The following is a 55,375-nucleotide window of genomic DNA, read 5'->3' on the forward strand; positions in this document are numbered from 1 at the left end:
ATGGTGCTGGCCCCGCGCCTCGCCCACTTCGCCGGCGTCGCCCGCACCGAACACGTCACCCGCGCCGCGCAGGAACTCCAGGTGCCCCAGTCCACCCTGTCGCGCGCCATGGCGCGCCTGGAGCAGGACCTGGGCGTCGACCTGTTCGCCCGCCGCGGCCGCACGGTCTCCCTCACCCCGGCCGGCCGCACCTTCCTCAGCCACGTCGAACGCGCCCTCACCGAGATCGAGCGCGCCGCCGACGAGGTCCGCGCCGACGCCGACCCCGCCTCCGGCAAGGTCGCCTTCGGCTTCCTGCACACGATGGGCGCGGAGACCGTCCCCGCCCTCATCCATGCCTTCCGCCTCGACCACCCCCGGGTCCGCTTCAGCCTGGTGCAGAACTACGGCGAGGCCATGCTGGAGAAACTGCGCGCGGGGGAGCTCGACCTCTGCCTCACCTCCCCGGTCCCCGACGCCCCCGACCTCGTCGCCCGCCGCCTGGACGAGCAGAAACTCCGCCTCGTCGTCCCCCTCGACCACCGGCTGGCCGCGCGCCGGCGCGTCCGTCTGGCGGAGGCCGCCGAGGAGGCCTTCGTCACCCTGGAACCCGGCTACGGCCTGCGCCGCATCACGGACGACCTGTGCCAGGAGGCGGGCTTCAGGCCCCGAGTCGCCTTCGAGGGCGAGGAGGCGGAGACGCTACGGGGCCTGGTGGCCGCGGGCCTGGGCGTGGCCCTCCTCCCGCCGCCGGCCTTCCCCCGCCCGGGCGTCGTCGAGCTGACGGTCACGGCCCCGCGGGCGGCCAGGGAGATCGGCGTGGCCTGGCTCGACGGCCATCCGGACACGCCCCCGGTGGCCGCCTTCAAGAAGTTCCTGCTCTCGCGCAGGGGGAGTCTGCTGCCCTGAGCGGCCGTCAGCGGCGCAGCGACTTGCCGAACCCGGCGGCCAGCGGCATCCGCAGGCCCAGCGGAGGCGGAGCCGCCAGCGCGTCCTCGACCGGCCTCGACAGCGCCTTGCCGAACAGCGCCCCCATCACGAAGTCCTCGGTGAGCGCGTGCACTTCACGCCGGTACTGGTGCAACCCGTGGCCGTCGGCGTGCACTTCGAACCGGCACACCTCCCGGTTCGCCTTCTTCGCCCGGGCCGCCAGCCGGAACGACAGCTCCGGATCGGTGCGTTCGTCGTTCGTGCCGTGCACGATCAGCACCCGCCGGCCCACCAGCTGCTTCACCGGTTCAGGGGACGCCGCCACGTCCTCCTCCGGCAGCCAGGGCGCGATCGCCACCACGGAGTTGACGGCCTCGTGCCCGCCCGCGCGCAGCGCCGCCCGGCCGCCCATGTCGAAGCCGACGAGACAGACGGGGACGTCCCCGTACCGCCGTACGACCTCCTCCACGCCCCAGGACGCGTCCCGTGCCAGATGGGCCTCGCTGCCGTTCCAGCCCTTGTAGCGGTAGTGGACGACATGCGTGACCAGCCCGTCCTCCCGGCCGGCGCGGGCCAGCCTGCGGCCCAGTGCCCGCACGGAGGCGGCCGCCAGCACGGGGGACGGTCTGCGGTCGGACTCCTCGTCGCCGCCGGGGAGCAGCAGCACCACTGCGCTCACCGCCGTCGGCTCCGGACCGATCGCCCTCCCCAGCCGGGCCATTCGTACCGGCGTCGCTTGGTGTGCCATGACAGAACAGTGTCAGAAGCGAGGGTGTACATGACCCGTCGGTGCGGTCACCGTTACGTATCGACGAACTTGTACACCGCGCCGTCTACGCGCGTAGGAGGTAGAGTGCGGAAATGACGAGCCAGACCATGTCGAACACCCCGACGCCGGACCAGATCCGCCGGGCGCCGAAGGTTCTGCTGCACGACCACCTCGACGGCGGCCTCCGCCCGGGGACGATCGTCGAACTCGCCCACAGCACGGGCTACACACGCCTCCCGGAGACCGACCCCGGCAAGCTCGGCCTCTGGTTCCGCGAGGCGGCCGACTCCGGTTCGCTGGAGCGGTACCTGGAGACCTTCTCCCACACGGTCGGCGTCATGCAGACCCGCGACGCCCTCGTCCGGGTCGCGCGCGAGTGCGCCGAGGACCTCGCCGAGGACGGCGTCGTCTACGCGGAGGTGCGGTACGCGCCGGAGCAGCACCTCGAGGGCGGACTGAGCCTCGAAGAGGTCGTCGAGGCGGTCAACGAGGGCTTCCGGGAGGGCGAGCGGATCGCCCGGCAGAACGGCCACCGCATCCGCGTCGGCGCCCTGCTCACCGCCATGCGGCACGCCGCCCGCGCCCTGGAGATCGCCGAACTCGCCAACCGCTTCCGGGACCTGGGCGTCGTCGGCTTCGACATCGCGGGCGCCGAGGCGGGCTACCCGCCCACCCGGCACCTCGACGCCTTCGAGTACCTCAAGCGCGAGAACAACCACTTCACCATCCACGCCGGCGAGGCCTTCGGGCTGCCCTCCATCTGGCAGGCCCTGCAGTGGTGCGGCGCCGACCGGCTGGGGCACGGGGTGCGCATCATCGACGACATCCAGGTGCAGGCCGACGGCTCGGTCAAGCTCGGGCGGCTCGCCTCCTACGTCCGGGACAAGCGCGTCCCGCTGGAGCTGTGCCCCAGCTCCAACCTGCAGACGGGCGCCGCCTCCTCGTACGCCGAGCACCCCATCGGGCTGCTGCGCCGGCTGCACTTCCGGGCCACCGTGAACACGGACAACCGGCTGATGTCCGGCACCAGCATGAGCCGGGAATTCGAGCACCTTGTCGACGCATTCGGTTACACGCTCGACGACATGCAGTGGTTCTCCGTCAATGCGATGAAATCAGCGTTCATTCCTTTCGATGAACGACTGGCCATGATCAATGACGTCGTCAAGCCCGGATATGCGGAGCTGAAGTCCGAATGGCTGTTCCAGCAGACCGCCTCCACCAGCGGTTCTGTGGAGTCGAAGGGCTGAACTGGCGATTTCGGGGGAGCGGAATGCGGACGGGTATTCACAATCCGTCCGCATTTCGATGTTTGCGGCGGCAGCGTCCGCGTGTTTACGTTCGGGGACCGCTCACATCCCCGTAACCCCATTTCGAGGACGCATTCCATGAAGCAGTCTGCTGTCAAGACCCTCGGTGTCGCCGCCCTGGGTGCCGCCTTCGCCGCCGTGGGCGCGGGTGCCGCGACCGCGGCCCCGGGGCTCCCGAACGCCACCGGGGCGCTGGACAACGTCACCAAGGCGCTCCCGGCGGAGAACCTCTCCCACGCGGTGCCGGGTGCCGGTGACACGGCGACGCACGGCAAGGACGCGGCCGAGGCCGGTCTGGCCGCCGTGCAGCCGGTCGCGGCGCAGATGCTCGCCCACGGTCCGACCGGGCCCGTCGCCGGTCTGCTCGGCGGTCTGCCGCTGGCCCAGGGCCTGCCCACGCACGGCCTGCCGGTGAACGGCCTCCCGCTGGGCTGACCCCCGCACGCGCCGATGGGGCGCACCCCCTGGACACGGGGTGCGCCCCATCGGCGTACGCGCGGACGGTGTCACCAGGCGGTGCGGGCCGCCTTGTCCTCCGAGGGCAACAGGATCCACAGGGCTATGTAGAGCAGGAACTGAGGGCCCGGCAGCAGGCACGACACCAGGAAGATCACCCGCATCGTGGTCGCGGAGGTGCCGAAGCGCCGAGCCAGACCGGCGCACACTCCGCCGATCATGCGGCCATGGGTGGGGCGGACGAGGGCGGACATCTGCGGCTCCTTCGTGAGCGTCGGTGGAGGAGGCCCTTGGCGGCTTCCTCATCTGCCTTCCACGCTACGGGCACGAAGGGGGGCGAAGCGTCGCTCTACGGTGCGATCCCGACCCTGGGAAACGTCGGGGTCCGACCCTGAGCCGCCTCCTCCTGGTGGACGGCCGCCCGGTCGTCCCGCTCCGACCTGCGGCGCAGCCGCACACGCGCGGCCGGGACGACGGCGAGGTGGGCCAGGGCCACCCCGAGCGTGTTGAGGAGCAGGGAGTCGACGTCCGGGACGCGGCCCGGGACCCCCGTCTGCAGCAGCAGGATGCCCAGCGAGACCAGGGCGCCCGCGGCGGTCGTGCGGACCAGGGAGCCGAGCGGCGAGGAGTGCAGCCTGCCGTGGGCCGCCGGAAGCAGCACCCCCAGCGGGGCGAGCAGGGCCAGGCCCTCGGCGATCCGGCGGGCCGCCACCTGCCAGCCCAGCAGCAGATCGGCCCGGATGCCGGCGAGCGGGCGCACGTTCGGCGGCGTCACCCAGGGCACGTCCAGCGGTCGCAGCGTGAGCCAGGCGACGAGCGCGAGGTGTGCGACGAGGAGGACACCTCCTGTCACACGGATGCGGATCGCGGCGCTGCCGCCGATGGAGCCTTGACGCTGCACGCTGCCCAAGACGCGCCACCCGGCGGGATCGGTTCCGCCCCGCCCGGACGTACCCCCGTGAGGCCTGTGCCACACCCGGGGTTCGGGGGCGGTTCAGCCGCCCGTGACCTGACTCGACGGCGGTTGCTCGCTGCCCGGGCGGGAGCGGACCTCGTCGGTGCACTCGTAGCGGCGCAGCGGCCCGCGCCCGGGGCCGCCGAGGATCACCGAGCCGTCGCCCTCGGCCGCCGCCGAGTCGGAGAAGGTGCACACGACCTGTGCGAGGGCGTACGAGGTCAGGTCGGCCGGCGCGGTGCTCAGCCGCAGCGCGTCGTCGGGATCGCCGGCACGCGGGCCGCCGACCGTCATGCCGCCGCGCACGGCCGTGGTGTAACCGGCGCCCTTCTCGACGGCCGACGGCGTCGCCGCCAGCTGGTCGAGCAGCCCCTGCGCCACCAGGACGCGCCGCTGCGAGTCCGCCGTGCCGTCCGGCACCCGCACCGTCCGGTCGACGGCCACCAGCGACGAGCCGCACAGCAGGAACACCTGCACGGGCAGGCCCCGCGAGGCCTGCGCCGAGACGTCCGGCTGGGCCAGGGAACAGGTGACCTGCGAGGGGGCGGCGCCGAAGTCCGTAGGGACCTGGGTGGAGCGGATGCCGCAGCCGGCGAGCAGCCCGGCGAGGACGGGCAGCGCGGGCAGGAACCACGCCTTCGGCCGGCGTCGTACGTCCCTCACGCGTCCCCCTTCTCGGCCTCGCGGTCGGCGCCCTCCGTCAGCGCCGACACGTCGCGCGGCAGGCGCAGGGTGAACACCGCCCCGCCTTCGGGCGAGTTCGCGGCGGTGATCGTGCCGCCGTGGATGTGGGCGTTCTCCATGGCGATGGACAGGCCGAGTCCACTGCCGTCGGAGCGCGGGCGGGAGGCGCTGGCCTTGTAGAAGCGGTCGAAGACGTGCGGCAGGACGTCCTCCGGGATGCCGGGTCCGTGGTCGCGCACGGCGATCACCACCTCGGCGCCCTCCCCGTCCTTCGCGTCCGAGGCCCGCACCGAGACCCGTACCGGCGAGCCGCCGTGCTTGAGCGCGTTGCCGATGAGGTTGGCGAGGATCACGTCCAGGCGGCGCGGGTCCAGACGGGCGTGGATGCCGCGCTCCGCGTCCAGGTCGACGGCGTCCAGCCAGGCGCGGGCGTCGATGCAGGCGGTGATCTGGTCGGCGACGTCCACGTCGTCCAGGACCAGCTTCGCCGTCCCCGCGTCGAAGCGGGTGACCTCCATCAGGTTCTCGACGAGGTCGTTGAGCCGCCGGGTCTCGCTGACGACGAGCCGTACGGCGGGCTCGATCATCGGGTCTATGGACCCGGACTCCGCCTCCAGCTCCTCCTCCAGGATCTCCGTCACGGCGGTGATCGCGGTGAGCGGGGTACGGAGTTCATGGCTCATGTCGGCGACGAACCGCCGGGACGCCTCGTCCCGCGCGGCCATGTCGTCGACCCGTTTCTCCAGCGCCTCGGCCGCGTCGTTGAACGTCCGTGACAGATCGGCCAGTTCGTCCGTGCCCGACACCCTGAGCCGGGTGTCCAGCCGGCCCTCGCCGAGCCGGCGCGCGGCGACCCCCAGCCGCTGCACGGGCTTGAGCACCGTCGACGCGGCGGCCTGCGCGAGCAGCGCCGAGCCGACCAGCGCGAGACCGGTGGCGATGCCCAGCGACCAGGCCAGCGAGTTGAGGTCCTTGGCCTCCGGCTCCAGCGACTTCAGCATGTAGCCGGTCACCCCGCCGTCGATCACCTTCGTGCCGGCCACCAGATACGGCGTGCCGTGGTCGGTGACCCGCTGCCAGTACAGGTGGTAGGCGTACTTGTTGCCGGAGTCGACCTTCTGCCGCTTGTTCACGGCCGCCCGCAGCGACGCGGGCACGTCCCGCAGCGAGAAGCCGTCCAGGGCGCCCGAACTGCCGTACACCGTCTTGCCGTCGGCGTCCCGGGCGACGAGCAGCACGCTGAAGCGCTGGCTGCTGTTGGCCATCTGGCCCGCCGTGCGCTGCAGTTCGTCCTGCGTGGGATGCGGGAGCAGAGTGCCCGCCCGGTTCTGCATCGCCTGCTTGAAGTCGCCGAGCACGGCGTCCTGGGTACGGGTGAGCACGGCCTCGCGGTTGAGCCAGTACGCGATTCCCGACGCGGAGACGGCCGCGGTGAGCGCGACCAGCCCGAACACGACGACCAGACGCAGGCGCAGACTGGTGAACCGCAGCCGTGACAGATGTCCCTTGCGAGTCGCGGCCCAGCCGCGAACCCCCCCTTGCGCTTCGGTCACTGAGGCGAGTCCAGCCGGTAGCCCACGCCGCGCACGGTACGGATCAGCGTCGGGGACGACGGCACGTCCTCGACTTTGGCGCGCAGCCGCTGCACGCAGGCGTCCACCAGCCGGGAGTCACCGAGGTAGTCGTGCTCCCAGACCAGGCGCAGCAACTGCTGCCGCGACAGCGCCTGCCCCGGCCGCCGGCTCAGCTCCAGCAGCAGCCTGAGCTCCGTCGGGGTCAGCTGCAGGTCCTCGCCGTTCTTCGTGACCGTCATCGCGGCACGGTCGATCACGAGGCTGCCGAACGTCGCCGAGTCGCTCGCCTCCCGCTCGCCGCGCCGCAGCACGGCCCGGATCCGGGCGTCCAGCACCCGGCCCTGGACCGGTTTGACGACATAGTCGTCGGCGCCGGACTCCAGGCCCACCACCACGTCGATGTCGTCGCTGCGCGCGGTCAGCAGGATGATCGGCAGCTGGTCGGTGCGCCGGATGCGCCGGCACACCTCGAAACCGTCGATGCCGGGCAGCATCACGTCCAGCACGATCAGGTCCGGCCGCTGCTCGCGCAGCAGCTTCAGGCCGTCCTCACCGGTGGCAGCGGTGGCCACCCGGTGACCCTGGCGCGTCAGTGAGAGCTCCAGGGCCGTACGGATGGCGTCGTCGTCCTCGATCAGCAACAGGGAAGGCACGGGGGTCATTCTGGCCCATGGAGGGGGTCCGGTACGACACCTGGAACGATGCATGCGCCTACCGCTTCTCTCTGTGACCCTGCCGTGTCTTCCCTGCGACCGGCCCCTGTGACAGGTCTGTGACAGTCGGCGGACACGGCCATGAAGGTGCGAGGGCAAGCTTTTCGGCACAGGCAAGGAAGCACCGCCTGAGCAAGCAGAACACCGGAAGTCCACGACGGGGGGCGCGAGATGAACACGCTGCACGGCATGAGCACCAGCGCAGTGGTCACGCGCCTGCACGACGTGAACGGGGGCCGGGGTTCCGAGAAGTCCGGCGCCGTGAGCGGGCGGGGGTGCGCTCGCGGCGCCGGGCGTCAGCACACCGCCTACATGACGGTGGTTGACGGTTTCACGGGGGAAACGCACGGGGGAAGCGCGTACGGGGAGGGCTCGGGGGAGCGTCGTTCGCTGTCGGAGGCGGAGTTCACCGCCTACGTCCAGGAGCGCCGCGCCTCCCTGTACGCCACCGCCTACCACCTGACCGGTGACCGCTTCGAGGCCGAGGACCTGCTGCAGAGCGCGCTGTTCTCGACGTACAAGGCGTGGGACCGGATCAGCGACAAGGCCGCGGTCGGGGGCTACCTGCGCCGCACCATGACGAACCTGCACATCAGCGCGTGGCGCCGCCGCAAGCTGAACGAGTACCCGACCGAGGAGCTGCCGGAGACGCCCGGCGACACGGACGCGATGCGCGGCACCGAGCTGCGCGCGGTCCTGTGGCAGGCGCTCGCCCGGCTGCCCGAACTCCAGCGCACGATGCTGGTCCTGCGCTACTACGAGGGCCGCACCGACCCGGAGATCGCGGAGATCCTCGACATCAGTGTCGGCACGGTGAAGTCGAGCATCTGGCGGTCGCTCCGCCGGCTGCGCGAGGACGAGGTCCTCAGCTTCGGCCGTGACGAGGAGGACGCCTTCGGGGAGCTGGTCGCCTGAGGGCTGGGGGGAGCAAGTGACGGGGGAGCGGTAACACCGGGGGGACCGACGGGGGTCACGGGGGACCTACGGGGGTCACGGGGGAAAGACCCACGGGGGAGACACGGGGGAACGGGGGAAGCGGGACTGGAGGGCCGGGGGGTCCGTCCAGTCCCGCTTTCGTGTGTGCCCGGGGAACCGCGCCGGCTCAGGCCGTCGGCGTCGACGACGGGTGGCGGGTCACCGCGGCGGTGGCCAGCCGGGTCAGTGCCTCGTCGCGGTCGCAGGGATGCGCGCCCAGCGTGGTCTGACGGGAGACGATCCCGCGCTCCTGGCGCATCAGGCGCCAGCCGCGGCGCAGCAGGAACGGCACCGACTTGCGGCCCTCCTTGAGATCCCGCACGAAACGGCGGCGGAAGGTGCGCACCGGGCCCCGGCTCAGGCACAGCGCGTCCGCGAGCAGCCCCTCCCGCCGGCACCGGTCGATGATCTCGGCGGCGAAGACGCCCTCCGCCACGAACAACGGGGTGCGCCCGATCTCCACGGCCTCCTCGCCGGTGCGCGCGGACAGGGACAGGTCGTAGACGGGGATCTTCGTACGGCCCGTGCGGCACAGGTCGGCTATCGCCGCCACCGCCGCCTCCGTGTCCCAGGAGTCCGGATGGTCCCAGTCGATGTCGGAGCTCCCCGCCACCAGCGGCAGCGTCGGGTCGTCGCCCTCCTTGTAGAAGTCGTCCAGGCGCAGCACGGGAAGGCCCGAGCGGGCGGCGACGAGGGACTTGCCCGAGCCCGAGGGGCCGCAGAGCAGCACGACACGGGCGGAGGTGGGGAGATGGATGCTCACGGGACACCAGTTTGACGCATTCCGTACGCCCTGCCGACCCCGCGGGTCGGCATTGGATCGCGCGTCACACCTCAACTACCCTTCGTGTCGACCCGATTACCCCGCGCACCAGAAGGTGGCACCAGCAATGTCACGACACACGTCGTCCTCCACCCCGACCGTCCACCGCGCCCTGGTCGCCCTCGCGACGGCGGGCGTGGCGCTCGGCGCGGGTGCCGCGACGGCCTCCGCCGCCGACACCGAGCCCCTGGTGGACGTGCTGCACACCCGGCCCACCAGCCTCGGCAAGATCGACCCGCAGTCCGGGGTCCAGGCCCTCACCGGCACCGTCGGCTACGTCACCGGGCCGGTCGCCGGCCTCAAGCCCAACCCGCTCGCCGGCACCGGCGTCGACCCGCTGGACAACGGCGTCGGCACCCAGCTCGCCGACTTCAAGGCCCTCGACACCCAGATGCTGACGGCCCCGGTCGCCCAGGCCTCCTCGATCGGCAACATCCCGGTCCTCGGCCAGGCCACCGGCCTGCTGAGCCACTGAAGGCCCCGGTACGGCGGAGAGCCGCGCCTCCCCCGGACGGAGGGGAGTCGCGGCTCTCCGGCTTGTGGGGGTGGCGTCAGTAGGACGAACCCGACGCGCCCAGCGAACCCGTCGGATGCCAGACCGTCTTCGTCTCCAGGAACGCGGTCAGGCGGTCGGTGCCCGGAGTCTCCGACCAGTTGTCCACAGGCTGTGGACGCAGGACGCGCTTGAGGTTGTCCGCCGCCGCGATCTCCAGCTCCTTCGCCAGCACGTCGTCCGCGCCCGCGAGGTCGATCGCGTTGACGTCCTGGTGCGACGCCAGGGGAGGGGCGATCTCCGCCGTACGGCCCGACAGGACGTTGACCACGCCGCCGGGGACGTCCGAGGTGGCCAGCACCTCGGCGAGGGACAGCGCGGGCAGCGGGGACCGCTCGGACGCCACCACGACCGCCGTGTTGCCCGTCGCGATCACCGGGGCGAGCACCGACACCAGGCCCAGGAACGACGACTCCTGCGGGGCCAGGACGGCGACCACGCCGGTCGGCTCCGGAGAGGACAGGTTGAAGAACGGGCCCGCGACCGGGTTGCCGCCGCCGACCACCTGGGCGATCTTGTCGGTCCAGCCCGCATACCAGACCCAGCGGTCGATGGCCGCGTCCACCTGCTCGGCCGCCTTCGACTTCGACAGGCCCTCCGCGTCGGCGACCTCGTGCACGAACTGCGCCCGGCGGCCCTCCAGCATCTCGGCGACGCGGTAGAGGACCTGGCCCCGGTTGTACGCGGTGGCGCCGGACCAGCCGCCGAACGCCTTGCGGGCGGCGACCACCGCGTCACGGGCGTCCTTGCGGGAGGAGAGGGGGGCGTTGGCCAGCCACTTGCCCTTTGCGTCGGTCACCTCGTACACCCGGCCGCTCTCGGAACGCGGGAACTTCCCGCCGACGTACAGCTTGTAGGTCTTGAGGACACTCAAACGGTCAGACATCGAGGTATGCCTCCAGGCCGTGGCGGCCGCCCTCGCGGCCGAAGCCCGACTCCTTGTAACCGCCGAACGGCGAGGTCGGGTCGAACTTGTTGAACGTGTTGGACCAGACGACGCCCGCGCGCAGCTTGTTCGCCACCGCGAGGATCCGGGAGCCCTTCTCGGTCCAGATGCCCGCCGACAGGCCGTACGGCGTGTTGTTCGCCTTGGCGACCGCCTCGTCCGGGGTGCGGAAGGTGAGGACCGACAGGACCGGGCCGAAGATCTCGTCGCGGGCGATCCGGTGCGCCTGGGTGACGTTCGTGAAGAGCGTCGGGGCGAACCAGTAGCCGGAGGACGGGATCTCGCACGCCGGGGACCAGCGTTCGGCGCCCTCCGCCTCGCCCTGCTCGACGAGGGTGGTGATGCGCGAGAGCTGCTCCGCCGAGTTGATCGCGCCGATGTCCGTGTTCTTGTCCAGCGGGTCGCCGAGGCGGAGCGTGGACAGGCGGCGCTTGAGGGAGTCGAGGAGTTCGTCGTGGATCGACTCCTGGACCAGGAGGCGGGAGCCCGCGCAGCAGACCTGTCCCTGGTTGAAGAAGATGCCGTTGACGATGCCCTCGACGGCCTGGTCGATCGGGGCGTCGTCGAAGACGATGTTGGCGCCCTTGCCGCCCAGTTCGAGAGTGAGCTTCTTGCGGGTGCCCGCGACCGTCCGCGCGATCTCCTTGCCGACGGCCGTGGAACCGGTGAAGGCGACCTTGTTCACGTCCGGGTGCGCGACGAGCGCGGCGCCCGTGTCGCCGTATCCGGGAAGGATGTTGACGACGCCCTTGGGCAGGCCCGCCTGACGGCAGATGTCCGCGAAGAAGAGGGCGGACAGGGGGGTCGTCTCGGCGGGCTTGAGGACCACCGTGTTGCCGGTCGCCAGCGCCGGGGCGATCTTCCACGCCAGCATCAGGAGCGGGAAGTTCCAGGGGATGACCTGGCCGGCCACGCCCAGCGGGCGCGGGTTCGCGCCGAAGCCCGCGTGCTCCAGCTTGTCCGCCCAGCCCGCGTAGTAGAAGAAGTGCGCCGCGACCAGGGGGAGGTCGGCGTCGCGGGTCTCCTTGATCGGCTTGCCGTTGTCCAGGGTCTCCAGGACCGCCAGCTCGCGGCTGCGTTCCTGGATGATCCGCGCGATCCGGAACAGGTACTTGGCGCGCTCGGAGCCCGGCAGCGCCGACCACTTCTCGAAGGCCTTGCGGGCGGCCGCGACGGCGCGGTCGACGTCCGCCTCGCCCGCCTGGGCGATCTCGGAGAGGACCTCCTCGGTGGCGGGGCTGACGGTCTTGAAGACCTTGCCGTCGGCCGCCTCCGTGAACTCGCCGTCGATGAACAGCCCGTAGGAGGGCGCGATGTCGACGACCGAGCGGGACTCGGGTGCGGGTGCGTATGCGAATGCCGATGCCATGGTGATCAGTCCACCGTCACGTAGTCGGGGCCGGAGTAGCGGCCGGTGGCCAGCTTCTGACGCTGCATCAGCAGATCGTTCAGAAGCGAGGAGGCGCCGAAGCGGAACCAGTGGTTGTCCAGCCAGTCCTCGCCCGCGGTCTCGTTGACCAGGACGAGGAACTTGATGGCGTCCTTGGAGGTGCGAATGCCGCCCGCCGGCTTCACGCCGACCTGGATGCCGGTCTGCGCGCGGAAGTCGCGCACCGCCTCCAGCATCAGCAGGGTGTTGGCGGGGGTGGCGTTGACGGCGACCTTGCCGGTGGAGGTCTTGATGAAGTCGGCGCCGGCCAGCATGCCGAGCCAGCTCGCCCGGCGGATGTTGTCGTACGTCGACAGCTCGCCCGTCTCGAAGATGACCTTGAGCCGGGCCTCCGTGCCGCAGGCCTCCCGTACGGCGACGATCTCGTCGTACACCTTCATGAAGTGACCGGCGAGGAACGCCCCGCGGTCGATGACCATGTCGATCTCGTCGGCGCCCGCGGCGACCGCCTCGCGCACGTCCGCCAGCTTCACCGTCAGCGGCGCGCGGCCCGCCGGGAACGCGGTGGCCACCGAGGCGACCTTCACGGACGAGCCGGCCACGGCCGCCTTCGCGGTGGCCACCATGTCGGGATAGACGCAGACGGCCGCCGTCGACGGGGTCGCCGGGTCGGTCGGGTCCGGGTGGACCGCCTTGGCGCCGAGCGCCCGGACCTTGCCCGGGGTGTCCGCGCCTTCCAGCGTCGTCAGGTCGACCATCGAGATGGCGAGGTCGATGGCGTACGCCTTCGCGGTCGTCTTGATGGAACGGGTGCCGAGGGAGGCGGCGCGCGCCTCCAGACCGACCGCGTCGACGCCGGGCAGCCCGTGGAGGAAGCGGCGCAGCGTGCCGTCGGACGCGGTGACGTCGGCGAGTGCGTGAGCTGCGTTGGGTGCAGTGGTGGGCATGGTCACCAGACGAGCATATCTACGCGCGTAGCGGCTGTACACCCCGGGAGGTTGGTCTGTGGGGCGGGGGCTTTGCCTCGTCTTTTCGCCCGTGCTTCCTGGGGGGTCGCTTTGTGGGGGGCGGCTGGCTGGGGTTCTTTTCCTCGTGAGGCACAATCGCCCTCATGACGACCCCCGAGCCCTCGACGCCGGCCACGGCCAAGGACCGCGTCCACCGTTCCTCCGCAGGCATCGCCGGAGGCGTCCTGCTGCTCGCCATCACCGCCTGGCTCGGCATCGACGCGATCGTCGCCGGTCACGGCCGCACGCCCTGGCTGGCGCTGGCCGCGATGATCCTCGTCGTCCCGCTGATCGTCGCCTTCACCATCCGCCCCGCCGTCCAGGTCAACGACGAGCGGCTGCGCGTCCGCAACCCGTTCCGGCTGATCGTGCTGCCCTGGGGCGAGGTCGGCGCGCTGAGGTCCGGCTACTCCAACGAGGTCGTCTCCAAGGCCGGCACCAAGTACCAGCTGTGGGCCGTCCCCGTCTCGCTGCGCGCCCGCAAGAGGGCGGCCCGGCAGGAGGCCCGCAACGCCGCCGACCGGGCCGCCGGGGCCAGCGGAGGCGGTCGCCGCGGCGGGCTCGGCGGACTGGGTTCCGGCAGCTTCGGTGGCGCCGTGCCGAGCGGGCCCACCCGCGCTCAGGCCGACCGGGTCATGGACGACCTGCGCGACATGCTCGAGGAGCGGGGCGGTAAGCAGGGCGCGCAGGGTGAGGTGACCGTGCGCTGGGCCTACGAGGTCGCCGGGCCCGCGCTCGCCGGGGCACTGTTGCTGGTGATTCTGCTGGCCACGGGGTGAGCGGGTGCGGGCGCCCTTTCGGGCGCCCGTTCCCTCAGATGCCGGCTGCCGTTGACAGGTCCCGCTTGAGGGCCGCCAGGATCTCGTTTGCCGTGGCGTGCGCCTCGGGGAGGTCCTTGTGGGTCTTCACGGGGATCACTGCCTCCAGGTAGCACTTCAGCTTCGGCTCCGTGCCGCTCGGGCGGACGATGACCCGGGCGCCCTCCAGCGTGTAGCGCAGGCCGTCGGTGGGAGGCAGCTTGTCGGTGCCCCGGGTGAGGTCCTCCGCCTGGGTGACCCGCAGGCCCGCCAGCGTGGTGGGCGGGTTCTCGCGGAGCCGTTCCATCGCGCGGGCGATGATCGTGAGGTCCTGTACGCGCACCGACAGCTGGTCGGTGGCGTGCAGGCCGTGCTCCACCGCCAGGTCGTCGAGGAGGTCGAGGAGGGTGCGGTTCTCCTCCTTGAGCGTCGAGGCCAGCTCGGTGATCAGCAGGGCCGCGGTGATGCCGTCCTTGTCGCGGACGCCCTCGGGGTCCACGCAGTAGCCGAGGGCCTCCTCGTAGCCGTAGCGCAGGCCGTCGACGCGGGCGATCCACTTGAAGCCGGTGAGCGTCTCCTCGTAGGGCAGGTTCGCCTTCTCGGCGATGCGGCCGAGGAGGGACGAGGAGACGATCGACTCCGCGAACGTGCCCTGCGCTCCGCGGGTCACCAGGTGGGCGGCCAGGAGGGCGCCGACCTCGTCGCCCCGGAGCATGCGCCAGTCGGCGCCCTGCTTGACGGCGACCGCGCAGCGGTCCGCGTCGGGGTCGTTGGCGATGATCAGGTCGGGGGAGGTCTCGCGGGCCTTGGCGAAGGCCAGGTCCATCGCGCCGGGCTCTTCCGGGTTGGGGAAGGCGACCGTGGGGAAGTCCGGGTCGGGGTCGGCCTGCTCGGTCACGAGGGCCGGCTCCGGGAAGCCCGCTCGGGCGAAGGCCGCGAGGAGGGTGTCCTTGCCCACGCCGTGCATGGCCGTGTAGACCGTGCGGGCCGTGCGGGGGGAGGTGGGCGCCAGGACCGCGTCCGTGCGGGCGAGGTAGGCGTTCAGCACGGATTCGTCCAGGGTCTGCCAGCCCGTTTCGGGGCGGGGGACGTCGTGGAGCGAGGTGATCGCCTGGATCTGCGCGGCGATCTGCGCGTCCGCGGGGGGCACGATCTGGGAGCCGTCGCCGAGGTAGACCTTGTAGCCGTTGTCGCGGGGCGGGTTGTGGCTGGCCGTGACCTCCACGCCCGCGACCGCGCCGAGGTGCCGTATGGCGAACGCCAGGACCGGGGTGGGGAGGGGGCGGGGCAGGACCGCTGCCTTGAGGCCCGCGCCGGTCATGACCGCCGCGGTGTCGCGGGCGAAGTCGGCCGACTTGTGGCGGGCGTCGTAGCCGATGACCACCAGGCCGTCGGTGTGGCCGGTCGCCTTGAGGTGGGCGGCCAGGCCCGCGGCGGCGCGGATGACGACCGAGCGGTTCATGCGGTTGGGGCCGGCGCCGAGCTCACCGCGCAGGCCCGCCGTGCCGAACTGGAGGGTGCCGCTGAAGCGGTCGGCGAGTTCTGTCAGGTCGCCGGCCTCGATGAGCTTCGAGAGCTCGGCGCGGGTGTCCGGGTCGGGGTCCTCGGCGAGCCAGGTCTGAGCCCGGGCGATGAGGTCGTCGTGCACGGTCGGTCAGCCTCTCGTTGTGGGTGGTGCGGATGCCTGCGGCGCCTGTGCGGGTGAGGCGGGGTGCGCGTCGCGCCTGCGGTTCGGTGGGGGGTCGGGGCCGGGACGGGGGGTGTCCGTCCTCGGGCGGGCGGTGCCGGGGTTTGCTCTGTGCTGCTCTTTGACGCCCGTCGCTGTGGGCGGACACCCCCCGTCCCGGCCCCTTCTCGCCGTGCGCGGTCTAGAGGCGGTTGAGGACCTGGGCCAGCAGCGAGCCCATGCGGGTGGCGCTGTCCCGGCCCGCCTGGAGGACCTCCTCGTGGTTGAGGGGCTCGCCCGTCATGCCGGCGGCGAGGTTGGTGACCAGGGAGATGCCGAGGACCTCGGCGCCCGCCTCGCGTGCCGCGATCGCCTCCAGGACCGTCGACATGCCCACCAGGTCGGCGCCGATGACGCGGGCCATGCGGATCTCGGCCGGCGTCTCGTAGTGCGGGCCGGGGAACTGCGCGTAGACGCCCTCTTCGAGAGTGGGGTCGATCTCCTTGCACAGGGCGCGCAGGCGGGGGGAGTAGAGGTCGGTGAGGTCGACGAAGTTCGCCCCGATGATGGGGGAGGTGGCCGTGAGGTTGATGTGGTCGCTGATCAGGACCGGCTGGCCGGGGCGCATGCCCTCGCGCAGGCCGCCGCAGCCGTTGGTGAGGACCACCGTCTTGCTGCCGGCTGCCACGGCGGTGCGCACACCGTGGGCTACGGCGGCCACGCCGCGGCCCTCGTAGTAGTGGGTACGGCCCAGGAAGACCAGGGCGCGCTTGTCGCCGATCCTGTACGAGCGGACCTTGCCGCCGTGGCCCTCGACCACCGGGGGCGGGAAGCCGGGCAGCTCGGTGACCTGGAACTCGGCGTCGGGGGCGCCGAGGGCGTCCACGGCCGGTGCCCAGCCGGAGCCCATCACGAGGGCGACGTCGTGGGTCTCGGCGCCGGTCAGTTCGCGCAGGCGCGCGGCGGCGGCGTCGGCGGCGGCGTGGGGGTCGCCCTGGATGTCGTCCGGAAGAAGAGATGCGTTCACGCGGTCGAGGGTAGCCGGTTCGGTCCTACGCGCGTAGATGACAGAGCTGACGGGGTGGCGATCGTTGTCTTGTCGTTTCCAACGAAGGAGCGGGGGTGGTGGGGGTGGTGGGTCAGCAGGGGCGTTTGCGTAGTTCCATCACGTAGTCGTGGGGGGCTCCTGCTGATTCCGCCGCGTCCGCGATCTCGCCGAGGTAGCGGGCCGACGGCAGGCCGCCCTCGTAGCCGTTGAGGACGTAGAGCCAGGCCTGCTCCTCGCCCTCCAGGGTGTGGACCCGCACGCGGGCGCGGCGGTAGATGCCCAGGCCCACGCCCTCCCAGCGGTCCATCGACTCCTCGTCCGGCGGCGCGATGTCGTAGAGGGCGACGAACACCTGGGAGAGGGGGTCCTCCGCGAGGGTCGCCAGCGCTCCCTCCCAGCCCATGTGCTCGCCCCCGAAGGTCAGCCGCCAGCCGTTGAGCCAGCCCGTGGCGCGCATCGGCGAGTGCGGGGCGCGGCGGGTCATCAGCCGCGCGTCGAGGTTGCCGGCGTACGCGGCGTAGAGCGACATGGGGAGAGAGTACGGCAGGGCGAACAGGGGGCTCATGGGTATCAGGCGCCCCTTGCCAACCCATTGCCGCGGCCCCTGGCAGTGGCACCCCGGGGAGTGCGGGACAATGGGGTACGTGACTCGGATCGTGATCATCGGTGGCGGACCCGGCGGATACGAAGCGGCCCTGGTGGCCGCTCAGCTCGGTGCGGAGGTGACCGTCGTCGACTGCGACGGTCTGGGCGGGGCGTCGGTGCTGACCGACTGCGTGCCGTCGAAGACGCTCATCGCCACGGCCGAGGTGATGACCACCTTCGACTCCTCGTACGAAGAGCTGGGGATCATCGTCGCCGACGACACCCCGCCGCTGGAGCAGGCCGCCCGGGTCGTGGGCGTCGATCTCGGGAAGGTCAACCGCCGTGTGAAGCGGCTCGCGCTGGCCCAGTCGCACGACATCACCGCGTCCGTGACGCGTGCGGGCGCCCGCGTCATGCGCGGGCGGGGGCGGCTGGAGGGCATGCAGGCCCTCGACGGGTCGCGCAAGGTCGTCGTCTCGACCGCCGACGGGAGCGAGGAGACGCTGACCGCGGATGCCGTGCTGATCGCGACCGGTGGGCATCCGCGTGAGGTGCCCGACGCGCAGCCCGACGGCGAGCGCATCCTGAACTGGACCCAGGTCTACGACCTCGACGAGCTGCCCGAGGAGCTCATCGTGGTCGGCTCGGGTGTGACCGGTGCCGAGTTCGCCGGCGCCTATCAGGCGCTGGGGTCGAGGGTCACGCTCGTTTCGTCGCGCGATCGGGTGCTGCCGGGTGAGGACCCGGATGCGGCCGCCGTACTGGAGGACGTCTTCCGGCGCCGCGGCATGAACGTCATGGCGCGCTCGCGGGCCGCCGCCGCCAAGCGGGTCGGCGACCGGGTCGAGGTCACGCTGGCCGACGGGCGGGTCATCACGGGGTCGCACTGTCTGATGGCCGTCGGCGCCATTCCCAACAGCGCCGGGCTGGGGCTGGAGGAGGCCGGGGTCCGGGTGCGGGAGTCCGGGCACATCTGGACCGACAAGGTGTCCCGGACGACGGCTCCCGGTGTGTACGCCGCCGGTGACGTGACGGGCGTCTTCGCGCTCGCCTCGGTGGCCGCCATGCAGGGACGTATCGCCATGTACCACTTCCTGGGTGACGCGGTCGCTCCGCTGAACCTGAAGACCGTGTCGTCGAACGTGTTCACCGATCCCGAGATCGCCACCGTGGGGTACACGCAGGCCGATGTGGACGCCGGGAAGATCGACGCCCGGGTGGTGAAGCTGCCGCTGCTGCGCAACCCGCGCGCCAAGATGCAGGGCATCCGGGACGGCTTCGTGAAGCTCTTCTGCCGGCCGGGCACCGGCATCGTGGTGGGTGGTGTCGTGGTCGCCCCGCGCGCCTCGGAACTGATCCATCCGATCTCGATCGCCGTCGACAACAATCTGACGGTCGAACAGATCGCGAACGCGTTCACCGTCTATCCGAGTCTTTCGGGGTCGATCGCGGAGGTCGCACGCCAGCTCCACACCCGTAAGACGGGCGGGGACGTCTGACGGCCGAAACCGATTCCCCGCTGGTCACGGGGAGTTGTCGCGCATGCGTGCGGCATAGGCGGGGTGGCTAGGTCCTATACCACTTTCCGTCCTGGCGTGCGAACAACTTCTGCTATTCGGCGCAAACAGCTGAAACCAGACGGTCGTTGGCATTACTGTCAGTTTCGTGTTCGCTGCAGAACGTCGCCAATTGATCCTCGAAATGGTGCGAGCGAACGGGGCCGTATCGCTCCGTGAGCTCGCCCGCGTCGTCCAGACCTCCGAAGTGACCGTACGGCGGGACGTGCGCGCACTGGAGGCAGAAGGACTCCTCGACCGCCGGCACGGCGGTGCGGTACTGCCGGGCGGATTCACGCGGGAGTCCGGCTTTCCGCAGAAATCACATCTCGCGACCGCCGAGAAGACGGCCATCGCCGATCTCGCCGCGGGCTTCGTCGAAGAGGGCGAGGCCATCGTGGTGGGGGCGGGGACCACGACCCAGGAGCTGGCCCGTCGGCTCGCGCGGGTGCCCGGGCTGACCGTCGTCACCAACTCCCTGCTGGTGGCACAGGCGTTGGCCCATGCCAACCGGGTGGAAGTCGTGATGACCGGCGGTACCTTGCGTGGCTCCAACTACGCGCTGGTGGGCAGTGGTGCCGAGCAGTCCCTCCAGGGGCTGCGGGTCTCGCGGGCCTTCCTGTCCGGCAGCGGCCTCACGGCCGAGCGGGGGCTGTCCACCTCCAACATGCTGTCCGCCTCCGTGGACCGGGCGCTCGTCCAGGCCGCCGCCGAGGTCGTCGTGCTCGCCGACCACACCAAGCTCGGTACGGACACCATGTTCCAGACCGTGCCCACGGACGTGATCACCCGCCTGGTGACCGACGAGCCGCCGGCGCACGACGACCGGGCGGCCACGGAGTTGCAGGCGCTGGCCGACCAGGGTGTGCAGATCGCTGTCGCGGGGGCGTCCGGGAACTCCGTGGGCGGTGATTCCGTCCCCCCGCGCCAGGCTCGCCGGGACGTCGCCCTTCCGGGGCCCCGGCGCGGGGCGGGTCCCGGAGCGGGAGCGGGGCTGCACAGCGCCGCCGTCCTCGGTGAGCCGGCGCCGGGCGCCGAGCGGGCGCGGGTCGCCGACATGCGGCGGCGTTAGGCACGCGGGGCTTGTGCCGGTGGCCGGGCGAACGGTTCGCGCGGTCAGCCCGGCTTCAGGCCTCTCAGCGTCAACTGGAGCAGGCGGTCCGCCAGTTCCGGGTCGCCCGGCGCCTCCTCCGCCGCCAGCGCGATCGCGTTCGTCAGCTGCAGCAGGTCTGCCACCGCCACGTCCTCGCGGACCCGGCCCGCCTGCTGGGCCCGGGTCAGCAGTGCGGCGCCCGCCTGTCTGATCGGGTCGCTGCACCGGGCCAGGGCCGAGGTGTGATCGGACGTCACCGACATCAGGGCACGGGCCAGCCCGCGGTACTCGCCGGCCTGGGCGATGATCTCGCGCAGCCAGGTCACCAGCGCCGCGCAGGGCTCGGGAGCGTCCAGCAGTTCACGGGAGCGGGACAGCAGGTCGCCCACCGCGTCCTCGAAGACCGCGCTCAACAGGGCGTGCCGGTTGGGGAAGTGACGGTAGAGGGTGCCGATGCCGACCCCCGCGCGCCTGGCCACGTCCTCGAGCGACGCGTCCGTGCCGTGGGCGGCGAAGACCGAGCGCGCCTCGGTCAGCAGCCGTTCGCGGTTGCGGCGGGCGTCGGCGCGCAGGGTGCGTCCCGGCGCCGTCGTCACCGCGGCCTCCCGGCTCCCGGCGCCTTCCGCCGAGGTCCCGCCCGCCATCACTCCCACCTGCTCCCTCTCGCGCCCCCGTTCGCCCCCAGCATGCCATCGAGGACGGACGAGCGGCCTGCGCCCGCATCTTCGTTCGGGGCCGGGCAAACGCGAGGCGCCCGGCGGGCCGACAGTCGCGGTCCGCCGGGCGCCTCACCCGCGTGTCGTGCGGGTCAGTCCTTGATCTCGCAGATCGCGGCGCCGGAGCTGATGGAGGCGCCGACCTCCAGGCTCATGCCCTTGACGGTGCCGGACTTGTGCGCGTTGAGCGGCTGTTCCATCTTCATGGCCTCCAGGACGACGACCAGGTCGCCCTCCTTGACCTCCTGGCCCTCCTCCACGGCGACCTTGACGATGGTGCCCTGCATCGGGGAGGCCAGCGTGTCGCCGGAGGCGACGGGGCCGGACTTCTTCGCCGCGCGGCGCTTGGGCTTGGCGCCCGCGGCCAGTCCGGTGCGGGCCAGGGACATGCCCAGCGAGGCCGGCAGGGAGACCTCCAGGCGCTTGCCGCCGACCTCGACGACGACCGTCTCGCGGCTCGTGTCGTCCTCCGCCTCGGCGTCGGCCGGGGCGGCGAAGGGCTTGATCTCGTTGACGAACTCGGTCTCGATCCAGCGGGTGTGGACCGTGAACGGCTCGTCGGAGCCGGTCAGCTCGGGGGCGAAGGCCGGGTCGGTGACGACCGCGCGGTGGAAGGGGATGGCCGTGGCCATGCCCTCCACCTGGAACTCCTCCAGGGCGCGGGCGGCGCGCTCCAGGGCCTCCTTGCGGGTGCGGCCGGTGACGATCAGCTTGGCCAGCAGGGAGTCCCAGGCCGGGCCGATGACCGAGCCGGACTCCACGCCCGCGTCCAGACGGACGCCCGGGCCGGTCGGGGCGGTGAAGGTGGTGACGGTGCCGGGGGCGGGCAGGAAGTTGCGGCCCGGGTCCTCGCCGTTGATGCGGAACTCGAAGGAGTGGCCGCGCAGCTCCGGGTCGTCGTAGCCGAGTTCCTCGCCGTCGGCGATGCGGAACATCTCGCGGACCAGGTCGATGCCGGCGACCTCCTCGGTCACCGGGTGCTCGACCTGCAGGCGGGTGTTGACCTCCAGGAAGGAGATCGTGCCGTTCTGGCCGACGAGGAACTCGCAGGTGCCCGCGCCCTCGTAGTGGGCCTCCTTCAGGATGGCCTTCGAGGCGCGGTACAGCTCGGCGACCTGCTCCTCGGACAGGAACGGCGCCGGGGCCTCCTCGACCAGCTTCTGGTGGCGGCGCTGCAGCGAGCAGTCACGGGTGGAGACGACGACCACGTTGCCGTGCTTGTCCGCCAGGCACTGGGTCTCCACGTGCCGGGGGCGGTCGAGGTAGCGCTCGACGAAGCACTCGCCGCGGCCGAAGGCGGCGACCGCCTCGCGGACCGCCGAGTCGTACAGCTCGGGGACCTCTTCGAGGGTGCGGGCGACCTTCAGGCCGCGGCCGCCGCCACCGAAGGCGGCCTTGATCGCGATGGGCAGCCCGTTCTCCTCGGCGAACGCGACGACCTCGTCGGCGCCCGAGACCGGGTCGGGGGTGCCGGCCACCAGCGGGGCGCCGGCGCGCTGCGCGATGTGCCGGGCGGCGACCTTGTCACCGAGGTCGCGGATGGCCTGCGGCGGCGGGCCGATCCAGATCAGCCCGGCGTCCAGCACGGCCTGGGCGAAGTCGGCGTTCTCGGAGAGGAAGCCGTAGCCCGGGTGGATGGCGTCGGCGCCCGACTCGCGCGCCGCGTTCAGGATCTTGTCGATCACCAGGTAGCTGGTGGCCGGGGTGTCACCGCCCAGGGCGAACGCCTCATCCGCGGCGCGGACATGCAGAGCGTCCCGGTCGGGGTCGGCGTAGACGGCCACGCTCGCGATGCCGGCGTCCCGACAGGCCCGGGCAACGCGGACAGCGATTTCGCCACGGTTGGCGATGAGCACCTTGCGCACGATTGAGGCTCCCTCCTTGAAACAAGCCGAGTTTAGGGACAGCCGACGAGGCACTTCGACCCATCCCCAATGGTGAGCTTGCCCACACGGAGCGTGATTCGAGGCTGACTCGATCCGCGAAATCCCTTGTCGCACCCTGGTGTGCAGGACTCCTGCCCGCAACCCTAGCCCTCCCATGTGGTCAAGGTCTCTGTGAGAGCGTGCTGCGGGCCACTCAGTTTCTTTGTGGAGTCCCTACGAATGGCCCAATGATTCTTTGCCACTCGCCGAACCCTTGTCCCGCGGTTTACCCGTTAGTAGCGTTCGCGATGTATCGAACGGACGTGGAGGGGTGGCCCGGTGGTGCGCAGACCGGTGGCGTGGGTCGTGGCGGTCGTGCTCTTCGCCGAGGCGCTCGGCGTCGCGGCACTGAACTGGTTCCTGGGGGTCGTCGTCGACCGCCAGGACATGTCGCTCGCCGGACTCGACCCGGACACGATGTCCCTGTCGTCGAAGATCGGCGGCGTCCTCTTCGGCCTCTACTTCGCCCTGTGCGGCCTGGTGGCCCTGCTGGTGGCCGTACGCAACCGTCCCCCCGCCGGCTTCGGCCGGGTGCTGCTGATCAGCGCGGCCGTCGTGCACGCCCTGCTGGGCGCGTTCGCATGGGGGCTGGTGGGCTGGCCGGCGTTCACCTTCATGGTGGTCGTCCTGGCGCTGATCGTGCTGCTGCTGATGACCTACGACCGTCCGGCCGAACCCGCCGACACGGCCCCGCCCGCGCAGGCGCCGGGCCCCGAGGGCGACGACGGCGCGGGCACTCCCGTCACCCCTCCACCGGCGCCCACAACTCCGTGATGCCCACGCCCAGTTGCGCCAGCAGCCTGCGGACGAGGGGCAGGCTCAGGCCGATCACGTTGCCGTGGTCGCCGTCGATGCCGTCGATGAACGGCGCGCTGCGGCCGTCCAGGGTGAACGCCCCGGCGACGTAGAGGGGTTCTCCGGAGGCGACGTACGCGGCGATCTCCTCGTCGCTGGGGTCGCCGAAGCGGACCACCGTGGAGGCCGTGCCGGAGGCGTAGCGGCCGGTCGAGGTGTCGTAGACGCAGTGGCCGGTCTGGAGCGTGCCGGCCCGGCCGCGCATCGCCTTCCAGCGCGCCGTGGCCTCCTCCGCGTCCGCCGGCTTGCCCAGCGCCTCGCCGTCCAGGTCCAGGACCGAGTCGCAGCCGATCACCACGGCGCCGTGGGCGTCCGGGCGGGCGGCGACGACGGAGGCCTTGGCCTCGGCCAGGGCAAGGGCCAGCTCGGCGGGGGTGGGCGCGCTGACGGCGTCCTCGTCCACGCCGCTCACGATGACCTCGGGGTCCATGCCGGCCTGGCGCAGCAGGCCCAGCCGGGCGGGGGACTGGGAGGCGAGGATGAGGCGGCGGCGAGGCTGATCGGTCATGGGGCCAGGGTATCGACGCGGGTGCCCGCGTTCACCTCAGGCCGATCACGATCATCGCCAGGACCATGGCGAGGGCCATGAGAACCCCGAGTCTGCGCAACATGTCCTGCGTGTCGCGCAGTTCCTCGGGGGGTTCGTTCTCGGGGTCCGACCACAGCATGCCACCAGCGTGGGGCTGGGGGTGGGGTGGGCGCCTGAGTACGGGTACTCAAGTCGGGGGCGGGGTTGTACCTCTGTGCGCGGTTCCCCGCGCCCCTGACAAGGTGGGTCCGGTCATCCCGGCCAGTACGTGCGGGTCCACGCCGTGGGGCCGGGCTGGGGGAGGCGGTGGGCTGCTATGCGGGACGGGTCGGACCAGGAGTCGCGGGGCTGCGCGGCATCCGGGGTCACGGCGGACGCCGCTGCCGCGCGGGCCCTGACCACCGCCAGTGCGGCGGCCAGCTCCTCCGGGGTCGGGTTGCCCCGTACGACCTTGATGTTCACAGCGACTCCTTAGAGGGGGATGTTGCCGTGCTTCTTGGGCGGCAGCGACTCGCGCTTGGTGCGCAGCTGGCGCAGGCCGCGGACGACGTGGTGGCGGGTGTCGGACGGCATGATCACGGCGTCGACGTAGCCGCGCTCGGCCGCGACGTAGGGGTTGAGGAGGGCGTCCTCGTACTCCTGGATCAGCTGGGCCCGGGTCGCCTCGACGTCGTCCGCCTCGGCGATGGTGCGCCGGTGCAGGATGTTGACCGCGCCCTGGGCGCCCATGACCGCGATCTGGGCGGTGGGCCAGGCCAGGTTGAGGTCGGCGCCCAGGTGCTTGGAGCCCATGACGTCGTAGGCGCCGCCGAAGGCCTTGCGGGTGATGACCGTGATCAGCGGGACCGTGGCCTCGGCGTAGGCGTAGATCAGCTTGGCGCCGCGGCGGATGATGCCGTCGTGCTCCTGGTCCACGCCCGGCAGGAAGCCGGGGACGTCGACGAAGGTCAGCACCGGGATGTTGAAGGCGTCGCAGGTCCGCACGAAGCGGGCCGCCTTCTCGGACGCCTTGATGTCCAGGCAGCCGGCGAACTGCATCGGCTGGTTGGCGACGATGCCGACCGGGTGGCCCTCCACGCGCCCGTAGCCGGTGACGATGTTCGGCGCGAACAGCGGCTGGGTCTCGAAGAACTCCGCGTCGTCCAGGACGTGTTCGATCACCGTCTTGATGTCGTACGGCTGGTTGGCGCTGTCCGGGACGAGGGTGTCGAGCTCGCGGTCCTCGTCGGTGACCGTGAGGTCGGCCTCCTCCGGGTAGACCGGCGCCTCGGAGAGGTTGTTGGACGGCAGGTACGACAGCAGCTGCTTGATGTACTCGATGGCGTCCTTCTCGTCCCCGGCCATGTGGTGGGCCACGCCGGAGGTCGAGTTGTGGGTGCGGGCGCCGCCGAGCTCCTCGAAGCCGACGTCCTCGCCGGTGACCGTCTTGATGACGTCCGGACCGGTGATGAACATGTGCGAGGTCTGGTCGACCATCACCGTGAAGTCGGTGATCGCCGGGGAGTAGACCGCGCCGCCCGCGCACGGGCCGACGACCAGGCTGATCTGCGGGATCACGCCGGAGGCGTGGGTGTTGCGGCGGAAGATCTCGCCGTAGGCGCCGAGCGAGGCCACACCCTCCTGGATGCGGGCGCCGCCGGAGTCGTTGATGCCGATGACCGGGCAGCCGGTCTTCAGCGCGAAGTCCATGACCTTGACGATCTTCTGGCCGTAGACCTCGCCGAGCGCGCCGCCGAAGACGGTGAAGTCCTGCGAGAACACGGCGACGGGACGGCCGTCGACCGTGCCGTAGCCGGTGACGACGCCGTCGCCGTACGGACGGTTCTTGTCGAGGCCGAAGTTGGTGGAGCGGTGCCGGGCGAACTCGTCGAGCTCGACGAAGGAACCCTCGTCGAGCAGCAGCTCGATGCGCTCACGGGCCGTCAACTTGCCCTTGGCGTGCTGCTTCTCGACGGCGCGCTCGGAGCCGGCGTGCGTCGCTTCCTCGATGCGGCGCTGAAGATCCGCGAGCTTGCCCGCGGTGGTGTGGATGTCGATCTCTTCCGGCTCGGACATCGGGATCGCGGCTCCCTGCCTGCTCAAAAGGGGGGACGGTTACTCATCCGTAGAGTAGTGGTGCCCCTACGAATCAGCAGTGCGGCGTTTCACACACCTAGGGTGGCTTGCATGACGCCGCGAGATGCATCAGACGACAGCCGTTGGTCCGATCTGGACCGGCCGCCCCTCAACGCCGTCGCGCTGCGGCGCGGACTGGTGCGGGAGGGCGGGCTGTGGCGCGAGGTGGAGGTGGTGCAGCGCACCGGCTCCACCAACTCCGACCTGGTCGCCCTGGCCGAGGCCGGCAAGGCGGGCGAGGGCTGGGTCCTGGTCGCCGAGGAGCAGACCGCCGGGCGGGGCCGTCTGGACCGGCAGTGGACGGCGCCGGCGCGCTCCGGGCTCTTCTTCTCCGTGCTGCTCGCGCCGAGCGAGGTGCCCGTGGCCCGCTGGGGGTGGCTGCCGCTGCTCACCGGGGTCGCGGTGGCGACGGGGCTGGCGCGTGCGGCCGGGGTGGACACGGCACTCAAGTGGCCCAACGACCTGCTGGTCTCCATCGGCGGCGAGGAGCGCAAGGCCGGCGGCATCCTCGCGGAGCGGGCCGGCGACCACGGGGTGGTCGTCGGGGTCGGCATCAACGTCACCCTGCGCGAGAGCGAACTCCCCGTTCCCACGGCGGGCTCCGTGGCCCTCGCCGGAGCGGTGAGCACCGACCGCGACCCCCTGCTGCGGGCGGTGCTGCGGGCACTGGAGGAGTGGTACCGGCGGTGGCGGGAGGCCGGCGGCGACCCGGCCGAGAGCGGTCTGCAGGAGACGTACGCGGCGGGCTGCGCGACGCTGGGACGGACGGTGCGGGCCGAGCTGCCGGGCGACCGGTCGATCGTGGGCGAGGCGGTCGCGGTGGACGGCGACGGAAGGCTGGTGATCGCCACGGAGGAGGGCGTCCAGGAACCGGTGGGCGCGGGAGACATCGTGCACCTGCGGCCGGCGTGAGCGTGTTTTCCCGCGGGCCGTCCGTTCTCGGCGCCCACGGAGTGAGCTAGCGCACACCTGCCGTACAGTTGAGGCCGGTCGATACGTGACCGCGGCAGATCGGAAGGGCAGCAGGCGTGACCGTCGACGACACCGGCTCTGGCGAGGGCGCGGACGCCGCCGACCCCGGCGAGGACCCGCTCGCCCTGCGTCTGGAGCACCTGATCCTCGGCGCCGAGCGGCGCTACACCCCCTTCCAGGCCGCCCGGAGCGCCGGTGTGTCGGTGGAGCTGGCGACCCGCTTCTGGCGGGCCATGGGCTTCGCGGACATCGGGCAGGCCAAGGCGCTGACCGAGGCCGACGTCCTGGCGCTGCGCCGGCTGTCCGGTCTGGTCGAGGCGGGCCTGCTGAGCGAGGCGATGGCGGTGCAGGTGGCCCGGTCCACCGGGCAGACCACGGCCCGCCTCGCCGAGTGGCAGATCGACTCCTTCCTGGAGGGCCTGACCGAGCCCCCGGAGCCGGGCATGACCCGCACCGAGGTGACGTACCCGATCGTCGAGCTGCTGCTGCCCGAGCTGGAGGAGTTCCTCGTCTACGTCTGGCGCCGCCAGCTCGCCGCCTCGGCGGGCCGGGTGGTGCAGGCGGCCGACGACGAGGAGATGGTCGACCGGCGCCTGGCCGTGGGCTTCGCCGACCTGGTCGGCTTCACCCGCCTCACCCGCCGGATGGAGGAGGAGGAACTCGGCGAGCTCGTCGAGGCTTTCGAGACGACGGCCGCCGACCTGGTGGCCGCGCACGGCGGGCGGCTGGTCAAGACCCTTGGCGACGAGGTGCTGTACTCGGCGGACGACGCCGGGGTGGCCGCGGAGATCGCGCTGCGCCTCATCGAGACGATGGCGAACGACGAGACGATGCCGGAGCTGCGGGTGGGCATCGCCTTCGGCACCGTCACCACCCGTATGGGGGATGTGTTCGGTACGACGGTGAACCTGGCCTCCCGGCTGACCTCGATAGCTCCCCGGGACGCCGTGCTGGTCGACAGCGCCTTCGCCGAGGAGCTGATCCGCACCGCGGAGGCGCCGGCCTCCGAGGCGGAGGCGGCCGAGGCCGCGGCCGCGGCGGAGAAGGAGGGCGAGGAGCCGCCGGTCTTCCGCTTCGGGCTCCAGCCGATGTGGCAGCGCCCGGTGCGCGGGCTCGGCGTGGTCGAGCCGTGGCTGCTCACCCGGCGGACGCAGGAGCCGTAGCGCCGTCAGTGCCCGAGCGGCCCCACGCACAGACCGACGACCGGCACGCACAGACCGGGCTCGCCCGGCTGCGGGGCGGGGGACGACGGTGACGTGCCGTGGCCCGGATGCGGGGCCGGCTGCGTGGTCGCGGGCGGGCGGGGCGCCGCCGTCGAGGGGGCGGGCGTGTTGGGCGCCTCGGGGATGGTGGTCATGTCCGGGGCGCCGGGGGCCGTGGTCGCGGAGGCTTCGGGTGCGGGTGTCGCCGGGCGCGTGGCCGGCCCGGGGGCGTGGGTCGGGCTCGCCGTCGGGGTGGCGCTCACGCCGCCCATGACCGAGGTCGCCGACGGGCTGACGCCGGGGGCGGCCGGGACGGTGGCCGCCGCGTTCGTCGCTGCGTCGCTCACCCCGCCGCCGGGGTCCTCGCGGGGCTCCGCCTCGGTGGTCCCGGGCACACCGCTGCCGGGCCCGGGGACCATACGGACCAGGCTCAGCGCTCCGGCGGCCAGAGCCAGCCCACCGACGGCGAACAGCACCTTCCGGGGACGGGGCCGACGATGCCGCCCACGAACCCGGCCACCGAAGAGCCGAGTGCCGGGGAGAACGAGCGGCACGTCCTGGCCACGGGCGCCCGCGGACGCCGAGTCCTGGGCCCGGTCTCCGGCGAGGCCCGGTGATACGACAGCCCCGCCGGCGCCCGCCGCCTCCGGGGTTCGTTCCCCGGTGCGGACCGCTGACACGGCCGCACCCGCGCGCCCCGCGTCCCGGGTCCGGTTTCCGGCGGGGGCCGGTGATACGACGGCAGCATCTCCGGCGCCCGCAGGCGCCCCGTTCCCGGCCCGGACGGGCGGCCGCCCGCGGTCGGGCCGCACGACGGGCCGACGGCCGTCGGACGGGGTGACAGGTTTGTCGCGGTCGGGTGGGGCGGCAGGTTCGCCGTCGGTGAGTGGTGCGGCCGGCCGGTCGGTGGAAGGGGTGCGGTCGGGAGGGTGTGGCGTGGTCTCGCGGTTTGCCGCTTGTTCGGTCTCCGGCCTTGTCGGCGGCTGCGTCGTCTTCGTCATCCCGGTCCCTCCCCGATGCGCTCGCGCCCCCTGTGCGCCGTGGCGGACGCACGTTATGCGCTCTCCTGGGGGGTGGGAGGGGAGTTGGGCGGGATGTCACTCGAACGGGGTCTCGGGCCGGCGGACGGCGTCCGCTCTTTCCCCCGTCGTGTGCGTCCTGCGATGATCGGGCCGAACACTGTTAACCCGCGTTAACCGGAGGGTGTCATGAGCGAGGAGCGGTTCGGGGAGTTCGTCGCCGTACGGCGGCACGGCGAGGGGCATGTCGCGGAGCTCGCCCTCGACCGGCCGAAGGCCATGAACGCCGTGTCGACCGAGATGGCCCGCTCCGTCGCGGCGGCGTGCGCCGCGCTGGGGGCCGACCGGGGCGTGCGGGTCGTCGTGGTGACCTCCACGCACGAGCGCGCCTTCTGCGTCGGCGCCGACCTGAAGGAGCGAAACTCCTTCACCGACGCCGACCTGGTGCGCCAGCGGCCCGTCGCGCGCGCCGCCTACACCGGCGTACTGGAACTGCCCGTGCCGACCATCGCCGCCGTGCACGGCTTCGCCCTCGGCGGCGGGTTCGAGCTCGCCCTGTCGTGCGACCTGATCGTGGCCGACCGTACGGCGGTGGTGGGGCTGCCGGAGGTCTCGGTGGGCGTCATCCCCGGCGGCGGCGGTACGCAGCTGCTGCCGCGCCGGGTGGGTGCCGCGCGGGCCGCCGAGCTCATCTTCACGGCACGGCGCCTGGAGGCGGCGGAGGCGGCGGAGCTGGGGCTCGTGGACCAGCTGGTGGAGGAGGGGCGGGACACGCAGGAGGCGCTCGCGCTGGCGTCCCGCATCGCCGCGAACTCGCCCGTCGGCCTGCGTGCCGCCAAGCGCGCCCTGCGCCTCGGCCACGGCCTGGATCTGCGGGCCGGCCTGGAGGTCGAGGACGCGGCGTGGCGCTCGGTGGCCTTCTCCGGGGACCGGGCGGAGGGCGTGGCGGCGTTCAACGAGAAGCGGAAGCCGCAGTGGCCCGGGGAATGAGGACGGGCTCGGGACGGGTTCGCGGCGGGCCGGTCACCCTCCCGCCGCGCCCACGGCACGAAACCCTCTAAACCTCCCTAACCTGGATGAATGGGTGAGGACAAGCGGCTCGCAGCCGTCGTCGCGTTGGCGCAGGGCATGGCCGCGGCCCACGGTGCGCGCGGTGCGTGGCGTGCGGCGGCCACCGGGGCGTGCCGGGCGCTGGGCGGCAGCTTCGCCGCGCTGTCGGTGTGGGAGCGGGAGCTGGGGCGGCTGAAGGTCCTCGTCAACGTGGGCGAGCGGGCCCCGGAGGAGGACGAGTTCCCGGAGGACGAGTCGTATCCGGTGCACCAGTTTCCCGAGATCACCGAGTTCCTGCACGAGCGGTGGGCCGGGGGCGGCGAGCCCAACGCGTGGGTGGAGACGGCGGAGGGCCCCGCGGCCGGACGCCGCCCCGGGTACGTCCACCAGCGGGTCGCCGCACTGCGCCGCAGGGGCCGCGGCTGCTGCGTGGTCGCGCCGATCGTGCTGAACGGGCGGGCGTGGGGCGAGCTGTACGTCGCCCGGCGCACCGGGGTGCCGGTCTTCGAGCGGGCCGACGCGGACTTCGCCACCGTGCTGGCCGCCGTCGTCGCCGCCGGGATCGCCCAGGCGGAGCGGCTGGAGGAGGTGCGGCGGCTCGCCTACACCGACGCCCTCACCGGCCTCGCCAACCGCCGTGCCGTCGACGCCCGGCTGGACGAGGCCGTCGAGCGGCACCGCGCGGACGGGACCGTGGTGAGTCTCGTGGTCTGCGATCTCAACGGGCTCAAGCGGGTCAACGACACCCGGGGGCACGCCGTCGGCGACCGGCTCCTCGAACGCTTCGGCTCCGTGCTCTCCCTGTGCGGCGCCATGCTGCCGGGCGCGCTCGCCGCACGGCTCGGCGGTGACGAGTTCTGCCTGCTGGCCGTCGGGCCGTCCGCCGACGAGGTGGTCAAGGCCGCCGACGAACTGTGCCGTCGCGCCGCCGAGCTGGAGCTGGGGGAGGGGGTGGCCTGCGGGGTCGCCTCCACGCAGGACCCGATCGGTCCCGTCCGCTCGGCCCGCCGCCTGTTCCGCCTCGCGGACGCCGCGCAGTACCGCGCGAAGGCGCTCCGCGCGATGCAGCCGGTGGTGGCCGGCCGGGAGGGGCCCGACGACCCGGTCGTACGGCTCGCGGACGAGCCCTCGCCGGCCCTCCCCGCCGAGCGGCGCCGGTTCCGGGGGCGTCAACCCTGAGTGCCGGGGGTGCCGCACTTCCGGTAAGGGGCGTACCGGCCACCCAGTAGTGACATCCTCGTCTTCACTGCGTACGCTCCTGAATATGGATATGCACACTGTGGTGGTGGGGACGTCCGGGGTGACCGCGTCCGACGTTCTCGCCGTGGCGCGCGGCGGTGCCCGGATCGAGCTGTCGGCGGAGGCGGTCGCGGCCCTCGCCGCCGCCCGGGAGATCGTGGACGCGCTGGCGGCCAAGCCCGATCCCGTCTACGGCGTCAGCACCGGCTTCGGCGCCCTGGCGACCCGGCACATCAGCCGGGAGCTGCGGGCCCAGTTGCAGCGCAACATCGTCCGCTCGCACGCCGCCGGCCTGGGGCCGAGGGTCGAGCGGGAGGTCGTACGGGCGCTGATGTTCCTGCGGCTGAAGACCGTCTGCTCGGGCCACACCGGCGTGCGGCCGGAGGTCGCGCAGACCATGGCCGACGTGCTCAACGCCGGCATCACGCCCGTCGTCCACGAATACGGCTCGCTCGGCTGCTCCGGCGACCTGGCGCCGCTGTCCCACTGCGCCCTCACGCTCATGGGCGAGGGGGAGGCCGAGGGCCCCGACGGCGTCGTCCGGCCGGCCGGCGAACTGCTCGCCGAGCACGGGATCGCGCCCGTCGAGCTGCGCGAGAAGGAGGGCCTCGCCCTCCTCAACGGCACCGACGGCATGCTCGGCATGCTGGTCATGGCCCTCGCCGACCTCGACATGCTCTACAAGTCGGCCGACATCACCGCCGCCCTCTCGCTGGAGGCGCTGCTCGGCACCGACAAGGTCCTCGCCCCCGAACTGCACGCCATCCGCCCGCACCCCGGACAGGGCGCCAGCGCGGCCAACATGCTCGCGGTGCTGAAGGGGTCGGGCCTGACGGGGCATCACCAGGACGACGCCCCGCGCGTCCAGGACGCCTACTCGGTGCGCTGCGCCCCCCAGGTCGCCGGTGCCGGACGCGACACCATGGCGCACGCCCGGCTCGTCGCCGACCGGGAGCTGGCCTCCGCCGTCGACAACCCCGTCGTCCTGCCCGACGGCCGGGTCGAGTCCAACGGCAACTTCCACGGCGCCCCGGTCGCCTACGTCCTGGACTTCCTCGCCATCGCCGCCGCGGACCTGGCCTCCATCGCCGAGCGCCGCACCGACCGGCTGCTGGACAAGAACCGCAGCCACGGCCTGCCGCCGTTCCTGGCCGACGACCCCGGCGTCGACTCCGGGCTCATGATCGCCCAGTACACGCAGGCCGCCCTGGTGAGCGAGATGAAGCGGCTGGCCGTACCGGCCTCCGCCGACTCCATCCCGTCCTCCGCGATGCAGGAGGACCACGTCTCCATGGGCTGGTCGGCCGCGCGTAAGCTGCGCACCGCCGTCGGCAACCTCGCGCGCGTCGTCGCGATCGAGCTGTACGCCGCCACCCGGGCCATCGAGCTCCGGGACGGGCTGACCCCCGCCCCCGCCTCGCGGGCCGCCATCGACGCCGCGCGGGCCGCGGGGGTCGCCGGTCCCGGCCCGGACCGGTTCCTCGCGCCCGACCTGGCCGCGGCGGACGCCTTCGTGCGGGACGGCAAGCTGGTGGCCGCGGTGGAGACGGTCACCGGGCCGCTGCAGTGAGCGGCGGGGGCCCCGCCCCGGCGGGGCCCCCGGTCCGTCACGTGAGCTTGGCCGCCTGCGCCTTGATCACCTCGGTGGGGATCGCGTACTCGCTCTTCTCGCCGGCCAGCGCGGCCAGGCTGATCGAGTAGTACGTGGCGATCGTGGAGCCGTGCCGCACGACCTCGCCGTGCACGGTCTGCGTGTCGCCCTCGACCTTGCCGGTCACCTCGAACGCCACCGACCGCTCGCCGGTCCCGGAGGACTTCTCCCCGACGACCTTCGTGAACTTCTGCGTGTCCTGGCCCTTGGCGGCGATCGTGAACCCGCCCGCGCAGCCGGTGACCGCGTCCGACACGGACTTCATGGTCCGTGCGGCCCCGTCGCCGTCGTAGGAGGAGAGCGAGACGATCGTCATCGTCGAGCCCATGATGTCCTTCAGGCTCTTCTCCAGCTCCTCCAGGCTCTCGTCGGAGGTGCTCGTGGAGGAGGGCTTCTCGCTCTTCTCCGTCACCATGCGGTTGACGTAGGCGTTCTCGTCGTCGCCCGGCGCGAAACCGGTCAGGACGTAGGCCAGGGGCGCGCATTTGGCGTCGGTGACCGTCACCTCGTCCTTGGACGCGGCGAACTTCCCTCCCGCGCTCGCGGACTTGACGTCGTATCCGTCGAGGTCCGCCTCGGTGACGAGGAGCTTGCGCAGCTCGGTCGCGGTGTACGCCTTCGCGGCGGCGGTGGACGAGGAACCCCCGGCGTCCGAGGAGGCCGAGCCGGAGCTCCCGCCGCAACCGGTGACAAGGGCGAGCGACAGCGCGCTCACGGTGACCGTGGCGGCCCTGCGCACGCCCGATGATCTCTTCATGATCCGGACTATGAAGTCCATGCCAAGGAAGAGTCAAGCGAGTTAAAAGCCGAGGCGTTCCCGGCGGACCGAGTAGACGACGAAGCCGGCACCCAGCGTGAGGAAGAACGTCCCGCCGACGACGTACGGGGTGGTGTCGATGCTGCCGGTGTCGGCGAGCTGGGTGTCGTCCACGGAGGTGACGGTCTCGCTCTCGCCGAGCTGCGACGTGGCCCTGGCCTGCGTCGTCGTCACCGTCTCGGGCTGTGTTCTGTCCGGGCCGGCCTGGGACGCGTTGGCGGACGGGACGAACCACAGGGCCGCCAGCAGGGTGCCTGCGGCGGTGGCGGTCAGCAACGGACGGCGAGCGGATGACACGGAATATCGATCCCCTTGTGGCGCTGGCGAATTGGCCGTGTGGAGCGATGTTAGTGAAAGGCGCGGGTCACGGGAAAGTCACAGGAGGTTTGAGTCGTACGCTCGCGCCATGAGCACTGAAGAGACCTCACGTTTTGTCCGCCTTCGGGTGGAACTCGTCCTCGAGATCGGTGACGCCGAGGGTGTCACCAAGGCCGCGTTGCAGCGGATCGCCGGTGAGAGCGAGATGCCGGACGACGAACGCGCGCACGCCGAGGGCGCTGTGACGGAAGACACCGCGGAGGCGCTCGCGTATCTCGTCGATCCGTTCGACCTGGTCAACGCCGTGCCCGGGGTGGAGCTCGCGCAGGCCTCCTGGTCCAGCGAGGCCATCGACTACGACCCCGATTCGCCGGACTGGGACCTCGACGAGGATGATGTGGACGAGGATGACGAGGAGGACGGCGTCGGCTGAACGGCCTGGGAACAGGGGACCCCGGTCGGCCGCGTGCCGTCCGGGGTTTCGTCGTCCCGCCCCGCTGGACGTGGTGTGCCCCACATGTCTCGGGCATGGGGAACGAGGGCGACCGGTCGTAGCGTTGATGTTCGTTGACGGCTGAAGTACTGATGCGACGGCTCGTCGACGGGGACTCTCGGGGTTCTGGGGAAAATCGGCAACGATGGAGAAGCGTGTGATGACGAACAGTAAGCGGCGCAAGGGCCTGACGGTCGCGTCCGCACTGCTCGGCGGGGTTCTGGTGCTCTCGGCCTGTTCCGGCGGCGGCGACGACGCCTCCGGCGGCAAGAGCAAGGACACCTCGCAGGCCAAGGCCGACGAGGCGGCCGCCAAGAAGACCTCCGAGGCCGACATCAAGATCACGCCGAAGGACGGCTCGGACAACGCCTCCATCAACAACTCCGCCGCCGTCACGGTCAGCAAGGGCACGCTCACGAACGTGGCGATGACGACCGCGAACGGCACCGCGGTCCCCGGCACCCTGTCCGCCGACAAGACCAGCTGGAAGCCCAACGGCCAGCTGGAGCGCTCGACCACCTACAAGGTGGCGGCCACCGCGAAGGACGCCAAGGGCCTGGAGGCGCACGAGAACGCCTCCTTCACCACGGTCTCCCCGTCCAACAGCTTCATAGGCAACTTCACGCCGGAGGGCGGCTCGACCGTCGGCGTGGGCATGCCGGTGTCGATCAACTTCGACAAGGCCATCACCAACAAGGCCGCCGTCCAGAAGGGCATCACGGTCAGCTCCAGCAGCGGCCAGGAGGTCGTCGGGCACTGGTTCGGGGCCAACCGCCTCGACTTCCGCCCCGAGACCTACTGGAAGGAGAACTCCACCGTCACGCTGAAGCTCGCGCTCGACGGCGTCGAGGGCGCCCAGGGCGTCTACGGCGTGCAGCAGAAGACGGTCACCTTCCACATCGGCCGCAACCAGATCTCCTACGTCGATGCCAAGACGAAGCAGATGAAGGTCACCGAGGACGGAAAGGTCGTCAAGACCATCCCGATCTCGGCCGGTTCGCCGCAGAACAAGACCTACAACGGCATCATGGTGATGTCCGAGAAGTTCAAGGAGACGCGCATGAACGGCGCGACCGTGGGCTTCACCGACGACGACGGCAAGGGCGAGTACGACATCAAGGACGTGCCGCACGCCATCCGGCTCACCAACTCGGGCACCTTCCTGCACGGCAACTACTGGGGCGCGAAGTCCATCTTCGGCTCGGTGAACACCAGCCACGGCTGCGTCGGCCTGTCCGACACCAAGGGCGCCAACGACTCCAGCACCCCGGCCTACTGGATGTACACCCACTCGATCGTCGGTGACGTCGTGGTCGTCTCCAACACCGGCGACAAGACGGTGCAGCCGGACAACGGCCTCAACGGCTGGAACCTCAGCTGGGCGGACTGGAAGGCCGGTTCGGCCGTCTGACCCACAAGCCGTCTGACCCACAAGCCGTCTGACCTACGGCCTGCCTGACCCACAGGACACGCACAGCCTTCCGATGCCGCCCCCAGGGGCGGCATCGGTGTTTCCGGGCCCGGTCACAGCCTTCTCATGCAGCTCTTATGGCCGCCTTATCCAGTCATCACGCGCCGTCCCTAGCTTGCGGCGCATGTTCTTCACCTACCTGAGGCGCGAACTGCGCCGCCGCAGAAAGGCGGCCCTCGTCGTCGCCTCCGGCCTCGCGCTGGGCATCGCGCTGGTCATCGTGGTCAACTCCGTGTCCAACGGCATGGGGAAGGCACAGGACAAGGTCCTCCAGTCGCTCTACGGCCTGGGTACGGACATGACGGTCACCAAGGCGGCGACGCCGGCCGCGAGCGGCTCGCAGCAGCCGCGCTTCCAGTTCGACGCGCGCGGCAACGACGACGACTCCACCCAGAGCAGCGACCGGGTCCGGGTGCAGGGCTTCACCACCCTGGCCTCCTCGACGGTCGGCAAGGTCGCCGGGCAGAAGGGCGTCGCCTCCGCGGTGGGCGGCCTGAGCCTCAACGTGGTCAAGATCAGCGGGCAGTTCACCCGCGGCCAGTTCCAGCAGAACCAGAACTCCGGCGGCAACCAGGGCTTCCCGGGCGGCAACGGCGGCGCGAGCGGCCAGCCGCAGGGCGAAGTGCGCGGCGGCGGCGCCGACTTCAGCCTCAACCAGTACACGGTCTACGGCACCGACGTCACCCGCACCGGCCTCGGCCCGCTGACCTCCTCGAAGATCACCAGCGGGCGGACCTTCAAGACGACGGAGACCGACGCCAAGGTCGCGATCGCCGACTCGGCGTACGCCAAGGAGAAGAAGTACAAGGTCGGTTCGACCGTCACCGTCAAGAGCGTCAAGTACAAGATCATCGGTATCGCGACCGCGGACAGCGGCGACGCGGCGGCCAACCTGTACATCCCGCTGAAGCAGGCGCAGACGCTGGCCGGTGAGAAGGACAAGGTCACCACGATCTACGTCAAGGCGGCCGACTCCCAGCGGATCGACTCCGTGAAGTCGGCCATCCAGAAGAACGTCTCCGGCACGACCGTCACCACGTCGACGGACCTCGCCAAGACCGTCTCCGGCTCCCTGTCCACGGCGTCCTCCCTCGCCACGAACGTCGGCAAGTGGCTGTCGATCGCCGTGCTGATCGCCGCCTTCCTGGTCGCCGGTCTGCTGACCTCCTCGGCCGTCTCGCGCCGGGTGCGGGAGTTCGGCACGCTGAAGGCGCTGGGCTGGAAGTCGGGCCGGGTGACCCGGCAGGTGGTCGGCGAAGCCATGGTCAACGGGCTGCTCGGCGGTGCGCTGGGCATCGCGCTCGGACTGGCCGGCGCCTACGTCGTGACGTCCGTGAGCCCCACGCTGCAGGCCCAGCTGGGCGGGGGCGGCGGGAACGCGGGCGGCCCCGGCGGCGGGGGTCCCGGCGGGGGCTTCGGCGGGCCCGGACGGCAGGCCGCGAAGACCCTCGAGGTCGCCCTCACCGCGCCGGTGAGCGTGACGACCATCGTGCTGGCGGTGGCCCTGGCGGTGGCCGGCGGCCTGATCGCGGGCGCCTTCGGCGGCTGGCGCGCGTCCCGGCTGCGCCCGGCGGACGCCCTGCGCCGCGTCGAGTAGCGCACCACCCGCGCGCGCCTCACCGACCCTCCTCCCTCTCAGGAGCCTCCATGTACGAACTCAGAAACGTCACCAAGCGCTACACCCGGGGCAAGGACACCGTCGACGCCCTCGACGGTGTGGACCTCTCCATCGCCGACGGGGACCGGCTGGTCATCCAGGGCCCCACCGGCGGCGGCAAGTCCACGCTGCTGCAGATGCTCGGCGGACTGGACCGGCCGACGTCCGGTGAGGTCAGCCTCGACGGCACCGACCTGGCCAAGCTCTCCGAGGCCCGGCTGACCAAGGTCCGCAGCGAGAACATCGGCTTCGTCTTCCAGAGCTTCAACCTGATCCCGACCCTCACCGCCCAGGAGAACGTCGAGACCGCCCTCGTACCGCTCGGGGTGAAGGTGCGGGACCGGCGCGAGCGGGCCGCCGAGGCGCTGCGGTCGGTCGGGCTCGGCGAGCGGCTCGGGCACCTGCCCTCCGAGATGTCCGGCGGACAGCAGCAGCGCGTCGCCATCGCCCGCGCCCTGGTCAAGCAGCCGAAGGTGCTCCTCGCCGACGAACCCACCGGCAACCTCGACGAGTCGATGCGCGACGAGATCATGGACGTACTGGAGCGCATGTGGAAGGAGCTGGGGCTGACCTTCATCATGGTCACCCATGACTCCGCGATCGCGCGGAAGGCCCCGCGCGTGGCGACGATCCGCAAGGGGAAGCTCACTGTCAAGGAGAACGCGGGAGCGTAACTCGACGACTGCGTAACGGAGTTGGGCCCGCCGCGTAACAGTCGCCACGGCCCTCTCTCACCTTTCTCTCACCTATTGAGGTGGCAGATCGCCCCCCGGCATACTCCGTGTCCCGGGGGGTGCGCACAGGCGTACGAGACCACCCCCGACCGGGTGAACGGGGATGTCGCCCGGAACCTCATCTCCAGGGGGAGACTTGCGCAGACAAGTGAAAAGAGCATGCGCGGCCACCGTCGCCACGGCGGCCGCGGTGGCCCTGGCGGCGGGAATGACCAGCCCGGCGTCGGCGAAGACGGAGCGGCCCTCGACCGCCCCGCAGACTCAGCTCACGTCCAAGCACCGCATCACCCTGATCACCGGCGACCGCGTCCTGGTCGACTCCAAGGGCCGGGTCGTCGGCCTGGAGCGGGCCAAGGGGCGCGAGCACATACCCGTCCAGATCCGCAAGGAGGCCGGGCACACGCTGGTCGTCCCGGCCGACGCGGTCCGGCTGGTCGCGGCCGGCAAGGTCGACCAGCGGCTGTTCGACATCACCGAACTCGGCAAGTCCGCGACCCGTAAGTCCCAGGCCAGGGGCCTGAAGGTCATCGTCGGCTACCAGGGCGCGGCCACGGCCGCCAAGGCCGGCGTGCGGGACGCGGGCACCCTGCGGCGCACCCTCAAGTCCCTCAACGCCGACGCCGTGCAGACGCCGCAGAAGCAGACGCCCGAGCTGTGGGACGCCGTCACCGACGGCGGCAAGGCGGCCTCCGGTATCGCGCACGTCTGGCTCGACGGCACCCGCAGGGCCAGCCTCGACAAGTCCGTGCCGCAGATCGGCGCCCCCAAGGCGTGGGCCAAGGGCTACACCGGCAAGGGCGTCAAGATCGCCGTCCTGGACACCGGTGTCGACGCCACCCACCCCGACCTGAAGACCCAGGTCATCGCGTCCAAGAACTTCTCCGCCGCGGCCGACGCCACCGACCACTTCGGGCACGGCACGCACGTCGCCTCGATCGCGGCCGGCACCGGCGCCAAGTCGGGCGGCAAGTACAAGGGCGTCGCCCCCGACGCCAAGATCCTCAACGGCAAGGTCCTCGACGACGAGGGCGGCGGCGACGACTCCGGCATCCTCGCCGGCATGGAGTGGGCGGCCGAGCAGGGCGCCGACGTCGTCAACCTCAGCCTCGGCGGCCAGGACACCCCCGGTATCGACCCGCTCGAGGCCGAGGTCAACAAGCTGTCCGAGGAGAAGGGCATCCTCTTCGCGATCGCCGCGGGCAACTCCGGTCCGGAGTCGGTCGGTTCACCCGGCAGCGCCGAGGACGCCCTCACCGTCGGCGCGGTCGACGGCAAGGACAAGCTGGCCGACTTCTCCTCCACCGGCCCCACCGTCGACGGCGCCCTCAAGCCCGACGTCACCGCCCCCGGCGTGGACATCACGGCCGCCGCGGCCAAGGGCAGCGTCATCGACCAGGAGGTCGGCGAGAACCCGCCCGGCTACCTCACCATCTCCGGTACGTCGATGGCGACCCCGCACGTCGCGGGCGCGGCGGCGATCCTCAAGCAGGAGCACCCCGACTGGAGATTCAGCGAGCTCAAGGGCGCGCTGACCGGCTCCGCGAAGGGCGGCAAGTACACGCCGTTCCAGCAGGGTTCGGGCCGTATCGCGGTCGACAGGGCCATCACCCAGTCCGTGATCGCCGACCCGGTGTCGGTGGGCTTCGGGGTGCAGCAGTGGCCGCACACCGACGACAAGCCGGTCACCAAGCAGCTGACCTACCGCAACCTCGGCACCAAGGACGTCACGCTGAGCCTCGCGGTCACCGCGACGAACCCCAAGGGCCAGGCGGCCCCCGCGGGCTTCTTCAAGCTCGGCGCGACCAAGGTCACCGTGCCCGCGGGCGGCAAGGCGTCGGTCGGCGTCACCGTGAACACCAAGCTGGGCGGCACGCTCGACGGCGCGTACTCGGCGTACGTGACGGCGAGCGGCGGCGGCCAGAGCGTCCGCACGGCCGCGGCCGTGCAGCGCGAGGTGGAGTCGTACGACGTCAGGATCAAGCACATCGGGCGGGACGGAAAGCCGACCGGCGACTACAACACCGTCCTGTTCGGCTACTCGGGTCTCGCCGAGGGCCGCGGCTACCAGGTGAGCGTCGACGCCTCCGGTACCACCACGATGCGCGTGCCCAAGGGCAAGTACCTGCTGGACGCCTGGATCGCCAAGGACTTCGTGACGTTCGAGGGCGGCGTCGACTGGCTGGTCCAGCCGAGCCTGAACGTCACCAAGGACACCTCGGTGACGATCGACGCCCGCAAGACCAAGGCGGCCGACATCACCGTCCCGGACGCGGGGGCCAAGCAACAGCTCGGCGTGATCGACTACTTCTACGACGCCGCCGGCATCGGCCTGGGTCTCGGCCTGCAGTCCTTCGCCGACGTGCGCATGGCGCCGCTCGGCGGCGAGGTCTCCGGCCTGCAGCAGACCTGGAGCGGCCAGTGGACCAAGGGCGCGGGCGCCGAGTACGACGCGGCCACCACCGCCAAGGTCAAGAAGATCACCGGCGACAAGGTCCGCCACTTCAAGGCCTCCGAGTTCGCCACGGTGAAGAACAACCTCGGCTCGGGCGCCCTCGGCAAGACCGGCGCGCTCACCCCGATCGGCGAGCTCCCCGGCGACGTGGTCATCGCCGGCCCCGTCGAGCAGACGCTGCCGGGCACCCGCACGATGTACGTCTCGACCGTCGACAAGATCAAGTGGTCGTTCGACTTCGAGCAGTACAAGGGCCACGACGCGGACGGCCTGCCGATCCCGGAGGCGTACTACACGCTCGGCCCCGCGCAGCTGTTCAAGGCCGGCCAGAAGTACGCGAAGACCTTCAACACCGCGGTCTTCGGCCCGCACCTGAGCGCCGACTTCGGGCTCTTCCGCTACGGCAACAGCATCTACGGCTTCGTGCCGCTGTTCACCGACGGGGCGGGCCACGCCGGTTCCTCGGACTTCACCTCGGTGAAGACCACCCTGTACCGCAACGGCACCGAGATCGGCTCGAACGACGACCCGCTGTTCGGCAACAAGGACTTCACGGTCCCGGCCGGGCAGGCCGACTACAAGCTGACCACGTCGGTCCGGCGCGCCGCCGGCGTCGCGGGTGCCTCCACCCGCGTCGACGCCAGCTTCACCTTCCGCTCCAAGAAGCCGGCCGCCGACGACGTGGCCACGCTGGCCGCCTCCACCGCCCGCTTCAAGGCGGTCACCGGCCTGGACAACAAGGTCGAGGCCGGCAAGACGGTCACCGTCCCGGTGGCGGTCGAGGGCGCGGCCAAGGGCCGCAACCTCAAGTCGCTGACGGTCTACGTGTCCTACGACTCCGGCAAGACCTGGAAGAAGGTCTCCGTGACCGGCGGCAAGATCAAGGTGAAGAACCCCGCCAAGGGCACGTCCGTCTCCTTCCGGGCGAACATCACCGACAAGAAGAACAACAAGTCGTCGGTGACGATCTACGACGCCTACTACGGCAAGTGAGCCGATAGCGAACGCCCGCCGGAGGTACCGCCTCCGGCGGGCGTTCGTGTTTCGGTGGGGGCATGACCACACAGACCGTCGAGTACATCCGCTACCGCATCCCGGAAGACCGCTCGGCGGAGTTCCTCGCCGCCTACACCCGGGCCGCCGCCGAACTGGCGGCCGCCCCGAGTTGCGTGGACTACGAACTCTCCCGCTGCGAGGACGACTTCGAGCACTACATCCTGCGCATCGTGTGGACCTCGACGCGGGACCACATGGAGGGCTTCCGTAACTCGGAGCTGTTCCCGGCCTTCCTCGCCGAGATCCGCCCGTACGTGGAGAACATCGAGGAGATGCGCCACTACAAGCCGACGGCGGTACGGGGCGCGGGCTCGTCGCTGCCGACGCCGTACGAGTGGGCGGGCGGCGCCCCCGCCTTCTCCCGCCTGACCTCGGTCTTCTACGACAAGGTGCTCAAGGACGACCTCCTCGCGCCGCTCTTCGCCGACCTGCCCCCCGACCACGCAGAACACGTCGCCCTCTGGCTCGGCGAGGTCTTCGGCGGCCCGCCCGCCTACTCCCTGAACCTGGGCGGCCACGGCCACATGGTCGCCAAGCACGTCGGCAAGCACATCACCGAGCCGCAGCGGCGGCGCTGGGTGAACCTCATCCAGGACGCGGCCGACGACGCGGGCCTGCCCACGGACGCCGAGTTCCGCTCGGCGTTCCTGGCCTACGTCGAGTGGGGCACCCGCCTCGCCGTGCACTTCTCCGCCCCCGACGCCGCACCACCGGCGCAGCAGCCGGTGCCGAAGTGGGGCTGGGGCGTGATGCCGCCGTACCGGGGGCAGTGACCTGCCCACCCGGGTCCGGCGTGGGCGGGACCGGTCACCGTTTGGGCGCCGCCGATCCCTTGCCCGCCCGGGTCGCGTCGGCGCCCCAGCTGGCCAGCAGGCGCAGTGCCTCCGCCGAGGGGGAGCCCGGTTCGGCGTGGTACGTGATCAGGGCCTGTCCGTCGTCGTCGGCCGGGCGGAACGACTCGAAGTTGAGGGTCAGATCGCCCACCAGGGGATGGTGCAGGTGCTTGAGGCCGTGCCCCTTCTCCTTCACGTCGTGCGTCGCCCACAGCCGCCGGAACTCCTCGCTCTTCACGGACAGCTCGCCGACCAGCGCCGACAGCCGCGGGTCGTCCGGGAAGCAGCCCGCCTCCATGCGCAGGAAGCTGACGATGTCGGACGCCTTCTGCTCCCACTCCACGAACAGCTCCCGGTGGGCCGGGTTGAGGAACACCAGCCGCGCCCAGTTGCGCTCCTGCACCGGCAGCTCGCCCCAGTCGCCGAACAGCGCCGCCGCCATCCGGTTCCAGGCGAGGATGTCCGAGTAGCGCCCCGTGACGTACGCCGGCACCCCGTCCAGGGTGTCCAGCAGCTGCCGCAGCGACCCGCGGACCGCCTGCGTCCGCGCGGCCGGCTTCTTCTTGTGCTGCTTCGGCTTCGCCAGGTGGGTGAGGTGGGAGTGCTCGGCGTCGGACAGCCGCAGCGCCCGGGCGATGGCGTCGAGGACCTCCGCCGAGACGTTGCGCCCGTTGCCCTGTTCCAGCCGGGTGTAGTACGCCACCGACACACCCGCCAGCTGCGCCAGCTCCTCGCGCCGGAGCCCCGGCACCCGCCGGTGCCGTCCGAAGTCCGGCAGCCCCACGTCCTCCGGCTTCAGCCGGGCCCGCCGGGTCCGCAGGAACTCGCTGAGCTCGGCGCGCCGGTCGAGGGCCCCGCCGGTCACGCCCGCGGGCTCCGGTACGGCGTCGTCGGGGTAGTCGTCCATACGTCAAGGATGCATGGTCGTACGCTCACCAGCCTGACCCCGCCAGTGGTAGGCACAGCGGACGTACGCAAAGGCGTGGCCTGGGTGAAGCCCGATCTTCGGGGCACGCTGGACTGCGTGCCCGGACGGACCGACAGCCGGAACGTCGGACAGAAGGCAGCCGGGCACGGACCCCCCGAGGAGATTTCGGCATGACCACCGTTGCCGCGTACGCCGCACCCGCCGCCAAGGCTCCCCTGGAGCGCACCACCATCGAGCGCCGCGAGGTCCGCGAGTTCGACGTCCTGATCGACATCAAGTTCGCCGGCATCTGCCACTCCGACATCCACCAGGCCCGCGAGGGCTGGGGCGAGGCGATCTTCCCGATGGTCCCCGGCCACGAGATCGCGGGCATCGTCTCCGAGGTCGGCCCCGGCGTCACCAAGTTCGCCGTCGGCGACCGCGTGGGCGTCGGCTGCCTGGTCGACTCCTGCCGTGAATGCGACAACTGCAAGGCCGGCCTGGAGCAGTACTGCACCGGCGGCGGCGTCGGCACGTACAACGCCGTCGGCAAGGACGGCGAGCCCACCTACGGCGGCTACTCCGAGAAGATCGTCGTCGACGAGAACTACGTCGTCCGCATCCCCGACGCCCTGTCCCTCGACGTGGCCGCCCCGCTGCTGTGCGCCGGCATCACCACGTACTCCCCGCTGCGCCACTGGAACGCCGGCCCCGGCAAGAAGGTCGCGATCCTCGGCATGGGCGGCCTCGGCCACATGGGCGTCAAGATCGCGCACGCGCTGGGCGCCGAGGTCACGGTGCTCTCGCAGTCCCTGCGCAAGAAGGAGGACGGCCTCAAGCTGGGCGCCGACCACTACTACGCGACCAGCGACGAGAACACCTTCAAGGACCTCAAGGGCACCTTCGACCTGATCCTCTCCACGGTCTCGGCCCCGCTGGACCTGGACGCCTACCTGTCGCTGCTGCGCACCGACGGCGCCTTCGTGAACGTCGGCGCGCCCGAGGAGCCCGTCAAGCTCAACCTGTTCTCGGTGATCGGCGGCCGCAAGACCCTCGCCGGCTCCGGCATCGGCGGCATCCGCGAGACCCAGGAGATGCTGGACTTCTGTGCGGAGCACGGCTTCGGCGCCGAGATCGAGCTGATCGGCGCCGACCAGATCAACGAGGCGTACGAGCGGGTGCTCTCCAGCGACGTCCGCTACCGCTTCGTGATCGACACGTCGACGATCTGACCGCGGTGCCCGTTCCCGTCCTCACCGCGGTGAGGACGGGAACGCGGTCTCAGCCCCGCAGACCCGTCAGCCCGTCGTAGGCGGACATGACGAGCTCCAGCCCCCGGTTGTCGGCGGCCGGTTCGCGCATCTGGTTGGTGACGTACGCGACCACCATCCGCGCCTCGGGCTCGATCATGACCAGCGAGCCGCCCCAGCCGCCCCACCCGTACGTACTGCCGAACAGGCCGTAGCCCAGCCCCCAGCGCACCGGCATCCCCAGCCGCAGGTCGTCCCCGCTGAACTGTTCCTCCCGGGCCCGCGCGCAGCCGGCCTCCGACAGCAGCCGCACCCCGCCCACGCTTCCCCCGCAGGCCGTCACCGACTGCACGAGGGCGACCGAACGGGCGTTGCCGAAGCCGCCGGCCGCCGGGATCAGCGCGCGCCGCCAGGCCACGCTGTTGCCGTCGCGGACCCGCAGGGCGGTCCCGGGAGCGGCCTCGTTGCCCGGCGCGCTCGCCGTGTAGTCCTCGTCCCGCCCCGGCGGCGGGACGGTGAGCGCGAGGCGCCCGTCGTGCTCGGCGCCCAGGCCCAGATGGAAGTCGGCGCCCAGCGGCCCGGCGACCTCCTCGGCGAAGAACTCGCCCACACTGCGCCCGCTGACCCGCCACACCACCTCGCCGACGAGGAACCCCTGGGTGAGCGAGTGGTACCCGGCCGCGGTGCCCGGCTCCCACTGCGGGGCCGACGCGGCGAGACGTGCCGTGGCGGCCGCCCAGTCGTACAGCTCCTCCACCGGACCGTCCCAGTCGGGCAGCCCCGCGGTGTGCGACAGCAGATGCCGCACCAGCACCCTCTCCTTGCCGAGCGCGGCGAACTCCGGCCAGTAGCGGGCCACGGGCGCGTCCAGGTCGAGCTCGCCCCGGTCGGCCAGGATCAGCGCGCACAGCGCCGTCATCGTCTTGGTCACGGAGTAGACGCCGACGAGCGTGTCCCGCTGCCAGGGCACCGTACGGCCGGCGTCGGCGAAGCCGCCCCACACGTCCACGACGGGCTCCCCGTCCACGAACACCGCCACCGAGCCTCCGACGTCCCCGCCGTCCAGCAACTCCGCCAGCGCCTGCGGCACGGCGGTGAACAGGTCGTCGTACGAGCCCTGGATGTCAGCCATGGGTGGCATTACCCCGCAGACGCCCCGCGGGGGGCAACCGAATTAGCCGACGGCGCGGCCCGGGTCCACAGGGAGACGTCACTGCTCGTCGCCACGGCGAGGGTCTGCCCGGAGGGCGAGAAGCCCGCCGCCCTGCGTTCTGAGTGGCTGGACCGGGCTCACCCAGGGGAATTGTCACGGCCCTCGGGCTGGTCGGCGGTGCGGTGGTACGAGCGCCAGATCAGGCGGTGCACGCGGGTCCAGCGGGGGATGGAGCGGAGGCCGGGGATGAAGGGGAGCAGCATCAGGCCCAGGCTGAGCAGGGCCATCAGACCCCAGATGAGGGCGTCGGCGTTGCCGGACGACTTGAACGGCTCGATCTGGTACCAGAACGTGTAGAGCCACAGCCAGGCCTGGCCCGGGTAGTCGCCCGTCTCGTTCATCATGCCCCACTGGTCCCCGCCCAGGTGCTGGGCGCGGGCGAGGGTCTCCAGGTAGGAGCCGTCGGAGAGGAACAGCAGGGGGCGGGTGTAGTCGGTCTCGTAGAACTTCCCCTCCGCCTGCAGCTGCCCGTCCAGGGCACCCGACCTGGCCATGTCGAGAAGCCGTGCGACGAGGACCGGGACCGGGCCGAAGCCGCCGCCCGTGACCTTCGCGGGATCGCCGCCGGGGGCCTTGGCCAGCGCGTCGGAGTAGGCCTTGGTCCACGCCTGCTGCCGGGCGGCCGGAGCCGCGGCCCAGGCGGCGAGCGCGACGCGGACGACGGGCGGCTGGGGAGCGTCGGCGAGCGGACGCAGGACGAAGTCCTCGGCGGTGTCGATCGGGATGCGGACCCCGGCGGCGCTCTGCAGCCCGAGCGGACCGAGTTTCTGCGCGGCGCCGGGCGTGTGGTTGTACGGCGGCCCGTACTCGGCCGTCCCGCTGGTGCCGCCGAGTTCGGCGGCCGCCGTCGCCGTGAAGTCCGCGCCGTCCGCCCGCGACCAGGAGGCCAGGGTCACCGGCCGGTCGTCGGGCGAGGAGAAGACGGCGGCCAGGGCGGCGGTCAGGAGCGCGACCACGACCAGGGCGATCGTGAACTCCTTGACCAGGTCGTACGACCGGGTGGGGAAGGCGGCCGGGTCCGGCACCGCGGCCCTCTCGCGTCGACGGCGCGTCACGGTGCCTCCCCCTCGGCGGGCAGGGGCGCGGACGCGGCCGGCGAACCGTGCGCCGGGTCGGCCGCCCCGATCGGCGGCACGATCCCGCGCAGCCGTACCAGCAGGATGTGCCAGGCCGTGAGCAGACCGAGGACGAACGGCAGCAGCACGATGTGCCACATGAGCATCTGCCCGAAGTCCAGCACGTTGAAGAAGGCGCCGATACCGACCGAGTTGAGGCCGTCCTTGGCCTGCCCGGCGATCCACTGGGAGTCGAAGTTCTGCTGCACGAGGTAGCCGGTGAAGGCGGTGCCGATGGAGGTGAGGAAGCACACCACGCCCGTGATCCAGGTCAGGGCCCGCCGGCCGCGCCAGGCGGCCATGAAGAACTTGCCCCACAGATGGATGACCATGAAGAACATGAACAGCTCCACGCTCCACAGGTGGAGGCTGTTCACGTACTTGCCGGCATCGGAGACGTGCCACCACGCGGGGCCCTTCAGCGCGAGCACCCCGCCGGTGGCCAGCACCACGACCAGGGAGCTCAGGGTGAGGACGCCGAAGACGTAGATCCACGAGGCCATGTAGGCGGGCTGCGTGTCCGGCAGCAGCTTGTCCGGGGGCAGGGCCGCGACCGCGCGCCGCCGCACCGCTCCCGTCCAGCCGCGCGAGGCCGGCTCGTGCGGCGCGGTCATCTGCGGCCGCCGGGGAACGGCAGCAGCAGGGCGAGGACGAAGACGACCACCATCACCCCGATGACCACCAGGTTCGCGACCGAGAGCTGGATCACGCCCCAGTGCACGTAGTGCCCGGTCCCGTTCAGGTCCACCGGCGCGGCCAGCGCGTGGCCCCTCGGCATTCCCGTGACTGCCATCATCGACCTCCCGTCCTTCCCGGTGCCGCCGACCACAAGCCAAGCGCCTCGGAGAGCGGAGGGCATCCGGGCCGGGGCGGCAGTGGGCCGAACGGGGCAACGGGAGCAGGGTTTCCTGCACCCGGGCCGCCGTACCGGACGGTCGCCGTGCCTCAGGTGACCAGGCCGTGGCGGTAGGCGTAGACGACGGCCTGGACGCGGTCGCGGAGCTGGAGCTTGGCGAGGATGCGCGACACGAACGTCTTGACGGTCTCCTGGCTGATCACGAGCGCCGCGGCGATCTCGCTGTTGGACAGGCCGTCCGCGATGAGGCGCAGAACCTCCAGCTCACGGGGGGTCAGCGGAAGGTCCTGCGGCGCGCCGCCCCCGGCGGGCCGGATCCGGGCGGCGTACCGGCCCACGAGCTGGCGCGTCACCTCGGGGTCCAGCAGCGCCGCGCCCGAGGCGACGGTCCGGATGCCGTGCAGCAGCCGGTCCGGCGGCGCGTCCTTCAGCAGGAACCCGCTCGCCCCGGCGCGCAGCGCCTCGTAGACGTACTCGTCGAGGTTGAACGTGGTCACCACGAGCACCTTCACCGGATGCGGCACCCCGGCACCGGCCAGCAGACGGGTGGCCTCCAGGCCGTCGAGCACCGGCATGCGGATGTCCATCACCACGACGTCCGGACGCAGCCGGCCGGCGAGTTCGACCGCGGCCCGCCCGTCCCCGCACTCGCCCGCGACCTCCAGGTCGGGCTGGGCGTCGATGATCGTCACCAGGCCGGTACGGATCAGCATCTGGTCGTCGCAGACCAGCACCCGGATCGGTACGGTCACGCCGTGCTCCCCGCAGGTATCCGGGCCCGTACGACGAAGCCGCCGCCCGCGCTCCGGTCCGCGCTGAAGTCGCCGCCCAGGATGCCGACCCGCTCGCGCAGGCCCGCCAGGCCCCGCCCGCTGCCGCCGGGGGAGGCGGTCCCCGAGCCGGAGCCGTCCGTGCTGACCTCCACGGTGATCTCCCGTTCCCCGTGCCGCACCTGGACCGAAGTCCGGCTGCCGTGGGCGTACTTGAGGGCGTTCGTCAGGGACTCCTGCACCACCCGGTAGGCCACCAGGTCGGCGCTGCCGGTCGACTCGGCCGGCGTGCCCTCCTCGGTGAACTCCACCGGCTGACCGGCCCGGCGCGTCTGCTCCACGAGGGTCAGCAGCCTGCCGACCGCCGGCGTCCTGGGCTCGGCCGTGTCCGCCGCCGTCCCGGTGCCGTGGTCGGGGTTGAGCAGATCGAGCAGGTGCCGCAGGTCGGTGATGGCCCGCCGCCCGGTGTCCGTGACGGCGGTCAGCGCCTGGTCGAGCCGGTCGGGCGCGGCGGTCAGATAGCGCGCCGCCTCGGCCTGCACCACCATCGCCGTCACGTGGTGGGTCACCACGTCGTGCAACTCCCGCGCGATACGAGTTCGTTCGGCGGTGCGGGTGTCCTCGGCGACGCGCCGCCTGCGGTCCGCCTCGGCGGCCCGGGTGGAGCGCAGCCACGCCCCGGCGCCCCACGCCAGGGCCAGCGCCAGGTAGAACGTCACGAACTCCTCCGGCGACTCGCCCGTGCCGAGCCGGGAGAGCGCCACCGCCAGCGGCACGTACGCCGCGGAGAGGACGAGAACGCAGGTCCGCCGGTGCCGTTCCAGATGGGACCCCGCGCTCAGCAGCGCGATGGGCAGCGCGGTCGTCGCGAACGCGTGGTAGCCGCGCAGCTGGTCGACGGCGAACCCGCACGTCACCAGGGCGAGGGTGACGGCCGGCCAACGCCGCCGCCCGACGAGCGGAAGGCATTCCAGCAGGATCGCCGCGACGGCCAGTGCGTCCGTGGGGCGGGTCGGCACTCCGCCGATCACCGTGCCGTTGCCGTGCAGCGCCGGCAGGAACGAGCCGATGAGGAACAGCAGCCCGAGCGGGAGGTCCCGTACCGTGACGTCCAGCCGGCGCCATACCTGGCCGGCCTGCTGTGGGGTCATCACCGGGCGAGTGTAGCCAGGGCGTCGACGCGCTCGGCCCGCCGTCGGGGTACCAGGTGGCCGCGCCGGCGGGCCAGCCGCAGGAACACGATCGTCACCAGCACGCCGAACAGCATCGAGTACAGGCTCGCCTCCGGGCCGAACTCCCCGCCCGTGATCAGCGTCGAGCCCGACGTCGAGGCGTCCAGCAGGCCGTGCGTGGCGCCGTTGCCGGAGACCTCGGTGCCGAAGATGCCGGACTCCGCGAAGTTCCAGCCGAAGTGCAGGCCGATCGGCAGCCACAGGCTGCGCGTGGCGGCGTACGCGGCGCCGAGCATCCCACCGGCCTCGATCGCGATGGCGACGGCACCCAGCAGGGTGGCGTGCTCGTTGAACAGATGCATCGCGCCGAACAGCACGCTGGACAGCGCCAGTGCCGCGTACGTGCCCAGTCGCCGCTCCACCAGCCGGAAGAGCAGGCCGCGGAACATCAGCTCCTCCGTCACGGCGGCGGCGGCCATGAAGCCGACCAGTCCGATCGCGCCCGTCAGCGAGCCGAAGCCGTGGACGTCGTAGTCCCCGAGGAAGGCGATGTTCGCGATGACGCACCCGAACATCGCGACGCCCACGACCGTGCCCCGGAACAGCGACCCCCGGGCGCCCTCCCGGGCCAGCTCCGTCACCGGACGCCCCTCGGTGCGGCCCACGACCCACCGGTAGACGAACACCGACGCGACGGCCGTCAGGCCGCCCAGCAGCAGCGACAGCCACGGGCTGTCCTGCACGGCGGTGACCGCCTGACCGCCGATCGCGCCGACCGCCACCACGGCCAGTACCTGCCACACCAGTTTCATGACGACTCCTCTTCCGCACCCGCGACCGGAGCGCCGCGGCTGCTGAAGACGCTATGGATCCGCGCCCCGGGAATCGTCACCTCACGGTGGACACCTGCACGTAGCTCCCACGGGGGACAACACCCGTGCCGTACCACTTGCTTCACGACCCGTGCCGTACCGCTCTCGTCACGTCTCGACGCCCGGGCGTGCAACTGTTCGGGGCCGGCGGGAGTCTAGGGACCGAAGCGATGTTTCCCGGGAGAACACCCTCCGTTCGCCCGTACTCCCCCAGAGGTCCTTCATGCCGATGCCCCGATCCGACCGCCGCGTCTCGCATGCCGCGCGCGCTTCCCGTGCCGCTGTCGCCGCCCTCGGCGCCGCCGGCCTGATCGCGCTGGCCGCGGCTCCCGCCGCGTTCGCCGACGACGCCGAGCCCGACCTGGTCGTCAGCGGTGTCAAGCCGGTCGCCGGGCTGAAGCCGGGAGGCACCTTCGACGTGCCGGCCGTCGTCGCGAACAAGGGCACCGCCACCGCCGGGAAGGTGTGGATCACCTACGGCGTCACCCGGGGCCTCGACTTCGCGGAGGTCCCCTCCAACTGCTGGACCCAGCACGTCAGGTCGTACGACGAGATGCCCGAGCGGTGGACCGCGGTCTGCGAGTACGACCGGTCGGTGCAGCCGGGTGTCCTCTACACCCCCGAGACGCCGCTCCGCGTCAAGGCACTGGACCGCGCGCTCGACGACCAGCTGCGCGTGAAGGTCGACTGGAACGCCCCGTCGCCGGACGAGAACGGCGAGGACCCGGTCCCGGGAACCGCACCGGCGGTGAAACTGGCCGAGACCCACACCGGCGTCGCCGGGTCCAAGCGCATCGTCGACGTGCCGGTCACCACCGTCAACACGGCCGACTTCCAGGTCACGGGCGCCGCGTTGCAGGGGAGCGTCGGCGAAACGGTGCCGATGAAGCTGCGGTTCACCAACGCCGGGCCCGCCTGGGTCATGTCCACGACCGTGAAAGTCGTGGTCACACCGCCCGCCGGGACGTCGGTCGTCAAGGTCGCCTCCTTCTGCAGGGCCGACGGGCACGCCTACTCCTGCGGCATGCGTCAGCCGGCCTACAACGAGGGCGGCCACGAGAACTACACCTTCCAGCTGAGGATCGACAAGCGCGTGCCGCAGGCCAAGGGCTCGGTGGCGCTGAGCACCGAGCCGCGGCCGTTCGACCCCGACAAGACCAACGACAAGGCCGACATCACGCTCGACGTCCCGGGCGGGGACCCGACCGGCACACCGAGCGGCCCGACGGACAGCCCGACGGCCGCCCCCACCAGCGGCTCGACCGGTGGCTCGACCAGCGGTTCGACCGGTGGCTCGGCCGGTGGCTCCGCCGGAGCGACGGGCGGGTCGTCGACGCCCGCCGACGACGGTACGACGCCGCCTGACGGCAACCTGGCGGCGACCGGTTCCCCCGCGCTGCCGATCGCGGGCGCGGCGGCCGCGGCGATGGCCGCGGGCGTGGGCACGCTCGTCCTCGTGCGCCGCCGCCGCAACCAGAACCCGAGCTGACGACGCCCGACCGGCGCGGTTCTCAGAGCAGGCTCTCGTCGCGCACGACAAAGTCCTCCCCCAGCTCGCGACGCAGCACGTCCAACGTGCCGAGCGCCTGCTGCTTGAACCGCCGGGACTCCTCGTCGGACCACGGTGACGGGTTCGGCGGGTAGTCCCAGTCGATCGACGACTGGTACCACTCGCTCAACCTGGCCAGCTCGTCCCGCGTCTCCCGGCTGATCGGGAGGCGCGCGAGATCACAGGGGTAGCCGTACGGACTGGCCATGTCCTGCGGCCACAGAGGGGTGTCGACGCCGGCCTCGAAGAAGAAACGCAGGTAGTGGACCACACCGGACCCTCTCACAGGGGTCGCGGCGTGGCCCTGTTTGCGGGGGGCGCTCAGGCCGCGGGACTGTTATGTGCGAACGGGCTCCTTCTTCCTCCCGCGCTCGCCGCTGAACGCCTCCTTGCGCAGGAGATCCAGGAAGCTCGGGGTGTCCTGCGTCGTCCGTACGTCGACGAAGGCGCGCACATGCCGGTCCTCGACCGCCTGTCGCAGCAACGCGTGCGCGAGGTCGGCCCGGGCGGTGTACCGGCCGGGGAGGCGTTCCGTGCCGACCCGGTAGTCGCTGACGCCCTCCCTGTCGAACAGACCACCGGGACGGACGACCGTCCAGTCGAGGTCGGTCGCGCGGACGATCTCCTCCATGCGCCGCATGTCGTCGTACACGGTGCGCCCCATGAAACGCACGACGGACGGCTCCAGCACCTTGCGGAACAGGAAACCCTCGCCGGGCGCCGCCGTACCGAAGAGCACGGCCGAGGTCACGCCGACGAAGCGCCGGACGCCGTGCTCGGCCATGGCGCGGGCGATGTGGCCGACGCCGACGGAGTACACGGCGACGGGGCTTCGGCCGAAGGGAACTCCGAGAACCGAGATCACGGCGTCCTGCCCGGCCACCGCACCATCTACCGCACCGGGATCAAGCACATCGGCCCCGACCACGCGCACGCGCGGATTCTTCATCGGAAAACTTTCAGGGGCGCGCGTGACGGCGGTGACGGCGTGCCCTTCCGCCCGCGCCTGCTCGACGGCCAGCCGCCCGGTCGGTCCGTTCGCCCCGAAGATGACGATGTTCACTGGGTCTCTCCCTCTGCAGTCGTGTCTGCCGACAAGAGGGCCGGGACGGGCCGCAGTGTGACGTGGGGGAGCGGTTCCCAGGACGGAAGTCGCCGCTCATCTCCGGGCCGAGGCCATGCCGATCGGGCACTGCCCGGTCACCGGTGCGGGTGGGGCAGCAGTTCGCCCTGCGTGGGGTAGGGCGTCTCCTTCGGCAGCAGGCCGCTCGCCGTGTCCAGGTCGCCGCTGGTGACGAGCGCGAGGTCGGGGTGCAGACCCCGTACGTAACTCGACTGGCACGCGTTGCGCAGCGCCCACTCGAAGCCGTCGCGGGCGATCTCGACGGCGAGCACCGTCTCCTGCCCCGGCTTCGTGGCCCAGCCGCAGCGATACATCATCCACAGGAACGACGGCCTGTCTCCGCCCTGGACGGTGCCGGATCGAAGATCGCAGACCTTCGGCGTCTCGACTGTGGGAGCGACGAGCGAGTCGGCCCGGGCCGCCACGGTCGCCCCCACGAGCAGGTGTCAGGACGGTGAGCTGGTTGCCGGCCGATCTGCGGGAGGGGTGTTGCCGGGAATAGCCTGGAGAGGAGCTGCACCGGGATGGCGCGGACCCTGTGAAGGGGAGGTAGAGCCATGTCCTGGAATCTGAACGGCACATATCTGGAGAGCTGCAACTGCAACGTGGTGTGCCCCTGCACCACCTCGGGCCTCACCGCACCGGCCGACCACGAGCGCTGCCAGGTGACCTTGGCGTTCCACGTGGACAGCGGGAGCGTGGACGGCGTGGACGTCTCCGGCCGAAGCGTCGCCGTTTTCATCGACGCGCCCCGCGTGATGGCCGACGGTGGCTGGCAGGTGGCGCTGTACCTCGATGCTTCGGCTGACGACGGCCAGGCGGAGGCGCTGGGCAAGGTCTTCTCCGGCCAGGCCGGCGGGCCGATGGCGGCGCTCACCCCGCTCATCGGCGAGGTCCTCGGGATGGAGCGCGCTCCCATCGACTACCGCGACGACGGCCGCCGCCACGCCGCGCGGGTGGGCGACACCATCGACATCGAGATCGAGGACCAGGTCGCCCCTCAGTACGGCGAGGACGGTCCGGTCATGAGCCTGACCGGCATGTTCCACCCGGCGAACAGCACGCTGACCATTGCCCGGTCCACCCGGGCGACGGGTGACGGCGTGTACGGCCGTTCCTGGGACTTCTCCGGCGGCAACGGACACTCGGCGCCCTTCACGTGGTCCGCGTGACCGGTCGGCCGGTCACCCTCCGCCGCGGGGCGAGTCCGGCCGGACTGCTGCTGGTCGCGGCGGCCGCCGCCTGGGTCTGGGTGGTGACACGCTGGGGCGGCATGGAGGCGATGCCGGGCACCATGGGCCTGGGCCTGCCCGCTTTCCTGGCCGTGTGGACGCTGATGATGGCTGCGATGATGCTGCCCGCCACGGCGCCCGTCGGCGCGCTGTACGCACGCACCATCACCGTGCACCGAGCGCCGCGCATGGTCGTCTTCACGGTCGGCTACCTGCTTGTCTGGGCCGCGGTCGGGCTGCCGGCGTACGGGCTGGCCGCCGGCCTGGGCCGAGTGGAGAGCCTCCCCGCGTCGGCGGGGACCGCGGTGGCCGCGACGGTGTTCGCGGTCAACGGTGTCTACCAGCTCACCCCCCTCAAAGACCGCTGCCTGGCGAGGTGCCGCTCGCCGATCGCGCTGATGCT

57 protein-coding genes (2 of these 57 cut by a window edge) are annotated in these 55,375 nt (G+C 71.7%); 24 read left to right on the forward strand and 33 right to left on the reverse strand.

The annotated features are described in order from the left end of the window. Positions 1–888, forward strand: the 3' portion of a protein-coding gene (locus tag M8J74_RS00270; RefSeq protein ID WP_249834447.1) for a LysR family transcriptional regulator. It extends 63 nt beyond the left edge of the window; the window shows 888 of its 951 coding nt (coding positions 64–951); its start codon lies beyond the left edge, outside the window; the stop codon is at positions 886–888. A 7-nt stretch (positions 889–895) separates the two neighbouring features. Here M8J74_RS00270 and M8J74_RS00275 read toward each other — a convergent pair whose 3' ends face one another. Then, positions 896–1,657 (reverse strand): prolyl oligopeptidase family serine peptidase, encoded by a 762-nt coding sequence (locus M8J74_RS00275; RefSeq protein WP_249834448.1) that lies wholly within the window; start codon positions 1,655–1,657, stop codon positions 896–898. Between the two features lie 113 nt (positions 1,658–1,770). Between M8J74_RS00275 and M8J74_RS00280 the strand changes: the two genes are divergently transcribed. Beyond that, a complete protein-coding gene (locus M8J74_RS00280; RefSeq protein ID WP_249834449.1) occupies positions 1,771–2,928 on the forward strand; it encodes an adenosine deaminase in 1,158 nt (385 codons plus the stop codon). Between the two features lie 138 nt (positions 2,929–3,066). Next, entirely contained in the window at positions 3,067–3,423 is a 357-nt protein-coding gene (locus M8J74_RS00285) for a hypothetical protein (RefSeq protein WP_058923593.1), read from the forward strand. A 71-nt stretch (positions 3,424–3,494) separates the two neighbouring features. Here the strand turns inward: M8J74_RS00285 and M8J74_RS00290 are convergent, their stop codons facing one another. From M8J74_RS00290 to afsQ1, 5 genes are all read right to left on the reverse strand, one after another. Beyond that, positions 3,495–3,698, reverse strand: a complete 204-nt coding sequence (locus M8J74_RS00290) for a PspC domain-containing protein (protein ID WP_058923592.1) — start codon at positions 3,696–3,698, stop codon at positions 3,495–3,497. Positions 3,699–3,793: 95 nt separating this feature from the next. Beyond that, positions 3,794–4,345, reverse strand: coding sequence for a VanZ family protein (locus M8J74_RS00295; protein ID WP_249834613.1), 552 nt, complete (start codon positions 4,343–4,345; stop codon positions 3,794–3,796). A 93-nt stretch (positions 4,346–4,438) separates the two neighbouring features. Beyond that, complete coding sequence (locus tag M8J74_RS00300) at positions 4,439–5,062, reverse strand: hypothetical protein (RefSeq protein WP_249834450.1); 624 nt, start codon at positions 5,060–5,062, stop codon at positions 4,439–4,441. Next, a complete protein-coding gene (locus M8J74_RS00305; RefSeq protein WP_249834451.1) occupies positions 5,059–6,636 on the reverse strand; it encodes an ATP-binding protein in 1,578 nt (525 codons plus the stop codon). Before M8J74_RS00305 ends, M8J74_RS00300 begins: the two co-directional genes overlap by 4 nt. Then, positions 6,633–7,310, reverse strand: coding sequence for a two-component system response regulator AfsQ1 (gene afsQ1 / locus M8J74_RS00310; protein ID WP_058923589.1), 678 nt, complete (start codon positions 7,308–7,310; stop codon positions 6,633–6,635). Before afsQ1 ends, M8J74_RS00305 begins: the two co-directional genes overlap by 4 nt. 231 nt (positions 7,311–7,541) lie before the next feature. Between afsQ1 and M8J74_RS00315 the strand changes: the two genes are divergently transcribed. After that, positions 7,542–8,285, forward strand: coding sequence for a SigE family RNA polymerase sigma factor (locus tag M8J74_RS00315; RefSeq protein ID WP_249834452.1), 744 nt, complete (start codon positions 7,542–7,544; stop codon positions 8,283–8,285). 187 nt (positions 8,286–8,472) lie between these two features. Here the strand turns inward: M8J74_RS00315 and M8J74_RS00325 are convergent, their stop codons facing one another. Beyond that, positions 8,473–9,108 carry a uridine kinase family protein gene (locus tag M8J74_RS00325; protein ID WP_249834453.1) on the reverse strand — a complete coding sequence of 212 codons (636 nt, stop codon included), beginning with the start codon at positions 9,106–9,108 and terminating at the stop codon, positions 8,473–8,475. 127 nt (positions 9,109–9,235) lie between these two features. Between M8J74_RS00325 and M8J74_RS00330 the strand changes: the two genes are divergently transcribed. After that, on the forward strand, positions 9,236–9,643 hold the full coding sequence (locus M8J74_RS00330) for a hypothetical protein (RefSeq protein WP_249834454.1): 408 nt from the start codon (positions 9,236–9,238) through the stop codon (positions 9,641–9,643). 76 nt (positions 9,644–9,719) lie between these two features. Here the strand turns inward: M8J74_RS00330 and M8J74_RS00335 are convergent, their stop codons facing one another. The 3 genes from M8J74_RS00335 to deoC are packed head-to-tail and all read right to left on the reverse strand — an operon-like array spanning position 9,720 to position 13,004. Further along, positions 9,720–10,607, reverse strand: coding sequence for an aldehyde dehydrogenase family protein (locus tag M8J74_RS00335; protein ID WP_249834455.1), 888 nt, complete (start codon positions 10,605–10,607; stop codon positions 9,720–9,722). Beyond that, entirely contained in the window at positions 10,600–12,036 is a 1,437-nt protein-coding gene (locus M8J74_RS00340; protein ID WP_249834456.1) for an aldehyde dehydrogenase family protein, read from the reverse strand. Before M8J74_RS00340 ends, M8J74_RS00335 begins: the two co-directional genes overlap by 8 nt. Positions 12,037–12,041: 5 nt before the next feature. Next, the gene (gene deoC / locus M8J74_RS00345) at positions 12,042–13,004 is read right to left on the reverse strand and encodes a deoxyribose-phosphate aldolase (protein WP_249834457.1); all 963 of its coding nucleotides are present in this window, start codon (positions 13,002–13,004) and stop codon (positions 12,042–12,044) included. 164 nt (positions 13,005–13,168) lie between these two features. On the opposite strand from deoC, the gene M8J74_RS00350 reads away from it, so the two are divergent. Further along, complete coding sequence (locus tag M8J74_RS00350; RefSeq protein ID WP_249834458.1) at positions 13,169–13,843, forward strand: PH domain-containing protein; 675 nt, start codon at positions 13,169–13,171, stop codon at positions 13,841–13,843. A 34-nt stretch (positions 13,844–13,877) separates the two neighbouring features. Here the strand turns inward: M8J74_RS00350 and M8J74_RS00355 are convergent, their stop codons facing one another. From M8J74_RS00355 to M8J74_RS00365, 3 genes are all read right to left on the reverse strand, one after another. Beyond that, positions 13,878–15,509, reverse strand: a complete 1,632-nt coding sequence (locus tag M8J74_RS00355; RefSeq protein ID WP_249834459.1) for a phospho-sugar mutase — start codon at positions 15,507–15,509, stop codon at positions 13,878–13,880. A gap of 220 nt (positions 15,510–15,729) precedes the next feature. Continuing rightward, positions 15,730–16,554, reverse strand: a complete 825-nt coding sequence (locus M8J74_RS00360) for a purine-nucleoside phosphorylase (RefSeq protein ID WP_249834460.1) — start codon at positions 16,552–16,554, stop codon at positions 15,730–15,732. A gap of 112 nt (positions 16,555–16,666) precedes the next feature. Further along, a complete protein-coding gene (locus M8J74_RS00365) occupies positions 16,667–17,104 on the reverse strand; it encodes a gamma-glutamylcyclotransferase family protein (protein ID WP_249834461.1) in 438 nt (145 codons plus the stop codon). Between the two features lie 106 nt (positions 17,105–17,210). On the opposite strand from M8J74_RS00365, the gene M8J74_RS00370 reads away from it, so the two are divergent. Together M8J74_RS00370 and M8J74_RS00375 are read left to right on the forward strand one after the other, a co-directional pair. After that, complete coding sequence (locus M8J74_RS00370; RefSeq protein ID WP_058923580.1) at positions 17,211–18,659, forward strand: NAD(P)H-quinone dehydrogenase; 1,449 nt, start codon at positions 17,211–17,213, stop codon at positions 18,657–18,659. Between the two features lie 166 nt (positions 18,660–18,825). Then, positions 18,826–19,788, forward strand: a complete 963-nt coding sequence (locus M8J74_RS00375; protein WP_443744573.1) for a DeoR/GlpR family DNA-binding transcription regulator — start codon at positions 18,826–18,828, stop codon at positions 19,786–19,788. Between the two features lie 44 nt (positions 19,789–19,832). Here the strand turns inward: M8J74_RS00375 and M8J74_RS00380 are convergent, their stop codons facing one another. Together M8J74_RS00380 and M8J74_RS00385 are read right to left on the reverse strand one after the other, a co-directional pair. Beyond that, the gene (locus M8J74_RS00380) at positions 19,833–20,381 is read right to left on the reverse strand and encodes a TetR/AcrR family transcriptional regulator (RefSeq protein WP_249834614.1); all 549 of its coding nucleotides are present in this window, start codon (positions 20,379–20,381) and stop codon (positions 19,833–19,835) included. Between the two features lie 236 nt (positions 20,382–20,617). Beyond that, positions 20,618–22,390, reverse strand: a complete 1,773-nt coding sequence (locus tag M8J74_RS00385) for an acetyl/propionyl/methylcrotonyl-CoA carboxylase subunit alpha (protein WP_249834463.1) — start codon at positions 22,388–22,390, stop codon at positions 20,618–20,620. A 339-nt stretch (positions 22,391–22,729) separates the two neighbouring features. Between M8J74_RS00385 and M8J74_RS00390 the strand changes: the two genes are divergently transcribed. After that, entirely contained in the window at positions 22,730–23,224 is a 495-nt protein-coding gene (locus tag M8J74_RS00390) for a hypothetical protein (RefSeq protein ID WP_058923577.1), read from the forward strand. Here M8J74_RS00390 and M8J74_RS00395 read toward each other — a convergent pair. The 4 genes from M8J74_RS00395 to M8J74_RS00405 form a co-directional block, all read right to left on the reverse strand. Next, positions 23,193–23,813: a Maf family protein gene (locus M8J74_RS00395; protein ID WP_058923576.1), complete on the reverse strand. Its 621-nt coding sequence runs from the start codon at positions 23,811–23,813 to the stop codon at positions 23,193–23,195. The genes M8J74_RS00390 and M8J74_RS00395 overlap by 32 nt on opposite strands. 31 nt (positions 23,814–23,844) lie before the next feature. Beyond that, on the reverse strand, positions 23,845–23,973 hold the full coding sequence (gene mmpB / locus M8J74_RS44385) for a morphogenic membrane protein MmpB (protein ID WP_107416103.1): 129 nt from the start codon (positions 23,971–23,973) through the stop codon (positions 23,845–23,847). Between the two features lie 113 nt (positions 23,974–24,086). Further along, on the reverse strand, positions 24,087–24,296 hold the full coding sequence (locus M8J74_RS00400) for an acyl-CoA carboxylase epsilon subunit (RefSeq protein WP_058923575.1): 210 nt from the start codon (positions 24,294–24,296) through the stop codon (positions 24,087–24,089). Between the two features lie 9 nt (positions 24,297–24,305). Then, entirely contained in the window at positions 24,306–25,889 is a 1,584-nt protein-coding gene (locus M8J74_RS00405) for an acyl-CoA carboxylase subunit beta (protein WP_249834464.1), read from the reverse strand. Between the two features lie 111 nt (positions 25,890–26,000). Here M8J74_RS00405 and M8J74_RS00410 point away from each other — a divergent pair, with 111 nt between their 5' ends. Further along, complete coding sequence (locus tag M8J74_RS00410) at positions 26,001–26,861, forward strand: biotin--[acetyl-CoA-carboxylase] ligase (RefSeq protein WP_249834465.1); 861 nt, start codon at positions 26,001–26,003, stop codon at positions 26,859–26,861. A 116-nt stretch (positions 26,862–26,977) separates the two neighbouring features. Beyond that, positions 26,978–28,084: an adenylate/guanylate cyclase domain-containing protein gene (locus tag M8J74_RS00415; RefSeq protein WP_249834466.1), complete on the forward strand. Its 1,107-nt coding sequence runs from the start codon at positions 26,978–26,980 to the stop codon at positions 28,082–28,084. A 5-nt stretch (positions 28,085–28,089) separates the two neighbouring features. Here the strand turns inward: M8J74_RS00415 and M8J74_RS00420 are convergent, their stop codons facing one another. Next, positions 28,090–28,542, reverse strand: coding sequence for a hypothetical protein (locus M8J74_RS00420; protein WP_249834467.1), 453 nt, complete (start codon positions 28,540–28,542; stop codon positions 28,090–28,092). A 789-nt stretch (positions 28,543–29,331) separates the two neighbouring features. On the opposite strand from M8J74_RS00420, the gene M8J74_RS00425 reads away from it, so the two are divergent. From M8J74_RS00425 to hutH, 3 genes are all read left to right on the forward strand, one after another. After that, the gene (locus M8J74_RS00425; RefSeq protein ID WP_249834468.1) at positions 29,332–30,132 is read left to right on the forward strand and encodes an enoyl-CoA hydratase/isomerase family protein; all 801 of its coding nucleotides are present in this window, start codon (positions 29,332–29,334) and stop codon (positions 30,130–30,132) included. A 90-nt stretch (positions 30,133–30,222) separates the two neighbouring features. Further along, complete coding sequence (locus M8J74_RS00430; protein ID WP_058923569.1) at positions 30,223–31,371, forward strand: GGDEF domain-containing protein; 1,149 nt, start codon at positions 30,223–30,225, stop codon at positions 31,369–31,371. Between the two features lie 91 nt (positions 31,372–31,462). After that, positions 31,463–33,001 (forward strand): histidine ammonia-lyase, encoded by a 1,539-nt coding sequence (hutH, locus tag M8J74_RS00435; RefSeq protein ID WP_249834615.1) that lies wholly within the window; start codon positions 31,463–31,465, stop codon positions 32,999–33,001. 37 nt (positions 33,002–33,038) lie between these two features. Here the strand turns inward: hutH and M8J74_RS00440 are convergent, their stop codons facing one another. Both M8J74_RS00440 and M8J74_RS00445 read right to left on the reverse strand, forming a co-directional pair. Then, entirely contained in the window at positions 33,039–33,839 is an 801-nt protein-coding gene (locus tag M8J74_RS00440; RefSeq protein WP_249834469.1) for a hypothetical protein, read from the reverse strand. A 42-nt stretch (positions 33,840–33,881) separates the two neighbouring features. Continuing rightward, positions 33,882–34,196, reverse strand: a complete 315-nt coding sequence (locus tag M8J74_RS00445; RefSeq protein ID WP_249834470.1) for a hypothetical protein — start codon at positions 34,194–34,196, stop codon at positions 33,882–33,884. A 109-nt stretch (positions 34,197–34,305) separates the two neighbouring features. Here M8J74_RS00445 and M8J74_RS00450 point away from each other — a divergent pair, with 109 nt between their 5' ends. From M8J74_RS00450 to M8J74_RS00475, 6 genes are all read left to right on the forward strand, one after another. Continuing rightward, complete coding sequence (locus M8J74_RS00450; RefSeq protein WP_058923565.1) at positions 34,306–34,650, forward strand: hypothetical protein; 345 nt, start codon at positions 34,306–34,308, stop codon at positions 34,648–34,650. A gap of 205 nt (positions 34,651–34,855) precedes the next feature. Further along, positions 34,856–36,121 carry a L,D-transpeptidase gene (locus M8J74_RS00455; protein WP_058923564.1) on the forward strand — a complete coding sequence of 422 codons (1,266 nt, stop codon included), beginning with the start codon at positions 34,856–34,858 and terminating at the stop codon, positions 36,119–36,121. A 184-nt stretch (positions 36,122–36,305) separates the two neighbouring features. After that, entirely contained in the window at positions 36,306–37,778 is a 1,473-nt protein-coding gene (locus tag M8J74_RS00460) for an ABC transporter permease (protein WP_249834471.1), read from the forward strand. 50 nt (positions 37,779–37,828) lie between these two features. Then, a complete protein-coding gene (locus M8J74_RS00465; protein ID WP_249834472.1) occupies positions 37,829–38,512 on the forward strand; it encodes an ABC transporter ATP-binding protein in 684 nt (227 codons plus the stop codon). Positions 38,513–38,720: 208 nt separating this feature from the next. Continuing rightward, entirely contained in the window at positions 38,721–42,017 is a 3,297-nt protein-coding gene (locus tag M8J74_RS00470; RefSeq protein WP_249834473.1) for a S8 family peptidase, read from the forward strand. Positions 42,018–42,079: 62 nt separating this feature from the next. Continuing rightward, positions 42,080–42,853 (forward strand): group II truncated hemoglobin, encoded by a 774-nt coding sequence (locus M8J74_RS00475; protein WP_249834474.1) that lies wholly within the window; start codon positions 42,080–42,082, stop codon positions 42,851–42,853. A gap of 34 nt (positions 42,854–42,887) precedes the next feature. Here M8J74_RS00475 and M8J74_RS00480 read toward each other — a convergent pair whose 3' ends face one another. Beyond that, positions 42,888–43,820 (reverse strand): helix-turn-helix domain-containing protein, encoded by a 933-nt coding sequence (locus tag M8J74_RS00480; RefSeq protein ID WP_249834475.1) that lies wholly within the window; start codon positions 43,818–43,820, stop codon positions 42,888–42,890. A 191-nt stretch (positions 43,821–44,011) separates the two neighbouring features. Between M8J74_RS00480 and M8J74_RS00485 the strand changes: the two genes are divergently transcribed. Beyond that, a complete protein-coding gene (locus tag M8J74_RS00485) occupies positions 44,012–45,052 on the forward strand; it encodes an NAD(P)-dependent alcohol dehydrogenase (RefSeq protein ID WP_249834476.1) in 1,041 nt (346 codons plus the stop codon). Between the two features lie 49 nt (positions 45,053–45,101). On the opposite strand, the gene M8J74_RS00490 is transcribed toward M8J74_RS00485, so the two are convergent. From M8J74_RS00490 to M8J74_RS00520, 7 genes are all read right to left on the reverse strand, one after another. After that, positions 45,102–46,202, reverse strand: a complete 1,101-nt coding sequence (locus tag M8J74_RS00490) for a serine hydrolase domain-containing protein (RefSeq protein ID WP_249834477.1) — start codon at positions 46,200–46,202, stop codon at positions 45,102–45,104. 158 nt (positions 46,203–46,360) lie between these two features. Further along, a complete protein-coding gene (locus M8J74_RS00495) occupies positions 46,361–47,338 on the reverse strand; it encodes a hypothetical protein (protein WP_249834478.1) in 978 nt (325 codons plus the stop codon). Next, positions 47,335–48,012, reverse strand: coding sequence for a cytochrome b N-terminal domain-containing protein (locus M8J74_RS00500; RefSeq protein ID WP_249834479.1), 678 nt, complete (start codon positions 48,010–48,012; stop codon positions 47,335–47,337). The genes M8J74_RS00495 and M8J74_RS00500 overlap by 4 nt, the downstream gene beginning before the upstream one ends. Further along, a complete protein-coding gene (locus M8J74_RS00505) occupies positions 48,009–48,194 on the reverse strand; it encodes a hypothetical protein (RefSeq protein ID WP_159104183.1) in 186 nt (61 codons plus the stop codon). The genes M8J74_RS00500 and M8J74_RS00505 overlap by 4 nt, the downstream gene beginning before the upstream one ends. Before the next feature lie 149 nt (positions 48,195–48,343). Beyond that, positions 48,344–49,006 (reverse strand): response regulator, encoded by a 663-nt coding sequence (locus M8J74_RS00510; protein ID WP_249834480.1) that lies wholly within the window; start codon positions 49,004–49,006, stop codon positions 48,344–48,346. Further along, the gene (locus M8J74_RS00515; RefSeq protein ID WP_283947603.1) at positions 49,003–50,175 is read right to left on the reverse strand and encodes a sensor histidine kinase; all 1,173 of its coding nucleotides are present in this window, start codon (positions 50,173–50,175) and stop codon (positions 49,003–49,005) included. Before M8J74_RS00515 ends, M8J74_RS00510 begins: the two co-directional genes overlap by 4 nt. Continuing rightward, complete coding sequence (locus M8J74_RS00520) at positions 50,175–51,008, reverse strand: CPBP family intramembrane glutamic endopeptidase (RefSeq protein WP_249834482.1); 834 nt, start codon at positions 51,006–51,008, stop codon at positions 50,175–50,177. The genes M8J74_RS00515 and M8J74_RS00520 overlap by 1 nt, the downstream gene beginning before the upstream one ends. Before the next feature lie 289 nt (positions 51,009–51,297). Between M8J74_RS00520 and M8J74_RS00525 the strand changes: the two genes are divergently transcribed. Continuing rightward, positions 51,298–52,557, forward strand: a complete 1,260-nt coding sequence (locus M8J74_RS00525; protein WP_249834483.1) for a hypothetical protein — start codon at positions 51,298–51,300, stop codon at positions 52,555–52,557. A 22-nt stretch (positions 52,558–52,579) separates the two neighbouring features. Here the strand turns inward: M8J74_RS00525 and M8J74_RS00530 are convergent, their stop codons facing one another. From M8J74_RS00530 to M8J74_RS00540, 3 genes are all read right to left on the reverse strand, one after another. Continuing rightward, positions 52,580–52,888 (reverse strand): immunity protein CdiI family protein, encoded by a 309-nt coding sequence (locus M8J74_RS00530; RefSeq protein ID WP_249834484.1) that lies wholly within the window; start codon positions 52,886–52,888, stop codon positions 52,580–52,582. A gap of 66 nt (positions 52,889–52,954) precedes the next feature. After that, positions 52,955–53,680, reverse strand: coding sequence for an NAD(P)-dependent oxidoreductase (locus tag M8J74_RS00535; protein ID WP_249834485.1), 726 nt, complete (start codon positions 53,678–53,680; stop codon positions 52,955–52,957). Positions 53,681–53,817: 137 nt separating this feature from the next. Continuing rightward, entirely contained in the window at positions 53,818–54,177 is a 360-nt protein-coding gene (locus M8J74_RS00540) for a DUF4291 family protein (RefSeq protein ID WP_249834486.1), read from the reverse strand. Positions 54,178–54,297: 120 nt separating this feature from the next. On the opposite strand from M8J74_RS00540, the gene M8J74_RS00545 reads away from it, so the two are divergent. Next, positions 54,298–54,912 carry a DUF1326 domain-containing protein gene (locus M8J74_RS00545; RefSeq protein WP_249834487.1) on the forward strand — a complete coding sequence of 205 codons (615 nt, stop codon included), beginning with the start codon at positions 54,298–54,300 and terminating at the stop codon, positions 54,910–54,912. Beyond that, positions 54,909–55,375, forward strand: partial view of a DUF2182 domain-containing protein gene (locus M8J74_RS00550; protein WP_249834488.1) — the 5' portion only. It continues 292 nt past the right edge of the window; only the first 467 of its 759 coding nucleotides appear in the window; the start codon lies at positions 54,909–54,911; the stop codon falls past the right edge of the window. Before M8J74_RS00545 ends, M8J74_RS00550 begins: the two co-directional genes overlap by 4 nt.

The sequence above is a fragment of the Streptomyces panaciradicis genome (assembly GCF_023516615.1).
In the GTDB taxonomy this organism is placed as follows: Bacteria; Actinomycetota; Actinomycetes; order Streptomycetales; family Streptomycetaceae; genus Streptomyces; species Streptomyces panaciradicis.

What these genes read in the sequence shown, in the direction of transcription:
- M8J74_RS00420 (WP_249834467.1), bottom strand. Translation starts at nt 28,542, where the DNA reads ATGGTCCCCGGGCCCGGCAGCGGTGTGCCCGGGACCACCGAGGCGGAG.
- M8J74_RS00370 (WP_058923580.1), top strand. Translation starts at nt 17,211, where the DNA reads ATGGGGTACGTGACTCGGATCGTGATCATCGGTGGCGGACCCGGCGGA.
- M8J74_RS00430 (WP_058923569.1), top strand. Translation starts at nt 30,223, where the DNA reads ATGGGTGAGGACAAGCGGCTCGCAGCCGTCGTCGCGTTGGCGCAGGGC.
- M8J74_RS00485 (WP_249834476.1), top strand. Translation starts at nt 44,012, where the DNA reads ATGACCACCGTTGCCGCGTACGCCGCACCCGCCGCCAAGGCTCCCCTG.
- M8J74_RS00520 (WP_249834482.1), bottom strand. Translation starts at nt 51,008, where the DNA reads ATGAAACTGGTGTGGCAGGTACTGGCCGTGGTGGCGGTCGGCGCGATC.
- M8J74_RS00465 (WP_249834472.1), top strand. Translation starts at nt 37,829, where the DNA reads ATGTACGAACTCAGAAACGTCACCAAGCGCTACACCCGGGGCAAGGAC.
- M8J74_RS00410 (WP_249834465.1), top strand. Translation starts at nt 26,001, where the DNA reads ATGACGCCGCGAGATGCATCAGACGACAGCCGTTGGTCCGATCTGGAC.
- M8J74_RS00290 (WP_058923592.1), bottom strand. Translation starts at nt 3,698, where the DNA reads ATGTCCGCCCTCGTCCGCCCCACCCATGGCCGCATGATCGGCGGAGTG.
- M8J74_RS00395 (WP_058923576.1), bottom strand. Translation starts at nt 23,813, where the DNA reads ATGACCGATCAGCCTCGCCGCCGCCTCATCCTCGCCTCCCAGTCCCCC.
- M8J74_RS00285 (WP_058923593.1), top strand. Translation starts at nt 3,067, where the DNA reads ATGAAGCAGTCTGCTGTCAAGACCCTCGGTGTCGCCGCCCTGGGTGCC.
- M8J74_RS00455 (WP_058923564.1), top strand. Translation starts at nt 34,856, where the DNA reads ATGGAGAAGCGTGTGATGACGAACAGTAAGCGGCGCAAGGGCCTGACG.
- M8J74_RS00425 (WP_249834468.1), top strand. Translation starts at nt 29,332, where the DNA reads ATGAGCGAGGAGCGGTTCGGGGAGTTCGTCGCCGTACGGCGGCACGGC.
- M8J74_RS00475 (WP_249834474.1), top strand. Translation starts at nt 42,080, where the DNA reads ATGACCACACAGACCGTCGAGTACATCCGCTACCGCATCCCGGAAGAC.
- M8J74_RS00350 (WP_249834458.1), top strand. Translation starts at nt 13,169, where the DNA reads ATGACGACCCCCGAGCCCTCGACGCCGGCCACGGCCAAGGACCGCGTC.
- M8J74_RS00405 (WP_249834464.1), bottom strand. Translation starts at nt 25,889, where the DNA reads ATGTCCGAGCCGGAAGAGATCGACATCCACACCACCGCGGGCAAGCTC.
- M8J74_RS00505 (WP_159104183.1), bottom strand. Translation starts at nt 48,194, where the DNA reads ATGATGGCAGTCACGGGAATGCCGAGGGGCCACGCGCTGGCCGCGCCG.
- mmpB (WP_107416103.1), bottom strand. Translation starts at nt 23,973, where the DNA reads ATGCTGTGGTCGGACCCCGAGAACGAACCCCCCGAGGAACTGCGCGAC.
- M8J74_RS00545 (WP_249834487.1), top strand. Translation starts at nt 54,298, where the DNA reads ATGTCCTGGAATCTGAACGGCACATATCTGGAGAGCTGCAACTGCAAC.
- M8J74_RS00315 (WP_249834452.1), top strand. Translation starts at nt 7,542, where the DNA reads ATGAACACGCTGCACGGCATGAGCACCAGCGCAGTGGTCACGCGCCTG.
- M8J74_RS00525 (WP_249834483.1), top strand. Translation starts at nt 51,298, where the DNA reads ATGCCCCGATCCGACCGCCGCGTCTCGCATGCCGCGCGCGCTTCCCGT.
- M8J74_RS00365 (WP_249834461.1), bottom strand. Translation starts at nt 17,104, where the DNA reads ATGTCGCTCTACGCCGCGTACGCCGGCAACCTCGACGCGCGGCTGATG.
- M8J74_RS00275 (WP_249834448.1), bottom strand. Translation starts at nt 1,657, where the DNA reads ATGGCACACCAAGCGACGCCGGTACGAATGGCCCGGCTGGGGAGGGCG.
- M8J74_RS00450 (WP_058923565.1), top strand. Translation starts at nt 34,306, where the DNA reads ATGAGCACTGAAGAGACCTCACGTTTTGTCCGCCTTCGGGTGGAACTC.
- M8J74_RS00335 (WP_249834455.1), bottom strand. Translation starts at nt 10,607, where the DNA reads ATGTCTGACCGTTTGAGTGTCCTCAAGACCTACAAGCTGTACGTCGGC.
- M8J74_RS00515 (WP_283947603.1), bottom strand. Translation starts at nt 50,175, where the DNA reads ATGACCCCACAGCAGGCCGGCCAGGTATGGCGCCGGCTGGACGTCACG.
- M8J74_RS00500 (WP_249834479.1), bottom strand. Translation starts at nt 48,012, where the DNA reads ATGACCGCGCCGCACGAGCCGGCCTCGCGCGGCTGGACGGGAGCGGTG.
- M8J74_RS00490 (WP_249834477.1), bottom strand. Translation starts at nt 46,202, where the DNA reads ATGGCTGACATCCAGGGCTCGTACGACGACCTGTTCACCGCCGTGCCG.
- hutH (WP_249834615.1), top strand. Translation starts at nt 31,463, where the DNA reads ATGCACACTGTGGTGGTGGGGACGTCCGGGGTGACCGCGTCCGACGTT.
- M8J74_RS00460 (WP_249834471.1), top strand. Translation starts at nt 36,306, where the DNA reads ATGTTCTTCACCTACCTGAGGCGCGAACTGCGCCGCCGCAGAAAGGCG.
- M8J74_RS00340 (WP_249834456.1), bottom strand. Translation starts at nt 12,036, where the DNA reads ATGGCATCGGCATTCGCATACGCACCCGCACCCGAGTCCCGCTCGGTC.
- M8J74_RS00330 (WP_249834454.1), top strand. Translation starts at nt 9,236, where the DNA reads ATGTCACGACACACGTCGTCCTCCACCCCGACCGTCCACCGCGCCCTG.
- deoC (WP_249834457.1), bottom strand. Translation starts at nt 13,004, where the DNA reads ATGCCCACCACTGCACCCAACGCAGCTCACGCACTCGCCGACGTCACC.
- M8J74_RS00440 (WP_249834469.1), bottom strand. Translation starts at nt 33,839, where the DNA reads ATGAAGAGATCATCGGGCGTGCGCAGGGCCGCCACGGTCACCGTGAGC.
- M8J74_RS00280 (WP_249834449.1), top strand. Translation starts at nt 1,771, where the DNA reads ATGACGAGCCAGACCATGTCGAACACCCCGACGCCGGACCAGATCCGC.
- M8J74_RS00480 (WP_249834475.1), bottom strand. Translation starts at nt 43,820, where the DNA reads ATGGACGACTACCCCGACGACGCCGTACCGGAGCCCGCGGGCGTGACC.